This is a genomic window from Pseudomonas sp. UBA4617, from assembly GCF_002386445.1.
Taxonomy (GTDB): domain Bacteria; phylum Pseudomonadota; class Gammaproteobacteria; order Pseudomonadales; family Pseudomonadaceae; genus Aquipseudomonas.
Map to the genome: position 1 here is coordinate 32,577 of NZ_DGIR01000018.1, position 57,671 is coordinate 90,247.

The window sequence follows — 57,671 nt, forward strand, 5'->3', positions numbered from 1 at the left end:
CCTACAGGAATAACGCCCGCTTTGAACATGTGAGCAAGACAGTTGCTCCAAGGGCGCAGGGTTATTTCGCGATGCTGGACAGTACCCGCTGCCAGTCGGGTTCGTTCAAGCGCCCGAGGATGCGCGCCTGGCCATTGCCATCGACCGAGACGAACAGCGCGCTGGCGTACCCACTTTCACGCTCGCCACCCACCACCTTTTGCTGGCGGGCAAAATAGTCGATGCAACCATTGTGGGTCACCAGCACCAGGTTATGCCCGGGCCGCTTGCGTGCCATCGCTTCCCGAGCGAACTGGCTGTCACACCCCTCCAGCCAATCCTCACTGGCCACCGCCTGGCCAAGAATGAAATGCGCGGTCTGCCGCGTGCGCAGTTTCGGGCTGCTGAGCATATCGGCGTTGGCCAGGCCCAACTGCTGCAGCCCCTGGCCAACCCGGCTGGCGGCCTGGCTGCCGGCCACGGTGATACCGGTGGGGTCGTCCAGGCATGGCCCGGGGGCGCTGTCGCAGCGCTCGGCGTGACGAATCATCACGATCACCGCACCGTCGGCCCAGTCCTGCAGCAGGCCGCTATCGCTCAGTTGTTGCCCGTTGCCAAGGTCCACGATATGCGTCCTCGTCGCCAGCCAGGTGGTCAATGCCGCCACGACCATGCACAGGCCAAGTGCGGCGCCGAGGGTTTTGCGGGTCAGGCGTCGCTTGCGCCGGGCGTGGATGGCAGGGTGCCCCAGGGTGTTGCTCGATAGCATGCGTGGCTCCGTTGGCATGGCCGCGCCTGGCGCGGCGGTGAATGGCGGCATACTGTCAGGCCGCCTGTCGGGTGGCGGTGAAGGCCATGTGAAAATTGCATTCCGGTGTGCACTGGCTAGGTGAAAGCCACGCCCGCGCCTACGCTGTAAACTGCAAGACAGAAAAACCGGAGCACGCCTCATGACCCCCATCCTGCAACTGGAAAGCGCACGCCTGGTGCTGCGCCAATGGCGCGACGAAGACCTGCGCGAGTTCGCCGCGATGTGCGCCGACCCGCAGGTGATGCGCTACTTCCCGGCGCCGCTGACCCGCCTGGAGGCAGCTGCGCTGATCGGCCGCGTGCGCGGTCATTTCAACGAATACGGCTTCGGCTTGTGGGCGCTGGAGCGCAAGGACAGCGGTGCATTCATTGGTATGACCGGGCTGTTGCATGTCGGCTTCGATGCTGATTTCACACCGGCAGTGGAAATCAGCTGGCGCCTGGCACGCCGCCACTGGGGCCTGGGCTTTGCCAGTGAGGCAGCGTGGACCTGCCTGCGTTGTGCTTTCGCCCAGTTGCGCCTGGAGGAGGTGGTGTCGTTCACTAGCGAGAGCAACCTGCCGTCACAGAAGGTCATGCAGGCCATCGGCATGCAACAGGACCTGGACGGCAGTTTCCGGCACCCCCGCCTGCCTGTGGGCCACCCGCTGCGTCCGCATGTGCTGTACCGCATCGACCGCGCTCACTGGGAGCAGACCCTGCGCGCCTGAATGCATGGCCATGCCCGGCACCAATGACAAACCCTGTATCATTTGCCCTCATAACAGTGCTGTTGAGACGTGTTGCCTTGCTAGGAGAACCCCCGATGAGTCATGTGTTGGACGACCTGGTCGACCTGTTGAGCCTCGAGTCCATCGAGGAGAACCTGTTCCGTGGACGCAGCCAGGACCTGGGCTTCCGCCAGTTGTATGGCGGCCAAGTGCTCGGCCAGTCGTTGTCGGCAGCCAGCCAGACGGTTGAAGACGCACGCCACGTACATTCGTTGCATGGTTATTTCCTGCGTCCTGGCGATGCCAGCCTGCCGGTGGTGTATTCGGTGGATCGCGTGCGTGATGGTGGCAGCTTCAGCACGCGACGGGTGACGGCGATCCAGAAAGGCCAGACCATCTTCACCTGCAGTGCCTCGTTCCAGTACGACGAGGAGGGTTTCCAGCACCAGGCACCAATGCCTGAGGTGGTCGGCCCGGAAAACCTGCCCAGTGAGGTCGAGCTGGCCCGGGCCATGGCCGACCAGTTACCCGAGCGCATTCGTGACAAGGTGCTGTGCGCCAAGCCGATCGAGATTCGCCCGGTCACCGAGCGCGACCCGTTCAACCCCAAGCCTGGCGACCCGGTGAAGTACGCCTGGTTCCGCGCCGACGGCAACCTGCCCGACATTCCGGCCCTGCACAAATACCTGCTGGCCTACGCCTCGGACTTCGGCCTGCTGACCACCGCACTGCTGCCGCATGGCAAATCGGTGTGGCAGCGCGACATGCAGATCGCCAGCCTCGACCATTCGCTGTGGTTCCACGGCAACCTGCGCGCCGATGAGTGGCTGCTGTATGCCACCGATAGCCCCTGGGCGGGCAATGCCCGAGGCTTCTGCCGCGGCAACATCTTCAACCAGGCCGGGCAACTGGTGGCATCGTCGTGCCAGGAAGGCCTGATTCGCCATCGCAAGGATTGGGCATGAGCCTGGGTGAGGTCCGCAACTGGGTGTTCGACATGGACGGCACCCTGACCGTGGCCGTGCATGATTTCGCTGCCATCCGCGTGGCGCTGGACATCCCGGCCGAGCACGACATCCTCACTCACCTGGCGGCCCTGCCGGCGGACGAAGCGGCGGCCAAGCATGCCTGGCTGCTGGAGCACGAGCGCGACCTGGCGGTCGCTTCCACGGCTGCCACCGGGGCGGTGGAGCTGGTGCGCGAACTGGCCGAGCGGGGTTGTCGACTGGGCATTCTGACCCGCAATGCCCGCGAGCTTGCGCATGTGACGCTGGAGGCCATCGGCCTGGCTGACTGCTTCCCGGTCGAGCACATTCTCGGGCGCGACGAAGCAGCGCCCAAGCCGAGCCCGGACGGGTTGTTGAAAATCGCCAGTGCCTGGGGTGTGGCAGCCCATGAGCTGGTGATGGTGGGGGATTATCGGTTCGACCTGGATTGTGGGCGTGCAGCAGGAGCGCGCACGGTGCTGGTGAACTTGCCGGACAACCCATGGCCGGAACTGGTGGACTGGCATGCGGCCGACTGCCGGGCATTGAAGGTGATGCTGGGCTGAGTTTTCGTGTCGCCTGTGCGGGCTTCTTCGCGGGTAAACCCGCTCCCACAGGGCCCGCGCCGAGCTCAAGCCCAGCACTCAACCTGTGGGAGCGGGTTAACCCGCGTAGAGGCCGGACCTGTCTATGCTGAACCCCAATCTATTCCCTGAACGGAGACCCTACCCATGACCAGCAAGGCCATTTACGTACAACCTGGCGGCGGCTACGACAAGGTCGAAGTCGGCAGCTACGAGGCCCCTGCACCCCAGGCAGGCGAGATCACCGTTCGCCTGCACGCCAGCTCCCTCAACTACCACGACTTTGCCGTGGTCAGCGGCATGTGGGGGCCGAGCGAGCGGCGCATTCCGATGGCCGATGGCGCGGGTGAGGTAGTCGCAGTGGGTAGCGGTGTCAGCGAGTTCCAGGTCGGCGACAATGTGGTCAGCACCTTCTTCCCCGACTGGCTCGATGGCCAGGCCAATGTCGAAGGCTTCGCCAGGGTGCCGGGCGATGGTATCGATGGTTATGCCCGTGAACAGGTCACTGCCCGCGCCAGCGCCTTCACCCAGGCGCCGAAGGGCTTCAGCCACGCCGAAGCCGCCACCCTGACCACCGCCGGCCTCACCGCCTGGCGTGCGCTGATGAGCGACGACCACCTCAAGCCCGGCGATACGGTGCTGGTGCAAGGAACCGGTGGCGTGTCGATCTTCGCCCTGCAGTTCGCCAAGCTCGCCGGCGCCACGGTGATTGCCACCTCGTCCAGCGACGTCAAGCTCGAGCGCCTGAAGGCACTGGGAGCGGACCATCTGATCAATTACAAAAGCACTCCGGCCTGGGGTGAGAAAGCGCGCGAGCTGACCGGCAACCGCGGCGTCGATCATGTGATCGAAGTGGGTGGCCCGGCGACACTGGAACAGTCGATGATTGCCGCGCGTATTGGTGGGCATGTGTCGTTGATCGGTATCCTCACGGGTGTTGCCGGGCAGTTGCCGCTGGTACAGGCGCTGGTGCGGCAGATTCGCCTGCAGGGCGTGCTGGTGGGCAGCCGCGCCCAGCAGCAGGCCATGGTGCGGGCGATCGATGCCAATGGCTTGCGGCCGGTGGTGGACAAACATTTCGAGCTGGAACAGATCGTCGAGGCGTTTCGCTACCAGGAAAGCAACCGGCATTTCGGCAAGATCTGCCTGACCTGGTAGCTATGCCTGCAAGGCTTTTGTGCAGGAGCGGCCTTGCGTCGCGATGGGCTGCCTGGCAGCCCCTCGGTTTCCGCACGGAAGCTGAAAACCGGAGGCCGCTTTGCGACCCTCTCGCGACGCGAGGCCGCTCCACCGGGGAAGGTGTCATGCCTGTTCGGCCAGCAGGCGATCGCGGCTATTGGACAGATGCAGACAGATGGCTGCCCGCGCCGCGTCCGGGTCTCGCCGGCGAATGGCATTGAGGATCGCCTCATGTTCGAGGTTGGCCAGGTACGCCTGGCGCGCCAGCTTCGCCCCGCTGCGCTCAGCTAAAGCCATACGGTTGCGTGGAATCAGGCCACTGCCCAGCTGCAGCAGCATCTCGGTGAAATACAGGTTGCCGGTGGCCTCGGCAATCAACAGGTGAAAGCGCCGGTCGGCCTCGATGCAGCTGTCGCCGGCGGCGGCCAGGTCCTGGTAGTCATCCAGCGCCTGGCGCATGCGTGCCAGGTGCCCATCATCACGGCGCAGCGCGGCCAGGGCGGCAGCCTGGCTTTCCAGGCCAATGCGCAGTTCCAGCAGGTCGCGCACATTTGCCGCGCTTTCCGCAGCGATGCGCAGGCCAGCCTGGGCCTGGCGCTCCATCACGAAGGTACCGATACCGTGGCGTGGTTCCACCAGCCCCGACGCCTGCAGTTTCGACAAGGCTTCGCGGACCACGGTGCGGCTGACCCCGTGCTCGCGTACCAGGGTGTTCTCCGAGGGCAGTTTGTCGCCTGGCCTGAAGGTACCCAGCAAAATCTGCTGGGTCAGGCTGGAGACCAGGTCGTGGGCACGGCTGTGGCCATGCTTGCGCAGGCGTTCGGGTTCCATGATTTCATCCGTTGCGGTCTGTACTTGTATGACAAGTTAATGGATAGAAAAATTTTTTGCTGGTTTTTGCACTGCTCAAGGCGCTCCATAGCGTGACAATTACCGCACGTTTTCGACAATATTGTATTTTGCCAGCTTGTATGTTGCCATTTTGACGACGTTTCTGATCTTGTCGTACAACTGCGCTGCGCATATGCTCCAGCCCACTGTCATGTCAGACAACTCCGCCCCGCACAAAAACAATTAGTGGGAGATCCGCAAGTGAACGATACCCTCGCTCCGTCGACCCGGAATGAAGGCGACGCCCTGGCCAGCGCCGTGGCCAAGGTCAAGCGCCACGTCCTGCCGCTGTTCGTCATCATGTTCATCGTCAACTACCTTGACCGCGTCAACATTGGCTTCGTCCGCCCCCATCTGGAGAGCGACCTGGGCATCAGTGCCGCAGCCTATGGCCTGGGTGCCGGGTTGTTCTTCATCGGTTACGCGTTGTTCGAGGTGCCATCGAACATGCTGCTGCAGAAGGTCGGCGCGCGCCTATGGCTGACCCGCATCATGTTCACCTGGGGGCTGGTGGCTACGGCCATGGCCTTCGTGCAGAACGAAACCCAGTTCTACGTGCTGCGCTTTCTGCTCGGCGTAGCCGAAGCGGGCTTCTTCCCCGGGGTGATCTACTACTTCACCCGCTGGCTGCCTGCCGCCGAGCGCGGCAAGGCCATTGCCATCTTCCTCAGTGGTTCGGCGCTGGCCTCGTTGATTTCCGGGCCGCTGGCCGGGGCGCTGATGCAGCTTCAGGGCCTGGGCATGCATGGCTGGCAATGGATGCTGTTCATCGAAGGCATGGCCTCGGTGGCGCTGTGTTTCTTCGTGTTCTTCTGGCTCGACTCCAGGCCACAGGATGCCAAGTGGCTGAGCCAGGCCGAGCAGGACGCGTTGGTGGCCGCCATTGACCAGGAGCAGCGTGAGCGCGAAGCCGTCGCGGTGGTCAGGCCATCGGCCTGGAGCCTGCTCAAGGACCGCCAGATCCTGCTGTTCTGCCTGATCTACTTCTGCATCCAGCTGACCATCTACGCCGCCACCTTCTGGCTGCCAAGTATCATCAAGCGCATGGGCGACCTCAGCGACCTGCAGGTCGGCTTCTTCAACTCGATCCCCTGGCTGATCTCGATCCTGGCCATGTATGCCTTCGCCGCCGGCTCCGCGCGCTGGAAATCCCAGCAGGCCTGGGTGGCGGGGGCGCTGGTGGTCGCCGCCATCGGCATGTTCATGTCCACCACCGGTGGGCCGGTGTTCGCCTTTGTTGCGGTGTGCTTTGCGGCGATCGGGTTCAAGTCGGCTTCTTCGCTGTTCTGGCCGATCCCGCAGGGTTACCTGGATGCACGCATCGCCGCAGCGGTGATCGCCCTGGTCAACTCGGTCGGCAACCTCGGCGGCTTCGTCGCCCCCACCACCTTCGGCCTGCTGGAACAGCAGACCGGGTCGATCCAGGGCGGCTTGTACGGCCTGGCGGTGACCTCGGTGCTGGCCGCCATTGCCGTGTTCTTCGTACGCACGCGCCCGAAGGGCGCCCCTTCCGACGACCTCAAGGCACCTTCGGCCTTGGGCCAGAGCCACTGATGACTGCGAGACAACAACCATGAATCTGCAGACAACCCCCGCCACCCACATCGACACCCCGGTGGTCACCGACCTGCGCGTCGTCCCTGTCGCCGGCCATGACAGCATGCTGCTTAACCTCAGTGGTGCGCATGGCCCGTTCTTCACCCGCAACGTGGTGGTATTGCGCGACAGTGCTGGCAATACCGGCCTGGGCGAAGTGCCCGGTGGCGAGAAGATTCGCCAGACCCTGGAAGACGCCCGCAGCCTGGTGCTCGGCCAGCCGATCGGCCATTACCAGCGCGTGCTCAATGCCATGCGCCAGACCTTCGCTGGCCGCGACTCGGCCGGGCGTGGCCTGCAAACCTTCGACCTGCGCGTTACCGTGCATGCGGTAACCGCCATGGAGTCGGCGCTGCTCGACCTGCTCGGCCAGCACCTGAACGTGCCGATGGCGGCACTACTGGGCGAAGGGCAGCAACGCGACGCGGTGAAGATGCTCGGCTATCTGTTCTACATTGGTGACCGTCGGCAGACCAACCTGGCCTACCGCAACGAAGCCGACAGCGAGGATGATTGGTTTCGCCTGCGCCACGAAACAGCGCTGACCGCCGACGCGGTGGTACGCCTGGCCGAGGCCGCCGAGGCGCGTTACGGCTTCAGCGATTTCAAGCTCAAGGGCGGGGTGCTGCGTGGCGAGGAAGAAATGGAAGCGGTGACGGCCCTGGCCGAACGCTTCCCGCAAGCGCGCATCACCCTCGACCCGAACGGCGCCTGGTCGTTGCAGCAGGCCATTGCCCTGTGCCGCGACAAGCACGCTGTGCTGGCTTACGCCGAGGACCCGTGTGGTGCCGAGGACGGTTATTCGGGCCGCGAAGTGATGGCTGAATTCCGCCGCGCTACCGGCTTGCCGACAGCCACCAACATGATCGCCACCGATTGGCGGCAGATGGGCCACGCGATCCAGTCGCAGGCGGTTGACATTCCATTGGCCGACCCGCATTTCTGGACCTTGCAGGGCTCGGTGCGGGTGGCGCAGATGTGCAACGACTGGGGCCTGACCTGGGGTTCGCACTCCAACAACCACTTCGATATTTCGCTGGCGATGTTCACCCAGGTGGCGGCGGCAGCGCCGGGCGAGATCACCGCAATCGACACCCACTGGATCTGGCAGGACGGCCAGCGACTGACTCGCGAGCCGCTGCGCATCGTCGATGGCCATGTACGTGTGCCGGCGCGGCCAGGGCTGGGGGTGGAGCTGGACGAAGCGCAATTGGCCAAGGCTCATGAGTGCTACCGCAACATGGGCCTGGGCGCGCGCGATGACAGCGTAGCGATGCAGTTCCTGATTCCCGGCTGGCGCTTTGATAACAAGCGGCCCTGCCTGGTGCGTTAAAAGCAGGTGCAGGCCTGGTGTTGAGAAATCAGCCCTGCAACCAGGGCTGTTTTCGAAAGCCGCAGCAGGCCGTACCCGTGGGGAACGGCCGTTGCCGATAAATTTACCCAACGTGTTCGGGCTTCAGCAGTTTCAAACCCTGTGCGCTGGTGTAGCCATGGATCTCCTGTACATCCAGGTTTCGCATGAAATCAATGATCGGGGCGGTGACCACTTGGCCTGGCACCATGATCGGGAAGCCAGGCGGGTACGGAATCACGAAATTTGCCGAAACCAGGGGCGGGCCGTTTTCCAGGCGCTGGTCGATCTTGCTGTCGGCCAGTTGCAGATACTCGCAGGCCTCATGGTCGTAAGCCTTGTAGAAGGCCTTGCGGATGTCGCCTTCGATCGTGCCCTCCAGTGCATCGCTGCGGAACTCCGGATGGAAGCAGCTGAAGTCTGGCAATGCAGGTAGGTCTTCGACAAGGCTGGTGACCCTGCTTCGTAGTTGCTGGGCCTGGTTTTCATCGTCTGCGATGCTTGCATTGATGTCCCGGCATATTTGCACCAGCACTTGTAACAGGTGTGCCACATCGCTGCGAGTGTTGTTGATGTTGGTCTGCAACAGCACACTGTTGCGGGACGTCTTGTTCAGTTGGATGTTGTATCGCCCGGCTAGCAATTGCTTGAATTGGGTGCCGTCGAACCCGGCGTGTCCGCACGATAATGTCAGGCGTGTGGGGTCAAGGAAGAATTCATCATTGATGATCGCCTGGCTCAGCGTACTCCAGTGGGCTCGGTCATCCACGTAACTGGCGATCTTCGATTGGCGCAGCGGTTCGGGAATAAGCTCCGCAACATCCAGGATCTTGAAATAGCGAGAGATCAAAGGGTGATTATTGACCTGCTTGCGTATGACGAAGGCCAACTGCGTGGCGCGCATCACCAAGTCGTAACCTTCGAGATTCATCTGCCGACGCGCAAGGTCCAGCGAGGCGATGATCTGCTGGTTGGGTGAGGTAGAAGTATGGGTGAATACCGCTTCGCGGAAGGCGCCTTCGGTCTGGGGGAAGGCATCGTCGCTAACCAGTATCATCGAGCCTTGCCGCAGGGCTGACATCGACTTGTGTACGGAAGAGGTCTGGTATACGCGCACCTGGGTGCCTTCAGGGTTCATCAGAAGACGATTGTGCTGCATTTGTTCATCCGTGAATGCAGCTTGGGCGGCGCATTGCTCGGCGTATTGCTGACGATAACCGGGACTTCTCAGGCGTTTGCGTAACTCGGCCGCTGCATGCATGGCGGTGCGCTGGCGCAGCAGCGGTGAAAAGCGGGCGAAACCGAACCATGCCTCATCCCAAAGAAAGATGAGGTCGGGTTTGATGGCCAGGCATTCTTCCATCACCCGCAGCGGGTTGTAGACATGCCCATCGAACGTGCAGTTGGTCAGCACCATCATTTTTGCACGTTCAAGTTTTCCGTCCCGTTTCAGGTTCAATAGCGCCTGCTTCAATGAGGCGAGCGTTACGCCTCCGTACATTGAATACTCACTCAAAGGATAGGCATCGATATACAGCGGGTAGGCACCGGTCAGTACGGCGGCGTAGTGATGCGATTTATGACAGTTGCGGTCGATCAGGACGATGTCACCCGGTGCCAGGAGTGCCTGTTCCACAATTTTGTTCGCTGTCGAGGTCCCGTTGGTTACGAAGAACGCCTGTTGCGCGCCAAACGTACTGGCGGCCATCAGCTGGGCCTGCCTTATATTGCCTGTAGGTTCGAGCAGGCTATCGAGACCGCCGGTGGTCGCGGAGCTTTCCGCCAGGAAAAGGTTGGCACCGTAGAACGCCCCCATGTCGCGAATCCAGTTGGACTTGAAAATGGACTTTCCGCGGGCGATCGGCAGGGCGTGGAAGGTGCCAATCGGGCGTTGCGCATAACGCTTGAGGTTGTCGAAAAATGGCGTGCGGTAGCGGTTGGCAACACCTTCGATCACACACAGGTGCACTTCCATGGGCTCTTCGAACTCATAGAAAACGCGGTTGATGAACGTCATCTGCGGGTTGCCGGCAGTCCGTTCGATGTTGCGGTCTCTGAGCAGGATTATGTCCAGCTCCGGGCGTAACTGTTTAAGCGCTACCGACAGTTCCAGCGTGGGGTCTTCCTGCGTTTCCGAGCCGACCAGCGACTGATATTGTTCGAGCATTCCGCGCAGCCGGGTCGACAGGTTGGCATCACGCTGAAAACCGTCGTGGATCGCCACTACCTGCACATCGGGGTTGAGCATCACCGCCATCAAGGCGTCTTCATACGTGCCGACGATGATCGGTTGGTAGATGAACGCATCGTCATGTCGCCGCAGGTTGCGGATATCTTGCTGCTTCTGCGCCCAGGTGCCCGAGGCGTCGGAGCTGACGATCAGCAGCTCGAAGTACGGACGAAACTGGGCAGCCGGTTGATTGATGCTGTAGCGCGCGGCGGAAGCGTCGGGCAGGTCGTCAGCCGGTTCCCAGTCGTTGGCATCATGGCGATAGCTCGAATCGAGCAAAGAGCTGCAGATGCGCCGTGCCAGACGCAGTGTACCGACATCGTCATGCTCACCGATTCGTTGCTCGAAAATGGCCATCAGCCGGTGGCCAGGGTAGGCATGGTAACGTTCGAGAGTTTGCAGGTGCTGGCCGATGCGCACTACCTCCCTACGTTTCTGCTCTTTTGCCTCGCAGCAGTTTGCCGCTACCCAATCCCGGCATCCTTGCAGCAGGTCGCACCACAGGTCCAAGCGTTCATGTCGGGTTGAAAACAGATACTCGGCAGATTGGTCGGGGATGTTCGTCAACATGGTTTCGGCTCCTGGCCTGATAGCGTGGCCGGAGAAACTGGCCACTTCGGGAAGGCCGGAGTCTGCCCGGCGAGGCGGAGCCGAACACAGCACGACACTTTTCCACCTGACGTGAAAGGGCTGCTGGCAGCGGTGCTTTTGGCAGTCATTACGTCAATCGCCGTTCGGCGCGCTCAGAGCGGAGCGAACGAGCTGTCGTGATCGAACAGTTCTGAGGCGTTCTCGTGTAATTTCCTACAGCCCTGCGCGGCTTAAATGAACCCCGACCTATGCGGGACACTTGCTCTGTGACGCGTGCCAAATATCAACAACAGTGCGCGAGTAATGTGTCGACTTATTGATTTCAAAGGAGATATTTTCGCCTACGCCTGCCCGTCCTTCCTTGTGTCAGCAAAAAGAGAACAACATCAATGAACACCGTGGGATCTGATGGCAACCTTGCCCAAGGTTTCAAGCCTCGTCATGTAACGATGCTGTCTATTGCCGGCATCATCGGCGCCGGACTTTTCGTCGGCTCTGGCCACGCCATCGCGGCAGCCGGGCCAGCTACCATACTTTCCTATTTCGTGGCCGGGGCCCTGGTGGTGCTGGTCATGCGCATGCTCGGCGAAATGGCCGTCGCACACCCGGACACGGGTTCGTTTTCGACCTATGCCGACCAGGCCATCGGCCGCTGGGCCGGCTATACCATCGGTTGGCTGTACTGGTGGTTCTGGGTGCTGGTGATCCCCATCGAAGCGCTGGCCGCCGGCCATGTACTGAACGCCTGGTTCCCACAGGTGGACAGCTGGATCTTCGCCCTGGCCTCGGTGCTGCTGCTGGCCGGCACCAACCTGTTCAGCGTGGCCAAGTACGGCGAGTTCGAGTTCTGGTTCGCGATCCTCAAGGTCACTGCCATTCTCGGTTTCATCGGCCTGGGCTTCGCTGCGCTGATGGGCTGGTTGCCCAACCGCGAAGTCAGCGGCCTGAGCAGCCTGATGGCCGAGCATGGTGGCTTCGCACCGAAAGGCTGGTCGGCGGTGGTCGGCGCGTTCATCACCGTGATGTTCAGCTTCATCGGTACCGAGGCGGTGACCATCGCCGCCTCTGAGTCCAGCGACCCGTCGCGCAACATCGCCAAGGCCACCCGCTCGGTGATCTGGCGCATCAGCACTTTCTACATCCTGTCGATCTTCGTAATCATTTCGGTGGTGCCGTGGAACGACCCGCAACTGGCCGTGGTGGGCTCGTACCAGCGTGCGCTGGAGATCATGAACATCCCCAACGCGGCCTTCATGGTTGACCTGGTGGTGCTGGTGGCCGTGACCAGCTGCATGAACTCGTCGATCTACATTGCCTCGCGGATGATGTATTCGCTGGCCAGGCGTGGTGACGCGCCGGCCATGCTCAACAAGACCTCCAAGGTCGGCGTCCCGCGTGCCGCAGTGTTCGGCAGCACCCTGATCGGCGCGGCCATCGCCGTCCTCAACTACTTCGCGCCGAAGGGGGTGTTCGAGTTCCTGTTGGCTAGCTCCGGTGCCATCGCCTTGCTGGTGTACCTGGTCATCGCCATTTCCCAGCTGCGCATGCGCCGCCGCCTGGAGCGCGAGAACACTGAACTGAAGTTCCGCATGTGGTTGTTCCCGTACCTGACTTGGGGGGTGATCCTGTTCATTGGCGGGGCACTGGCGGTGATGATGTTTACGCCTGAACACCGGGCGGAAGTCAGCTCGACGCTGGGCCTGGCGATCATTATTTCCTTCCTGGGAATCGTGACTTCGCGGGGCCACGCGCAACCCGTAGGGGTGCGTTCGATGGGGTGATTGGGTTCACCTGGCGGTAAGGCAAAGGGCACCGATGGAGGGTGCCCTTTGTTTTTTCAGGTTACCGCAATCAAAAAGTCTCACCGCGAGCGAGACAATCTTGAAAATAAATGAGGTGATTTCTCATTCTCGTTCGGCAGGTAGTGAAGGCCGGAATACAGGCCAGTCTGCCGATCCCTCTACGGAGCGAGAAAATGAGTTCGACCCCGGTTCCACAGCGCCATCCCTTGAGCCGTGCTTTGCACGGTGTTTTCCTGGGCCTGGTTGTCAGCAGTTGTGCGCTACCTGCGCTAGCGCAACCTGCAACCTCTGAGCCCGACAGCCAGCTACAGCAGTGGAATATTCCTGCTGGCCCGCTGGCACCAGCGCTTGACCGCTTTGCCCGCCAGGCAGGTGTCAGCCTGTCCTTCGATGCACAGACCGTGGCCAACCGCAGCACTGCCGGGGTGCAGGGAACGCTGGGCACCTCGGCTGCACTTTCGTCATTGCTGCAGGGCACCCAGCTTCAGGCGGTGCAACAAGGGCCAGGCTCCTACTTCGTGGCGCCACAACCCGCGCCTGCCGGCCCGCTGGAACTTGGCGCCAGCGAGGACTACCGCCTGGCACCGGTCATCATCAACGCCAAGGTAAAGGCCAGCGCCGACGATGACAGCAACTCGGTGGTCGCCAAGGAGCTGTGGGTGGGCGGCAAGGTGGCCACCAGCATTCTCAATACGCCGGCTTCCGTGTCTGTGGTCACCAGCAAGGAAATGCAGCAACGCAGTGTCAGCACCACGGAAGAAGCGCTGCAATATACGCCGGGGGTCGTCAGCGATTACTACGGTTCGGACGACCGCAACGACTACTTTCTGATCCGTGGCTTCCAGGCCACCACCTACCGTGACGGCCTGACCTTGAGCTCGATGCGGGGTGTGCGTGAAGACCCTTACGCTTACGAGCGCATCGAGGTATTGCGCGGCGCCAACTCAACGCTGTTTGGCCCGGCAGATCCGGGAGGCTCGGTCAACTTCGTGAGCAAGCAGCCGCGTTTCGAGCAGTTTGGCCAAGGCTACGTGACGTACGGCTCTTTCGACCATGCCGAAACCGGCATCGATGTCGGCGATGCGCTGAACGAGGAAAAGACCTTGGCCGGCCGCTTCACCGCCAAGATGCAGAACAGCGACCGTGAGTATGACCACTCCCAGGATGACAACCGCTTCGTGATGGGCGGGCTGACCTGGGCGCCCACGGACTATACGTCGGCCACGATGATCGTGGACTACCTGAAAACCAACAGTTCGCCGAACAGCGGTGGCTATCCGCTGGACAAGGAATACGACCGCAGCGATTTCTATGGTGAGCCAGGCTACAACTTCCATGACGTGGAGCGCACCAGCCTCAGCGGCAACATTACCCACGACTTCGACAATGGCTTTGTGCTGCGCAGCAACCTGCGTTACAGCGAGTTGACCGATGACTTCGGCTACGCCTACCTGAGCGACAGCCCTTCGCGGGTCGGCACCGTCATCCCGCGCTACGTGTTCGGCACCGACAGCGATGCCGACCAGCTCAACGGCAACCTGATGCTGCAATACGATGCGCAGTTCGAGCATGTCGACAGCAGCACGTTGGTCGGTGTCGAGTATCTCGATTCGACTACCAAACAAAGCTCGATCTATGGCCTGGCGCCCTCCATCGACATTGCCAACCCGGTATTCACCGGCGTACCGGGCGGCCTTACGCCTTATACCCGGCAGAAGAACGATGCCACTACCAAGGCGGTTTTCCTCCAGCAGAACCTGTCGTTCTACGACCGTGTGATCGCCACTGCCGGCGTGCGCAATGACTCGATGGACCTGTCGAGCAAGGAATACGTCGGCGGTGTCCAGGAAGAGAAGGACAACTTCTCGGAAACCTCCTACCGCGCTGCGCTGACCTATATCGTCAACGACGAGGTTTCCACCTATGTGAGCATGGTGGAGTCCGTATCGCCGCCACAGGTTGGCGTCACACCGCAAACGGGCAAGCAGTACGAAGTGGGCGTGAAGTATTCGCCGATGGGCATGGACGCGTTGTTCTCGGCTGCGGTGTATGACCTGACCCAGGAGAACGTCACCATCGCCGTGGTGCTGCCCAGCGGCATCATCGAGCAACAAACGGTGGGCGAATCACGCGTGCGCGGCCTGGACCTGGAAGCCAAGGCACAGGTCACCCAGGACTTCAGCGTGATTGGCGCCTACTCGTACATGCAGTCCGAGGTGCTGCGCGGGGCGTTGTATGACGGCTCGTCACTCAAGGGCAACGAATTCGCCACGGCGCCGAAGCACTCGGGTTCCTTGTGGGGCTACTACAGCATTCCAGGCACCGACGTGAGCGTTGGCCTCGGGGCGCGCTATGTGGGGGCCTACTACATGGATGCGGCCAACACCAAGAAGAGCGATGGCACTACGTTGTTCGACGCTGCGCTCAATTACCAGATCGCCAAGGGTACCGACCTGGCGCTGAACGTCAGCAACCTGTTTGACGAGCAGCATGTGGTGGGCTCAGGGACAGCGAACTACTACAACCCGGGGCGGGAGGTGACGGCCAAGCTGAGTTATAGCTGGTAAGGCTGAGGGCGCCGCATGCTGGCCCGACACCGAATTGCCGGGCGTGTGCAAGTGAAATTCTGGATGTGACTTTGCCAATGGCCCTGCACGAAGCAGGGCCGTGACATGTTCAGCGCATCATGCCCAATTCGGCATCATCCAGCAGCGCCTTGCCCAAGGCACACAGGTAATGCGCAGCCCAGATCAGTTTCGGTTTGTCTTCCATCAGGCCGTCGATGGTCAGGTCACGCGCATAGCCCATCAGTTCCGAAGCTTGTTCACGGGCGTTCTGGCAGGGGATGCCGGGTTCGATGCGGAACAGTGGGTGGGTCTGGTTTTCACCTTGGTAGAAGATGGTTTTACCGACGGTGCATTTGTCGTCTTCGGTGGCCATGTTCAATCTCCCTGGTTTGCGTCAGTGCACTGCTTGCGAATCCGCTGGTTTTTGTATTTGTGCCAGTGCTGAGTCGAGCAATTTGCGCAGGGCTTCAAGCTCGTGCATCGATGCCATGATCAATAGCGATACTGGTGATCGCGGCTGCATCATTACTGCCTGTTGGGCTACCGCTTCTGCACAGAGCGCGTAGTCCGAGGCCAGCATGAGGGTGTCTTCCAGAGAGTGGAGGTGATGGGGTGGGTCGGGGACGATCTTCAGCATTATTTGGTCCTCAGTGGAGCGACCAGCGCTTGCTGTCAAACAAGTGGTGGCAGCTGTGTATGGGTTGACAGACCGGTGAAGACCAAACCGGCGCACACGAGGTGCCCCACACACAGCCGCCATAGGCAAAACCGTGTGTTTGGTCGTTATCAGCCTGTCAAAGCTGGTCGTTGATGTGCAACGACCCACCGAGCCTAAAACCCTGAAATAACGACCGCAACGGAAAACAGGCGCTGGGAGTATCTTTGGGAAACGGCCTACAAGGAAGGGGATAAATCTGATTTTTTGGGGGCTCGCCCACAAAATCCAGACACAAAAAAAGACGCCCTGGGGCGTCTTTTTCTTTGCAATTTGGTGGAGCCGGGGGGATTTGAACCCCCGTCCGCCAGTACTCCGCTGTCGGTACTACATGCTTAGCCGTGTCTACTGAGTTAATCCGCAGCCGCCCGACGGGCAGGGTGCTTTGGACGAGTTGGGTAAGTTTTAGTCGCTTTGCCCCCAACGTGCTACACGACGATCCTGTTCTGTATGACAATCATTTCGGGTTTACAGGCATCCCCTGATGATTGCTGGAGCCGAAGCTACCAGGAGAGCGGGCTCAGCTGCTTACGCAGCGAGAGCGTAACCCTCGTAGTTTTCGTCATTGGCAACTATAGAAAGTTGCAACAGTGGATTTACGAGTTCTGTTACCAACTCGGCATGCACCTAGAGTTTCGCTACCGGCGTCGAATCCTAATCGGCCCCACACTAGCTCTAAGCTAACGTACCTTACGGCACGTGAGGTGGAGTATACGCCATTGCGCGGGCGACGTCGACAGTAGGGCCCGTCGCCCGCGCTCGGCGTCACGAGCCGCTGCCGCTGCTGCTGCCGCTGCCTTTCTCGGTTTTTTCCAGGCGCTCCAGCACCTTGCTGGTGATGGCGATGCATTCCTTGGTGTCACCTGAGGCCTTGGCCGCCCTGGCCTTGTCGACCTGCTCGGTGATGGCCTTGTCCAGGCCCTCGGAAGTAGCGCCGGCGGTGGTCATGCTGTCGTCGATCTTCTGCAGGTTGGTGGCGCAGAGGTCTTCGGCGGCAAACACCGGTGAAGCCAGCAGGGTGGCGGCCGCGAACAGGGCCGAAAGCGCGGTACCTTTCATGGGAGTCTCCTCTGGGGCCTCTGGAAGGTGGGCCTGTAAGGTGGACTGCGGGGGAATGGCGGGGGTTCAATCGGATGATGGCTGGGTGAAATGACGGTGGGGCTCTGGCGCCAGGCGCGGGTCTTGTGGGAGCGGCCTTGCGCCGCAAAGGGCCGCACAGCGGCCCCAGGGTTCATGCGGTGGAGCTGAAATCACGGGGCCGCTTTGCGGCCCCTTCGCGGCGCAAGGCCGCTCCCACAAGGGACTGTGTTGACCTCAGATGCTGCGTGGGCGGGTGACGCGGTCGACCAGGTAGACCAGGCCGTGGTAGTCGATGCCGCTGTGGCTGGACAGCCCGATCTCGCAGGTACGGCTGGTGGAGATGCCTTCGTTGCAATACTGCACCGCGTCCTTGAGGCTGCGCAGCGAGTGGGCGTTGAGCTCGGGGGTGGTGAAGCCTTTGTCACCGGCAAAGCCGCAGCAATGAATGCCTTCCGGGATCACCACCTGCTTGCTGCAACGCCGTGCCAGATCGATCAGCGCCTGGCTTTCACCCAGGTGCTGGGTGCTGCAGGTCACGTGCACGGCCACGGGCTCGTCCTGAGGGGTGAACTCCAGGCGGTCGAGCAGATGGGTGCGGATGAAGCGCACCGGGTCGTACAGGTCCAGCCGGCTTTCGCCCAGGTCCTGAACCAGGCGCAGGGTGCACGGGCTGGTGTCGCAGTAGATCGGGTCGAGGCCACCGCGGCTGGCGTGCAGCAGGGCATTGATCAGCTCTTGGCGTTTGTGTTCGGCCTGCTCGGGGTAGCCCTTGGAGGCGAACGGCTGGCCGCAGCACAGGCTGTCGGCATTGTCGGGAAACACCACCTGGTAGCCGGCCTTTTCCAGCAGGCCGCGGGTCTTGTCGAGCAGCGAGCTTTGCTCGCGGTCGGCATAGGCCGGGCCCATCACCCGTGAAACGCAGGCGGCCAGGTACACCACGCGCGGGCGGGCGTCGTGGCTGGCCGGCCCGACGGGCAGCGGGCGCAGGGGTTGCGGCATGGTCGGGGTCCACTGTGGCAGGCGGCCTTTGCTGGCCTTGCTCAACGTGGCGCTCAAGCGGCCCAGGCGCGGGGCACCGAGCAGTTTGCGCGCGGTATTGGCGGCGGTCAGGGTCAGGCGCGCGCCGCTTAGGGCGGTGTGGAAATTGTCGGCCAGCCAGTCGGCGGCCCTGGCGTGGCCAGCGGCCTGGCTGCGCAGTTTCTTCACCAGTTCGCCGGTGTTGATGCCAACCGGGCAGCGCTGGGCGCACAGGCCGGTGGCGGCGCAGGTATCGATGCCCTGGTACTGATAGGTCCGGCGCAGTTCCCGGGTGTCGATGCCGGCGCGTTGCTTGGCCTGGATATCACGCCACATGACGATGCGCTGGCGCGGACTGAGGGTCAGGCCCTTGGAGGGGCACACCGGCTCGCAGAAACCGCACTCGATGCACTTGTCGACGATCTCGTCGGCGGCGGGCAGCGGCTTGAGGTTTTTCAGGTGGATGTCCGGGTCTTCACTCAGCACCACATCCGGGTTGAGGATGCCGTTGGGGTCGAGCAGGCGCTTGAGTTTCCACATCAGCTGGTAGGCGTCGCTGCCCCATTCCAGCTCGACGAACGGCGCCATGTTGCGCCCGGTGCCGTGCTCAGCCTTGAGCGAACCGCCGAACTCCACCGCCACCAGCTGTGCCACATCGTCCATGAACGCCTGGTATCGGGCGACTTCCGCGGCGCTGTTGAAGCCCTGGGTGAAGACGAAGTGCAGGTTGCCTTCCAACGCATGGCCGAAAATGATCGCTTCGTCATAGCGATGCTTTTCGAACAGCTGGATCAGCCGATTGACACCTTCGGCGAGCTGCTCGACCGGGAAAGTGACGTCTTCGATGATCACCGTGGTGCCGGTCTGGCGCACGGCGCCGACGGCGGGGAAGGTGTCCTTGCGGATTTTCCACAACTGGTTGTACACGGCCGGGTCTTCGCTGAAGTCGACCTGCTGTTCCAGCGGGAAGACGGCGATCGAGGCCATTACCTGTTGCAGCTGCTCGTGCAGCAGGGTCTGGCTGGCGGCGCGTGATTCGATCAGCAGGGCGCAGGCATTGTCCGACAGGCCTTTTACCCACAGCGGCATGCCGGGCATGTCCTGCACCGAGCGCAGGCTGCGGCGGTCAAGCAATTCCACAGCTGAGACCGGTTGCTGCTTGAGCACGGTCACCGCGCGGCAGCAGCTTTCGACGCTGGGGAACACCAGCAAGGCGCTGGCCTTGTGCGGGTGGTCGGGTACGGTGTTGTAAGTGACTGCGCTGATGAAACCGAGAGTGCCTTCGGAGCCGACCAGCAGGTGCTGCAGGATGTCCAGCGGCTGGTCGTAGTCGACCAGTGCATTCAGCGACAGGCCGGTGGTGTTTTTCAGCCGATACTTGTGGCGGATGCGCTCGGCCAGCGCGGTGTTGGCACGGGTTTCGCGGCCCAGGCCGGCCAGCGCTTGCAGCAGCTCGGCGTGGCTGGCTTCGAAGGCGGCGACACTGGCCGGGTCTTCGCTGTCCAGGCGCGTGCCATCGGCCAGCACCAGGCGCAGGCCGGCCAGGGTGTGATAGGTGTTCTGCGCGGTGCCGCAGCACATGCCACTGGCATTGTTGGCGACGATACCGCCGATCTTGCAGGCGTTGATCGAGGCGGGGTCGGGGCCGATCTTGCGCCCGAACGGGGCCAGCCAGGCGTTGGCCTGGGCGCCGATTACCCCTGGCTGCAGGCGAATCTGTTCACCCTGGCCACGGATTTCGCGGCCGTTCCAGTTGTCACCAAGTACGATCAGCACCGAGTCGCTGATGGCTTGGCCGGACAGGCTGGTGCCGGCGGCGCGGAAGGTCACCGGCACCCGCTCGCGCTGGGCCAGTTTGATCAGACCGACCACTTCGTCTTCTGACTCGACGCGTACCACCAGTTTGGGGATCAGCCGGTAGAAGCTGGCGTCGGTGCCGAAGGCCAGGGTGGCGGTGGGGTCATCGAAACGGCGTTCGGCGGGGATCAGGCGCTCGGCATCACGCAGGAACGCGGCAGGCAGGCTCATGCAGTCTCCTCGCGGGGCTGTGGCATCTGTGCACCACATGCCCCGGGTCAATCAGGCGGTCGTTCTTGCAGGCGTCAGGCGCCCAGTTCGCGTACCAGCGAGTCGCGAGTGATTTCGCTGATCGACTTGGCACCGGTCAGTACCATGGCCACGCGCATTTCCTTCTCGAACAGCTCCAGCAGGTTCTTCACCCCGGCCTGGCCGTGTACGGCCAAGGCGTAGAGGAAGGCACGGCCGATCAGCACGGTGTCGGCACCCAGGGCGATCATGCGCACCACGTCGAGGCCGCTGCGGATGCCCGAGTCAGCCAGGATCTTCAGCTCACCTTTGACCGCGTCGGCGATCGCCGGCAGGGCGCGGGCGCTGGACAGCACGCCGTCGAGCTGACGGCCGCCGTGGTTGGACACGACAATGCCGTCGGCACCGAACCTGACCGCATCGCGGGCATCATCGGCATCGAGGATGCCTTTGATGATCATCGGGCCGTCCCAGAAGTCGCGGATCCACTCCAGGTCTTTCCACGAAATCGACGGATCGAAGTTGTTGGCCAGCCAGCCGATGTAATCGGCCAGGCCGGTAGGGTTGCCACGGTAGGCGGAAATATTGCCCAGGTCGTGTGGGCGGCCCATCACGCCGACATCCCACGCCCACTCGGGGTGGGTCATGGCCTGCAGCACGCGGCGCAGCGGGCCGTGCTTGCCGCTCATGCCGGAGTGGGCGTCGCGGTAGCGGGCGCCGGGGGTGGGCATGTCGACGGTGAACACCAGGGTCTTGACCCCGGCGGCCTTGGCCCGCTCCAGGGCATTGCGCATGAAACCGCGGTCTTTGAGCACGTACAGCTGGAACCACATCGGCCGGTCGATGGCTGGCGCCACTTCCTCGATCGGGCACACCGACACGGTGGACATGGTGAACGGAATGCCATGCGCCGCCGCCGCGCGTGCCGCCTGCACTTCGCCACGGCGGGCGTACATGCCGGTGAGGCCGACCGGGGCCAGGACCACCGGCATGCTCAGGGTTTCGTCGAACAGGCGGGTCTCGAGGCTAAGTTCTGACATGTTCTTCAGCACGCGCTGGCGCAGGGCGATGCCGGCCAGGTCGGAGACGTTGTGGCGCAGGGTATGCTCGGCGTAGGCGCCGCCGTCGGCATAGTGGAACAGGAAAGGAGGCAGCTTGCGTTGGGCCGCGGCGCGATAGTCGGTAGAGGCGGAAATGATCATGGATTCTCGCAGCGTTGCTTGTGGGGATTGCCGGGCGCGCCAGGGCGCCCGGCCCCTTTCACTTTAGTGATGGACCAGCATGCCGGTCAGCCAGTAGGCCTGGATCAGGGTGATCAGGCCGACGATGGTAGCGAAGAACAGGCTGTGCTTGACGGTGAAGCGGAACAGGTCGGATTCCTTGCCGACCAGGCCGGTGGCGGCACAAGCCACGGCGATCGATTGCGGCGAAATCATTTTGCCGGTTACCCCGCCGCTGGTGTTGGCAGCAACCAGCAAGGTGTCGTTGACCCCGATCTGGTGCGCGGTGGTGGCTTGCAGCGAGCCGAACAGGGCGTTGGACGACGTGTCCGAGCCGGTCAGGAACACGCCCAGCCAGCCGAGGAACGGCGAGAAGAACGGGAACGCCGCGCCGGTACCGGCCAGCACCAGGGCCATGGTCGAAGACATGCCCGAGTAGTTGGTGACAAAGGCGAAGGCCAGCACCATGCCGATCGACAGGATCGGCCAGCGCAGTTCCCAGAAGGTTTCCTTGAAAGTGGTCAGACCAGTTTTGAAGTTGATCTTCAGCACCGCCATGGAAATCAGCGCCGAGAGGAAGATCGCGGTGCCGGTGGCGGAGATCGGGTCAAGCTTGAACACGGCCGGCATGGCGGTTGGCGCAGCCACGATCGGCGCAGCCTTGACCACCAGCTGGTCGAGGTGCGGGATGGCGAAGTTGAACACGAAGTCGTACATCGAGCCGCCCGCCGCGAAGGCCGCCTTGAACGGTTTCAGCGTCCAGATGGTGACCAGTACGGTGAGGATCAGGAACGGCGACCAGGCCTTGAAGATCTCGCCAAGGCTGTAGGGGCTTGGCTGGCTGCCACTTGGCTGCACCACGGCGGCGCCCACGCTGCCTTTGGCTTCGGCGAACGCGCGCTTGGGCTGCCAGACTTTCAGGAACAGGGTCAGGGCGACCAGGCTGGCCAGGGCCGAGGTGATGTCCGGCAGCTCCGGGCCAATGAAGTTCGAGGTGAAGTACTGGGTGACGGCGAAGCTCAGGCCGGCAACCAGGGCGGCAGGCCAGGTTTCCTTGACGCCACGCACGCCATCCATCATGAACACCAGCCAGAACGGTACGAACAGCGACAGCAGGGGCAGCTGGCGACCGGTCATGGCGCCGATGTGGAAAGCGTCGATACCGGTGACCTGGCCGGCCACGATAATCGGGATGCCCAGGGCGCCGAAGGCCACTGGCGCGGTGTTGGCGATCAGGCACAGGCCGGCGGCGTACAGCGGGTTGAAGCCCAGGCCTACCAGCAGCGCGGCAGTGATTGCCACCGGTGCGCCAAAGCCCGCTGCGCCTTCCAGGAAGGCGCCGAAGCAGAAACCGATCAGCAGCACTTGCAGACGCTGGTCGTCGGTAATCGACAGCACCGAGCTGCGGATCACTTCGAACTGGCCGCTCTTGACCGTGAGTTTGTACAGGAACACCGCGGCAACGATGATCCAGGCGATTGGCCAGAGGCCATAGAGGAAGCCATACCCCGCGGCGGCGAATGCCATGTCGACAGGCATCTGGAAGGCGAAGATTGCCACCAGGATCGACAATGCGAGGGTGATGCTGCCTGCCACGTGGCCTTTGAGGCGGAACACGGCCAGGGCAAGGAAGAAGAAGACGATGGGAATGACCGCCGCCAGCGCGGACAGGCCGAGACTACCAAGCGGGCTATAGAATTGTTGCCAGGTTTGCATATGGGGTGGCCCCTAATTGTTGTTGGTCAGGCACTGGCATTGGATAATTGGTAAGACCAATTTACAATGACTGGTCGCTAGGTTAAAAGCGCTGTCGGGGGTGTGTCAATTTGTCCTGTGCAAAACTTTGGTCGAGTGCCGATGAGCGGGCATCTGATGAGCCGGGAAAATCGCTAGCTGATGGTGTTTGCGCAGCCCTGGATCGGCGAGAATAGAGGCCCCGGAAATCTGCCGGGGGTTTGTGGAGAGCATGTGATGGTTTTTGATCAGGTCCGCCAGCGGCGCCTGTCCGACGACATCGTCGATCGGTTGGAGGGGATGATTCTGGAAGGCACGCTGACCTCCGGGCAGCGGCTGCCGGCCGAGCGCGTCCTTGCCGAACAGTTCGGTGTGTCCCGCCCGTCACTGCGTGAGGCGATCCAGAAGCTGGTGGCCAAGGGGCTGCTGGTCAGTCGTCAGGGCGGGGGCAATTATGTTGCCGAGTCGCTGGGGTCGACCTTCAGCGATCCGTTGCTGCAATTGCTCGAGCACAGTGCCGAGGCGCAGCGCGACCTGCTCGAGTTTCGCCATACCCTGGAGGCGTCCTGCGCCTATTACGCCGCCCAGCGCGCCACCGAGCCGGACCGGGCGCGGCTGAAGGCGGCCTTCGATGCGTTGCAGGACTGTTATGCCCGGGTCGATGAAGTGACCCGGGCAGAAGAAGGCGCAGCCGATGCGCGCTTCCACCTGGCGATTGCCGAGGCCAGCCATAACGCCGTGCTGCTGCACACCATTCGTGGTTTGTTCGACCTGCTCAAGCGCAACGTGGTGACCAACATCGGCGGCATGTACCAGCAACGGGCCGAGACCCGTGACATGCTGATCAGCCAGCACCGGGAGCTGTACCTGGCGATTGTCGAGGGCAGGGCGGACGACGCGCGAGAGGTGTCCAGCCGGCACATTCTGTATGTGCAGGAGGTGCTGGAAGAGGCGCAGGAGGAAGCGCAACGGGTGGCGCGTGCGGAGCGGCGTAGCGGGCGCTGAGATTGGCTGTGGCACTGCGGGCCTCTTCGGGGCAAGCCCGCTCCCACAATTTTCGAGCTCGACGCTGTCATTGTGGGAGCGGGCTTGCCCTGCAAAGAGGCCCGCATGAGCAACCTAAGACTTAGTCTACCTTGCCCTTGTTGCGCACGGCCCGCTGCAGCTCGCGGTTGGAATCGCGTTCGCGCATGGTGTCGCGCTTGTCGAATTCCTTCTTGCCCTTGCCCAGTGCGATTTCACACTTGATCAGGTGCTTGCTCCAGTACAGCGCCAGGGCCACACAGGTGTAGCCTTTTTGCGCCACGGCCGCTTCCAGTCGCTCGAGCTCGCGCTTGTTCAGCAGCAGCTTGCGCGTGCGGATAGGGTCGGCGATGACGTGGGTGCTGGCCGTGGTCAGCGGGGTGATGTGGCTGCCGAACAGCCAGGCTTCACCGTCCTTCAGCAGCACGTAGCTGTCAGTCAGGTGCGCCTTGCCGGCTCGCAGGCTTTTTACTTCCCAGCCGGACAGGACCAGCCCGGCCTCGAACTTGTGTTCGATGAAGTAATCGTGTCGCGCCTTCTTGTTTTGCGCGATGGTCCCGGTCGGATGTTTTTTTTGCTTAGCCATAGGGGCGGCATTATAGGCAAGTCGACGCGTCGTCCGCTATGGGATTTCGGTGTGCTTGAGCCACCGGAATGAATACCGGACAATACGAACGCTGTCATAGCTACACAAACTGTTTTCGGCACGCTGCGAAGCACCGCCACCCAGCCTTGGAAGTGACGCCTGGATGACTACCCATATTCAACGCTCCGCCCTGCTGCCATACCCCGCCAAGGCGCTGTACGACTTGGTCAACGATGTCGCCAGCTACCCGGATTTCCTGCCCTGGTGCTCTGACTCCACGGTACTTGAAGCCAGCGACACGCAGATGCGCGCCAAGCTGGAAGTGGCCAAGGGCGGCATGAGCCAGCAGTTCGTCACGCGTAATGTACTGGTGCCGGGGCAGTCCATCGAGATGAACCTTGAAGAAGGGCCATTCACCCAGTTGCATGGCCTATGGGTATTCAAGCCGTTGGGTGAAAAGGCCTGCAAGATCAGCCTGGACCTGTCCTTTGATTACGCCGGGCCGATCGTGCGCGCCACGCTGGGCCCGCTGTTCAACCAGGCGGCCAACACCTTGGTCGATGCGTTCTGCCAGCGTGCCAAGCAGCTGAATAGCTGATTGAAACAACGGCAATAAAAAGCCCGGATCTGGTCCGGGCTTTTTTGTACCTGCTCGCCGCTTACTGGGGCGAGGTTTCCAGCGGCGCGGGGGTTGGCACCGGGGTGGTCTCGATGGTGTCGATCTCGCGCTGGATGGATTCTTCCACCGAACCCGGCTTGGCCGGTTTTTCTTCAGGCTGCACGGCTGGTTGCGCTGGCTGGTTGGCCGGGCTGACGGTGGTGTCACCGCTGCCACCGAGGATTTCCTGGTCACGGCTGACGCCTGGCATGAAGTCACCGGACAGGCTGACCAGTTGGTCGCTGTCATTGAAGAACACACTCATGCGTTCCTGCTGACGTTTACCGCCACCTGGTTGAATGCTGTACAGGTAATCCCAGCGATTGGTGTTGAAGGTATCCTGGATCAGCGGGTTACCCATGATAAACCTTACTTGCCGACGGGTCATTCCGGGGCGCAATTGGTCTATCATGTCTTGCGTAACGACATTGCCCTGCTGGATGTCGATTTTGTAAACCCCGGGAAACGAGCAACCGGCGAGTGCGAGCAGTCCCACTAGGGTGAGGCTGGTTAGCAAGAGCTTGGTGTTTTGCATCGGTGGGCGACTTCCACTATCTTGGCTGGACAACGTAAACCCCGATCATACCCGTATTAAGAGAAGCTGCGAAGCAGCATCGGCGAGAAAGCTGACCATGGTTGAAAATAGCGAATTGCGCAAAGCCGGTCTCAAGGTGACCCTGCCTCGAGTCAAGATCCTTCAGATGCTCGACTCGACCGAGCAGCGTCACATGAGCGCCGAGGATGTCTACAAGGCGCTGATGGAGGCTGGCGAAGACGTGGGCCTGGCCACCGTCTATCGCGTACTGACCCAGTTCGAAGCGGCGGGTCTGGTGGTTCGCCACAACTTCGACGGCGGTCACGCAGTATTTGAACTGGCTGACGGTGGCCACCACGATCATATGGTCAACGTGGATACCAGTGAGGTCATCGAGTTCATGGATGCCGAGATCGAGAAGCGTCAGCGCGAAATCGTGGCCGAGCATGGCTATGAGCTGGTGGACCACAATCTGGTTCTGTACGTGCGTAAGAAGAAGTAACGATTTTCTATCGTTATGAATGGCAAAAGCGACCTTCGGGTCGCCTTTGTGCTTTTGGGGGCTGAGAAGTATGTCGTTTGTTCCGGCCTCTTCGCGGGTAAACCCGCTCCCACAGGTATTGCACAGGCCTCAGGCTCGGTGAATATCCTGTGGGGGCGGGTTTACCCGCGAAGAGGCCTGGAAATCAGGGCTCAGGCTTTGCCGCTCACAACCATCTTGCGCGCATGCGCCAGGGATTCCTTGGTCAGGTCGATGCCACCGAGCATCCGCGCTACTTCCTCGACCCGCTCGCGCTTGCCCAGGCTGGTCACGGCAGTGTGGGTGGTATCGCTGTTACGCACCTTGTGCACGAACAAGTGATGGTGCCCTTGTGCGGCAACCTGCGGCAGGTGAGTCACGGTCAGCACCTGGCCGCGTTCGCCCAGGCGACGCAACAGCTGACCGACGATTTCCGCAGTTGGCCCGCCAATACCAACGTCGACTTCGTCGAATACCAGGGTGGGGATGCGCGACGTCTGCGCGGTAATGACCTGGATCGCCAGGCTGATGCGCGACAGCTCACCGCCCGAAGCAACCTTGGCCAGGCCCTTGAGCGGCTGGCCGGGGTTGGCGCTGACCAGCAGTTCGATCTGTTCCAGGCCATGCGGTGACAGGTCGTCGCCCTCGTTTGGCGTCAGGGCGATGCAGAAGCGCCCACCGGGCATGCCCAGGCGCTGGATCTCCTGCTCTACCGCCACTGCCAGCTGTTGCGCCGCCTGCTGGCGCAGGGCGCTGAGCTCGCGAGCCTTCTCTTGATAGTGGTGGGCGAAGGCAGTCAGCTCTTCGCCCAGGCGCTCGATCGATTCGTCACTGGCATTCAGGCCCTCCAGCTCCTCCATCAGTTGCTGCTGCAGGTGAGGCAGCTCGGTGGGGTGCACGCGGTGTTTGCGCGCCAGCGTATAGATGGTGTCGAGGCGTTCTTCCAGGGCCTGTAGCCGCATGGGGTCGGCGTCGAAGTTGTCGAGGAAGCGGTTGAGCTCGCCGATGGCTTCCTCGACCTGGATCTGCGCACTGGCAAGCAGGTTGGCCGCTTCGTTCAGTGCCTTGGGCGAATGAGTGGCGGCTCCCAGGCGATTGAGGCTGGCGGTGAGGGCGCTGAGTACGTTGCCCGAGTCGCTTTCGCTGCATTGGTCGATAACCTGGCGGCATATGCCGAACAGCGCTTCGGCGCTGGTCAGTTGCTTGTGTTCCTGCTCCAGGTGTTCCAGTTCGTGCTCGCCCAGCCCGAGGTTGTCCAGCTCTTCCAGCTGGTAGCTGAGCAACTGGTGGCGGGCGCGTTGCTCGTCGCCGGAATTGGACAGGCGCTCGAGTTCCAGGCGGGTCTGGTTCCAGCGTTTGGCAGCCAGTTGCACCTGGCGGGCCAGGTCGACGGCGCCGGCGTACTCGTCGAGCAGGCGGCGATGGGTGTCGGGCTTCAGCAGCGACTGGTGCTCATGCTGGCTGTGAATGTCGATCAGCAGTTCGCCCAGCGCCTTGAGGTCGCCGAGCGGGCAGGGCGTGCCGTTGATGTAGCCGCGGCTGCGGCCTTCGGCGGTGATCACCCGGCGCAGGATGCACAGGCCGTCGTTGTCCAGGTCGCGCTCGGCCAGCCAGGCATGGGCCTCGGGAATGTCCACCAGGTCGAAGGTGGCAAGGATGTCTGCCTTGTCCGTGCCGGGGCGTACCACGCCGCTGTCGGCCCGGTCGCCCAGGGCCAGGCCGAGGGCATCGAGCATGATCGATTTGCCGGCGCCGGTTTCGCCGGTGATGACGGACATGCCGCGGGCGATCTCGAGGTCGAGGTGTTCGACGATGGCGTAGTTGTGAATGGACAGGTGCACCAGCATGAGGGCAGCTCCCGAAAGTCAGGTCTGGTTATTTATACAGTACTTTTTTCAGGCCTGCCAATGCCCTTTGCCGGATTGTGTTGCCGGGCGGAAAACCACCTTGCCCCCTTGAAGCTGGTTTTTCCGGCCCCATATAGCCGACATCCAAGGCGAGCGTGGCTCGCAGTCCACAAATTTGCGCAGGAGAGACCCCATGGCTGATGAACAGCTGAACGAGAAAGACCTTAACGTGGAAGAAGCCGGTGCAGGCAATGCTGCTGACGCCCGTGTTCTGGAACTCGAGGAACAGCTGGCCGCAGCCAAGGACCAGGCGCTGCGCGCCGTTGCCGACGTACAGAATGCGCGTCGCCGTGCCGAGCAGGATGTCGAGAAGGCCCACAAGTTCGCCCTGGAGAAGTTCGCCGGCGACTTGCTGCCGGTGATCGACAGCCTGGAACTGGCCCTGGCCCACTCCAGTGCCGAAGACGAGAACGTCAAGCAGATCCGCGAAGGTGTGGAGCTGACCCTGAAGATGTTCCAGGACACCCTCAAGCGCTACAACCTCGAAGCCATCGACCCGCACGGCCAGCCGTTCAACCCTGAGCATCACCAGGCCATGGCCATGCAGGAAAACGCCGAGGTGGAGCCGAACAGCGTGCTCAACGTGTTCCAGAAGGGCTACCTGCTCAATGGCCGTCTGCTGCGCCCCGCCATGGTGGTGGTCAGCAAGGCGCCAAGCGCGCCGCAACCCTCTATCGATGAAAAGGCTTGAAATCCTTCCGGGCATCCCCATCTAGGTGTCAAGCCTTCAAGTATTACCGCAGTTGGCCACAGTAGCCGCTGCTACCAAATTCAAGTCTCGGGAGAGTTAACATGGGCAAAATCATCGGTATCGACCTGGGGACCACCAACTCGTGCGTCTCCGTTCTGGAAAACGGTAACGTCAAGGTCATTGAAAACGCCGAAGGCGCGCGTACCACCCCTTCGATCGTCGCCTACGCCAATGACGGCGAAATCCTGGTTGGTCAGTCGGCCAAGCGCCAGGCTGTGACCAACCCGCACAACACCCTGTTCGCAGTGAAGCGCCTGATCGGCCGCCGCTTCGAAGAAGACGTCGTGCAGAAAGACATCAAGCTGGTGCCATACAAGATCGTCAAGGCCAGCAATGGCGACGCCTGGGTACAGGCCAGCGGCAAGGACATGGCGCCACCGCAGATCAGCGCCGAAGTCCTGAAGAAGATGAAGAAGACCGCCGAAGACTACCTCGGCGAGCCCGTCACCGAAGCGGTCATCACCGTTCCGGCCTACTTCAACGACAGCCAGCGCCAGGCCACCAAGGACGCCGGTCGCATCGCCGGCCTGGACGTGAAGCGCATCATCAACGAACCGACCGCCGCTGCGCTGGCCTACGGCATGGACAAGGCCAAGGGCGACCACACCGTCATCGTCTACGACCTGGGTGGTGGTACCTTCGACGTATCGGTCATCGAAATCGCCGAAGTCGACGGTGAGCATCAGTTTGAAGTGCTGGCCACCAACGGTGACACCTTCCTCGGTGGTGAAGACTTCGACATGCGCCTGATCGACTACCTTGTCGACGAGTTCAAGAAAGAGTCCGGCATGGACCTGAAGAACGATCCGCTGGCTCTGCAGCGCCTGAAGGAAGCTGCCGAGAAGGCCAAGATCGAACTGTCGTCCTCGCAGTCGACCGATGTCAACCTGCCGTACATCACTGCAGACGCGACCGGTCCGAAGCACCTGAACGTGAAGATCTCCCGCGCCAAGCTGGAGTCGCTGGTCGAAGACCTGGTTCAGCGCACCATCGAGCCGTGCCGTATCGCCCTGAAGGACGCTGGCATCGACGTCGCCAAGATCGACGACGTGATCCTAGTCGGCGGCCAGACCCGTATGCCGATGGTACAGAAAGCCGTTGCCGACTTCTTCGGCAAGGAAGCCCGTAAGGATGTCAACCCTGACGAAGCCGTGGCCATGGGTGCTGCCATCCAGGGCGCCGTACTGGCCGGTGACGTGAAGGACGTACTGCTGCTGGACGTCAGCCCGCTGACCCTGGGTATCGAAACCATGGGTGGCGTGATGACTTCGCTGATCGAGAAGAACACCACCATTCCGACCAAGAAGTCGCAGGTGTTCTCGACTGCCGACGACAACCAGGCTGCCGTGACCATTCACGTGCTGCAGGGTGAGCGCAAGCAGGCTGCCCAGAACAAGTCGTTGGGCAAGTTCGACCTGGCTGACATCCCGCCGGCTCCGCGTGGCGTGCCGCAGATCGAAGTGACCTTTGACATCGACGCCAACGGCATCCTGCACGTCAGCGCGAAAGACAAGGCCACCGGCAAGTCGCAGTCGATCGTGATCAAGGCCAACTCCGGCCTGTCGGACGAAGAAATCGAGCGCATGGTGCGCGACGCCGAGGCCAACGCCGAGGAAGACCGCAAGTTCGAAGAGCTGGCCGCTGCCCGTAACCAGGGTGACGCGCTGGTTCACTCGACCCGCAAGATGGTCGCTGACGCCGGTGACAAGGTTACCGCCGAAGAGAAAACTGCCATTGAGGCTGCCGTGGTTGCCCTGGAAGCCGCTGTCAAAGGCGACGACAAGGCTGCCATCGACGCCAGGGTCGAAGAGCTGTCCAAGGTTTCAGCACCGGTTGCCCAGAAGATGTACGCCGAGCAGTCGGCAGAACAGCCTCAGGGTGGCGCGCAGCACGCCGAGCCGGAAGCCAAGCACGACGACGTGGTTGACGCCGAGTTCGAAGAAGTGAAAGACAACAACAAGCAGTAATCCCTGCATGTTGTCGGCCAGTTCACCGTCGTTTGCCGGGGAGCTGGTAGGATGTCGCCGCGCGGGGGCTTGCTCCCGCGTTGGCGTATCTGGAATTCGAGAATCTTTACAGCATCTGTCAGCGGCCCAGGTGGGCCAACGGCAGGTGCTGATGGCGTGGCGCAGATGCCAGACGCCCAACAAGGTGCAAATGACCTATGTCCAAGCGTGATTATTATGAGGTCCTGGGTGTCGAGCGCGGCGCCAGCGAAGCTGACCTCAAGAAGGCCTATCGCCGTCTGGCGATGAAGTACCACCCTGACCGCAACCCCGGCGACAAAGAGTCCGAAGACAAGTTCAAGGAGGCCAACGAGGCCTACGAAGTGCTGTCTGACGCGAGCAAGCGCGCGGCGTTCGACCAGTATGGTCATGCTGGCGTGGACCCGAGCATGGGTGGCGGTGGTGCCGGTTTCGGCGGTGCCAACTTCTCCGACATCTTTGGCGATGTGTTCAGCGACTTCTTCGGTGGTGGCCGCGGCGGTGGACGTGGCGGCGCCCAGCGTGGCAGCGACCTGCGCTACACCCTGGAGCTGAACCTGGAAGAAGCGGTGCGTGGCACCACGGTCAGTATCCGCGTGCCTACCCTGGTCAACTGCCAGCCTTGCGACGGCTCGGGGGCCAGGAAAGGTTCCACGCCGTCGACCTGCCCGACCTGTGGCGGTATCGGCCAGGTGCGCATGCAGCAGGGCTTCTTCTCGGTGCAGCAAACCTGCCCGCGCTGCCATGGCCAGGGCAAGATCATCACCGACCCATGCACCTCGTGCCACGGCGAAGGTCGTGTCGAAGAATACAAGACGCTGTCGGTCAAGGTGCCGGCGGGTGTCGATACCGGCGACCGTATCCGCCTGTCGGGCGAGGGCGAGGCCGGTACCCATGGCGGCCCGACCGGCGATCTGTACGTGGTGATCAATGTGCGTGAGCACGAGATCTTTCAGCGTGATGGCAAGCACCTGTACTGCGAAGTGCCGATCAGCTTCACTGATGCCGCCCTGGGCGGCGAGCTGGAAGTGCCCACGCTCGATGGTCGCGTGAAGCTGAAGATCCCCGAAGGCACCCAGACCGGCAAGCAGTTCCGCCTGCGCGGCAAGGGCGTTGCCCCGGTGCGCGGTGGTGGTGCTGGTGACCTGTTGTGCCGCGTGGCGGTGGAAACCCCGGTCAATCTCAGCCGCCGCCAGCGCGAGCTGCTCGAAGAGCTGCGTGACTCGCTGGAAGGCGACAGCTCCCACTCGCCAAAGGCCAGTGGCTGGTTCGATGGCGTGAAGCGCTTCTTCGGCGACCTCTGACAAGGATAAGGCTATGCGACGTATTGCAGTGATGGGTGCGGCAGGGCGAATGGGCAAGACCCTTATCGAAGCCGTGCAACAAACGCCGGGTGCGGGATTGACGGCGGCGATCGATCGCCCTGACAGCTCGCTGGTTGGGGCTGATGCCGGTGAGCTGGCAGCTCTTGGTCGGATTGGCGTGTTGTTGTCCGACGATCTGGCCAAGGTCGCCGACGAATTCGACGTGCTGATCGACTTCACTCACCCTTCGGTAACCCTGAAAAACCTCGCATTCTGCCGCAAGCACGGTAAGGCGATGATCATCGGCACCACCGGTTTTACGGTTGAAGAGAAGCAGCTGCTGGCTGAGGCTGGCAAGGACATCCCCATTGTGTTCGCTGCCAACTTCAGCGTGGGTGTGAACCTCAGCCTCAAGCTGCTTGACCTGGCTGCCCGGGTGTTGGGCGATGATGTCGATATCGAGATCATCGAGGCACATCACCGGCACAAGGTCGATGCCCCATCGGGTACTGCGTTGCGCATGGGTGAAGTGGTTGCCAATGCGCTGGGCCGGGATCTGCAGGAAGTGGCCGTGTATGGCCGCGAAGGGCAGACTGGCGCGCGTGACCGCAAGACGATCGGCTTCGCCACTGTACGCGCCGGCGATGTGGTAGGTGATCACACCGTTCTGTTCGCAGCAGAAGGCGAGCGCCTGGAAATCACCCACAAGGCTTCCAGCCGCATGACCTTCGCCAAGGGCGCCGTGCGTGCGGCGCTGTGGCTGGATGGGCGTGAGCCTGGGCTGTATGACATGCAGGACGTGCTCGAGCTGCACTGACCTGCAGATTGGTGTCGGCTTCTTCGCGGGTAAACCCGCTCCCACAGGGTTCATGCAGGTTTCAGGCTTTGCGCAGTCCTTGTAGGAGCGGGTTTACCCGCGAAGAGCCGACAAATGCCAGCTTGTCGCATTGATATGTTTTAGAGGCACATCTGCGGTAGACCGAAAACGCACTTTTCTGTAAGCTACAGCTTTAGTGTGTCCACTAAAAGCGCGCAGCGAATTGAATTCAGCACATGAAAGCGGGGTGACGTGTCCATACGTCACTCCGCTTTTTTGCAACCTGCGATCGCCCTTTCATGCTTGATTAACGGGAGGTCTTCTTGACAAAGCCAGCCATACTCGCCCTTGCCGACGGCAGTATTTTTCGCGGTGAAGCCATCGGTGCCGACGGTCAGACCGTTGGTGAGGTGGTGTTCAACACCGCTATGACCGGCTACCAGGAAATCCTTACAGACCCTTCCTATGCGCAGCAAATCGTTACCCTGACCTACCCGCACATCGGCAATACCGGCACTACCCCGGAAGACGCCGAGTCGAACCGTGTCTGGTCCGCTGGCCTGGTCATTCGTGACCTGCCGCTGCTGGCCAGCAACTGGCGTAACACCCAGTCGCTGCCGGAGTACCTCAAGGCCAACAACGTCGTCGCCATCGCCGGCATCGACACCCGTCGCCTGACCCGGATCCTGCGTGAAAAGGGCGCCCAGAACGGTTGCATCCTTGCCGGTGACAACATCAGCGAAGAAGCCGCCATCGCCGCTGCCCGTGCCTTTCCTGGCCTGAAGGGCATGGACCTGGCCAAGGTCGTTTCCACCAAGGAGCGCTATGAGTGGCGCTCCAGCGTGTGGGAGCTGAAGACCGACAGCCACCCGACCATCGAAGCTGCCGACTTGCCTTACCACGTGGTCGCCTTCGACTACGGCGTCAAGCTGAACATCCTGCGCATGCTGGTCGCCCGTGGCTGCCGCGTGACCGTGGTGCCGGCCCAGACCCCAGCCAGCGAAGTGCTGGCACTCAACCCGGACGGCGTGTTCCTGTCCAACGGTCCTGGCGACCCCGAGCCGTGCGACTACGCCATCCAGGCGATCAAGGAAATCCTCGAGACCGAGATCCCGGTGTTCGGCATCTGCCTCGGCCACCAGCTGCTGGCCCTGGCCTCCGGCGCCAAGACCGTGAAAATGGGCCACGGCCACCACGGCGCCAACCACCCGGTCCAGGACCTGGATACCGGCGTGGTCATGATCACCAGCCAGAACCACGGCTTTGCCGTTGACGAGGCTACCCTGCCGGGCAACGTCCGCGCCATCCACAAGTCGTTGTTCGACGGCACCCTGCAGGGTATCGAGCGCACCGACAAGAGCGCGTTCAGCTTCCAGGGTCACCCTGAAGCGAGCCCCGGCCCGACCGATGTCGCGCCTCTGTTCGATCGTTTCATCGATGCCATGGCCAAGCGCCGCTGAGCATCCTGCTTCAAGGCCCCGGGCCGGCTAGCGCCGCGCCCGGAAGCGCCTGACCCAGATTGTTCAAGGCGGCTTGCCGACTGACCCCGGATTTGAGTGACAACCATGCCAAAACGTACAGATATCAAAAGCATCCTGATTCTCGGCGCCGGCCCGATCGTGATCGGCCAGGCCTGCGAGTTCGACTACTCCGGCGCCCAGGCCTGCAAGGCCCTGCGCGAGGAAGGTTTCCGCGTCATCCTGGTGAACTCCAACCCGGCCACCATCATGACCGACCCGGCCATGGCCGACGCCACCTACATCGAGCCGATCAAGTGGCAGTCGGTGGCCAAGATCATCGAGAAAGAGCGCCCTGACGCGCTGCTGCCGACCATGGGTGGCCAGACCGCACTGAACTGCGCCCTGGACCTGGAGCGCCACGGCGTTCTGGAAAAGTTCGGCGTGGAAATGATCGGTGCCAACGCCGACACCATCGACAAGGCCGAAGACCGCTCGCGTTTCGACAAGGCGATGAAGGATATCGGCCTGGAGTGCCCGCGTTCCGGTATCGCCCACAGCATGGAGGAAGCCAACGCGGTGCTCGAGCGCCTGGGCTTCCCGTGCATCATCCGTCCGTCGTTCACCATGGGCGGCACCGGTGGTGGCATCGCCTACAACCGTGAAGAGTTCGAAGAAATCTGCGCCCGTGGTCTGGACCTGTCGCCGACCAAGGAGCTGCTGATCGACGAATCGCTGATCGGCTGGAAGGAATACGAGATGGAGGTGGTCCGCGACAAGAAGGACAACTGCATCATCGTCTGCTCCATCGAGAACTTCGACCCGATGGGCGTGCACACCGGCGACTCGATTACCGTTGCCCCGGCGCAGACCCTGACCGACAAGGAATACCAGATCATGCGCAACGCCTCGCTGGCGGTGCTGCGTGAGATTGGTGTGGAAACCGGCGGCTCCAACGTGCAGTTCGGTATCTGCCCGAACACCGGCCGCATGGTCGTGATCGAGATGAACCCGCGTGTGTCGCGTTCCTCGGCGCTGGCCTCCAAGGCCACCGGCTTCCCGATCGCCAAGATCGCTGCCAAGCTGGCGGTCGGCTACACCCTCGACGAGTTGCAGAACGACATCACCGGCGGCCGCACCCCGGCGTCCTTCGAACCGTCGATCGACTATGTCGTCACCAAGCTGCCGCGTTTCGCCTTCGAGAAGTTCCCGAAAGCCGACGCCCGCCTGACCACCCAGATGAAATCCGTCGGTGAAGTCATGGCCATCGGTCGTACCTTCCAGGAATCCCTGCAGAAAGCCCTGCGCGGCCTGGAAGTGGGCGCCTGCGGCCTCGACCCGAAAGTCGACCTGGCCAACCCGGAAGCTTCCAGCATCCTCAAGCGCGAGCTGACCGTACCGGGCGCGGAGCGCATCTGGTACGTGGCCGATGCCATGCGCGCCGGCATGACCTGCGAGCAGATCTTCGACCTGACCGGCATCGACATGTGGTTCCTGGTGCAGATGGAAGACCTGATCAAGGAAGAAGAGAAGGTCAAGACTCTGGCCCTGTCGTCGATCGACAGAGACTACATGCTGCGCCTCAAGCGCAAGGGCTTCTCCGACCAGCGCCTGGCCAAGCTGCTGGGTATCACCGACAAGAACCTGCGCCGTCACCGCCACAAGCTGGAAGTGTTCCCGGTGTACAAGCGCGTCGACACCTGCGCTGCCGAGTTCGCCACCGACACCGCCTACCTGTACTCCACCTACGAGGAAGAGTGCGAGGCCAACCCGTCGACCCGCGACAAGATCATGATCCTGGGTGGCGGACCCAACCGTATCGGCCAGGGTATCGAGTTCGACTATTGCTGCGTACACGCCGCGCTGGCGCTGCGTGAAGACGGTTACGAGACCATCATGGTCAACTGCAACCCGGAAACCGTCTCTACCGACTACGACACCTCCGACCGCCTGTACTTCGAGCCGTTGACCCTGGAAGACGTGCTGGAGGTGTGCCGCGTCGAGAAGCCGAAAGGCGTTATCGTCCACTACGGCGGCCAGACCCCGCTGAAACTGGCCCGCGCCCTGGAAGAAGCCGGCGTACCGATCATCGGCACCAGCCCGGATGCCATCGACCGTGCCGAAGACCGTGAGCGCTTCCAGCAGATGGTGCAGCGCCTGAACCTGCTGCAGCCGCCAAACGCTACCGTGCGCAGCGAAGAAGAAGCTATCAGCGCTGCTGGCGGCATTGGCTACCCGCTGGTGGTGCGCCCGTCCTACGTGCTGGGTGGCCGGGCCATGGAAATCGTCTACGAACTGGACGAGCTCAAGCGCTACCTGCGTGAAGCCGTACAGGTGTCGAACGACAGCCCGGTACTGCTCGACCACTTCCTCAACTGCGCCATCGAGATGGACGTGGATGCGGTCTGCGACGGTACCGACGTGGTGATCGGCGCCATCATGCAGCACATCGAGCAGGCCGGCGTTCACTCCGGCGACTCGGCATGCTCGCTGCCACCTTACTCGCTGAGCAAGGAAGTGCAGGACGAAGTCCGCGTACAGGTCAGGAAAATGGCCCTGGAGCTGGGCGTGGTCGGCCTGATGAACGTGCAGCTGGCCCTGCAGGGCGACAAGATCTACGTGATCGAAGTCAACCCGCGCGCCTCGCGTACCGTGCCGTTCGTCTCCAAGTGCATCGGCACCTCCCTGGCGATGATCGCAGCCCGCGTCATGGCCGGCAAAACCCTGAAAGAGCTGGGCTTCACCCAGGAAATCATCCCGAACTTCTACAGCGTCAAGGAAGCCGTCTTCCCGTTCGCCAAGTTCCCGGGGGTTGACCCGATCCTCGGCCCTGAGATGAAATCGACCGGTGAAGTCATGGGTGTCGGTGACAGCTTCGGCGAAGCCTTTGCCAAGGCCCAGATGGGTGCCAGTGAAGTGCTGCCGACCGGCGGTACCGCATTCATCAGCGTACGTGACGACGACAAGCCGCAAGTGGCTGGCGTTGCCCGCGACCTGATTGCCCTTGGCTTCGAAGTGGTCGCTACTGCCGGCACCGCCAAGGTCATCGAGGCGGCTGGCCTGAAAGTGCGCCGTGTGAACAAGGTGACCGAAGGTCGTCCGCACGTGGTCGACATGATCAAGAACGACGAGGTGTCGCTGATCATCAACACCACCGAAGGCCGCCAGTCGATCGCCGATTCCTACTCGATTCGTCGCAATGCGCTGCAGCACAAGATTTACTGCACCACCACCATTGCGGCCGGGGAAGCCATCTGCGAGGCGCTGAAATTCGGTCCGGAAAAGACCGTTCGCCGCCTGCAGGATCTGCACGCAGGATTGAAAGCATGAGCATTACCAAGTACCCGATGACCGTCCAGGGCGCTCGCGCCCTGGAAGAGGAACTGCTGTTCCTGAGCAAGACCGAGCGCCCGCGCCTGAGCCAGGCCATTGGTGAGGCGCGCGAGCTGGGTGACCTGAAGGAAAACGCCGAATACCACGCAGCTCGTGAAGAGCAGGGCATGGTCGAAGCGCGTATCCGCGATATCGAAGGGCGCCTGCAGAACTCGGTGGTGATCGACGTGACCACCATTGCTCACACCGGTAAGGTGATTTTCGGCACTACCGTAGTGCTGGCCAACACCGAAACCGATGATGAGGTGACCTACCAGATCGTTGGCGAAGATGAAGCTGACGTGAAGAAAGGCAAGCTGTCGAACAGTGCCCCGATCGCCCGTGCCATCATTGGCAAGGAAGAAGGGGATACCGTTGTCGTGAAGACGCCAAACGGTACGGTCGAGTACGAGATTGTCGAAGTCAAGCACATCTGACCGGCGCCAGCGGGCGCCATCCCTCGAGGGGATCCTCTGGCAACTGGCCCAGGTTTTCTGGGTCGGTGGCCTGTGGGTGTTTCACGTCGGGTTGGTGCCTGCGCTCAAGGTCAGTGGCCTGGCGCCGCTATTGGTGCAGGACATCGCCGGGCAGATCGACCGCTGGTTGATCGGTGTGGCGATGCTTGGCCTGCTGGTCCAGTTGGCCGTACTGGCCAGAGTGGACGGCCTGGCAGCCTGGTGGCGGCAGTTCCGGGGCCAGATGTTATTGCTCGGCCTTGGCGCTTGCGTGGGGTATTACACCTTGCGCTACGGTATTTCTGTAGGCGAGCGCTGGCAGATGTTCTGCTTCCTGGTGCTGGGTTTTTCCGGCATCGTGCTGGTGGCCCAGCCGGTTCCGGTCAGGACGCGCGGCTAACACGAGCAAACTGCCGAGAGTCGCTGGGGCCGCATGGCGGCCCCTGTGCCGTTACTTGTAGCGGTGGATGTTGGACAGCTGCTTGTTCGGCTGCGGGTTCTTGCGGTAGATCAGGGCTTTCTTGCCGATGGTCTGCACCAGTTCGGCACGGCCGGCCTTGCACAGTTCGGCAATGGTTTCTGCACGCTCTTCGCGGTCTTCCGAACGAATCTCGACCTTGATCAGCTCGTGGTCGACCAGGGCGCGCTCCAGCTCGGCAATGACGCCTTCATTCAAACCGTTACCAGCAACGATCAGGACCGGCTTCAGGTCATGACCAATGGACTTGTATTGCTTCTTCTGCTCGTTATTGAGCGGCATAATCTGACCCTTTCCGTCTGATTCTGTAAAATTGACCGGCATTTTACCCGAGGGCCACCGGCTCCGCCCAGTCAATCACGACGCATATCATCGAGGTGCCCCGTGGTACAACGTTCCAAAAGCAGCGCCAACTGGCTGCGTGAACATTTCAACGATCCTTTTGTGAAGCAGGCGCAAAAGGACGGCTACCGCTCGCGTGCGAGCTACAAACTGCTGGAGATCCAGGAAAAGGACCGGCTGATCCGCCCAGGCATGAGCGTGATCGACCTCGGCGCGGCCCCCGGCGGCTGGTCGCAGGTGACCAGTCGTCTGATTGGTGGGCAGGGGCGGCTGATCGCATCGGACATCCTGGAGATGGACTCGATCCCCGACGTGACCTTCATCCAGGGCGATTTCACCCATGACGAAGTGCTGCAGCGCATCCTCGAGGCGGTTGGCGATTCGCACGTGGACCTTGTGATTTCCGACATGGCCCCCAATATGAGTGGTACCCCCGCGGTGGACATGCCGCGGGCGATGTTCCTCTGCGAGCTGGCCCTCGATCTGGCAACCCGCGTGCTAAAGCCCGGCGGCGACTTCCTGATCAAGATCTTCCAGGGCGAGGGCTTTGACGTATACCTCAAGGACGTGCGCAGCAAATTCGACAAGGTACAGATGCGCAAGCCATCGTCGTCGCGGGACCGTTCCCGTGAACAATACCTGCTGGGCAGGGGTTTCAAAGGGGCATGAAAGTCTCAAGCGGGGTGGCCGATAGTTATTTCCAATCGGCCGCCGCGTCAGGATCGCCCGAACTTCGTGTAGTCTAGCTTTCACAAAGGGTTACAGACGGTGCCTGCGTCTGCGTAGGTAATGTAGTAAGTTAGGGCGATGAATATCATGCGAGGAACGGCTGCGTCGTGCGCCGACCTCAGAGGGTAGCGAATTGAACGACATGGCAAAGAATCTGATCCTGTGGTTGATCATCGCAGCTGTCCTGGTGACAGTGATGAACAACTTCTCCAGCCCTAACGAACCGCAGACCCTCAACTATTCCGACTTCATCCAGCAGGTCAAGGATGGCAAGGTCGAGCGCGTGACCGTCGACGGCTACATCATTACCGGCAAGCGCGCTGACGGTGACAACTTCAAGACCGTGCGTCCGGCCATTACCGACAATGGCCTGATCGGCGACCTGGTCGACAACCACGTCATCATCGAAGGCAAGCAGCCCGAGCAGCAGAGCATCTGGACCCAGTTGCTGGTAGCCAGCTTCCCGATCCTGGTGATCATCGCCGTGTTCATGTTCTTCATGCGCCAGATGCAAGGCGGTGCGGGCGGCAAGGGCGGGCCGATGAGCTTCGGCAAGAGCAAGGCGCGCCTGCTGTCCGAAGACCAGGTCAAGACCACGCTGGCTGACGTTGCAGGGTGTGACGAAGCCAAGGAAGAGGTTGGTGAGCTGGTCGAGTTCCTGCGCGATCCGGGCAAGTTCCAGCGCCTGGGTGGCCGTATCCCTCGTGGCGTGCTGATGGTCGGCCCACCCGGTACCGGCAAGACGCTGCTGGCCAAGGCCATCGCTGGCGAGGCAAAGGTGCCATTCTTCACCATTTCCGGTTCTGACTTCGTGGAAATGTTCGTGGGTGTCGGTGCCAGCCGTGTGCGCGACATGTTCGAGCAGGCCAAGAAGCACGCCCCGTGCATCATCTTCATCGACGAGATCGACGCCGTTGGTCGCCACCGTGGCGCCGGCATGGGCGGCGGTCACGACGAACGTGAGCAAACCCTCAACCAGTTGCTGGTGGAGATGGACGGCTTCGAAATGAACGATGGCATCATCGTCATCGCCGCCACCAACCGTCCGGACGTGCTCGACCCGGCGCTGCTGCGCCCGGGGCGCTTCGACCGCCAGGTGGTGGTCGGCCTGCCGGACATCCGTGGACGCGAGCAGATCCTCAAGGTGCACATGCGCAAGGTGCCGGTGGGCGAGAACGTCAACCCGGCAGTCATTGCCCGTGGGACCCCTGGTTTCTCCGGCGCCGACCTGGCCAACCTGGTCAACGAGGCCTCGCTGTTTGCCGCGCGTGCCAACAAGCGCCTGGTCGAAATGAAAGAGTTCGAGCTGGCCAAGGACAAGATCATGATGGGCGCCGAGCGCAAGACCATGGTCATGTCCGAGAAAGAAAAGCAGAACACCGCCTATCACGAGGCTGGCCACGCCATCGTCGGACGCCTGGTGCCTGAACACGATCCGGTCTACAAGGTTTCGATCATTCCGCGTGGCCGTGCTTTGGGCGTGACCATGTTCCTGCCGGAAGAGGACCGCTACAGCCTGTCCAAGCGCGCGCTGATCAGCCAGATCTGCTCGTTGTACGGCGGCCGTATCGCCGAGGAAATGACCCTGGGCTTCGACGGCGTCACCACCGGCGCCTCCAACGACATCATGCGTGCCAGCCAGATCGCCCGCAACATGGTGACCAAGTGGGGCCTGTCGGAAAAACTCGGCCCGCTGATGTACGCCGAGGAAGAAGGCGAGGTGTTCCTGGGCCGCAGTGCCGCCAGCCAACACGCCAGCGTTTCCGGCGAAACCGCCAAGCTGATCGACTCGGAAGTGCGCAGTATCATCGACCAGTGCTATGCCACGGCCAAGCAGCTGCTCACCGACAACCGTGACAAGCTCGATGCCATGGCCGAAGCCTTGATGAAATACGAGACCATCGACGCCGAGCAGATTGACGATATCATGGCCGGCCGTACCCCTCGCGAACCGCGCGATTGGGATGATGACTCGGCTTCGGGCAAGCCTGCCGCCCAGGGTGATCGCCCAGAATCGCCGATCGGCGGTCCAGCGGCCCAACACTAAGGGCACCTATGAGCTCAGTGCAGTACCCCACCCGGTTGCCTTGCGGTAACCGGGTTCTTGATTTGTCGCGTACCCATGTCATGGGTATCCTCAACGTCACCCCCGATTCCTTCTCTGACGGCGGGCGTTTCAATCAGCGCGACGAAGCGTTGCGTCATGCCGAAGCAATGGTGGCAGCCGGCGCCACGCTGGTCGACATCGGCGGTGAGTCCACGCGGCCAGGTGCGCGCGCAGTGTCGGTAACCGAGGAGCTGGAGCGGGTGGCCCCCATGGTCGAGGCCATCAACAGCCGTCTTGACGTGGTCATCTCGGTCGATACGTCCACGCCAGCGGTCATGCGTGAAGCCGCGCGTCTCGGTGCCGGGCTGATCAATGACGTACGGGCCCTGGAGCGTGACGGCGCGCTGGATGCTGCGGCGGACACCGGGCTGCCGGTGTGTCTCATGCACATGCGCGGCGAGCCGGGGAACATGCAGGACGACCCGCAGTACGAAGATGTAACCGCCGACGTCACGCGGTACCTTGAGCAGCGGATGGTCGCCTGCGCTGCGGCGGGCATCGACGCAAACAGAATCATCCTTGACCCGGGCTTTGGTTTTGCCAAGACGCTGGCGCACAACCTCAGCTTGTTCAAGCATATGGAAGCGCTCTATCGCCTGGGGCGCCCGCTTCTTGTGGGTGTGTCACGCAAGAGCATGATCGGCCAGACGCTGGAACGTCCGGTCGGCGAGCGGTTGTACGGCAGCCTGGCGCTGGCGGCGTTGGCCATGACCAAGGGGGCGAGCATCCTGCGTGTCCATGACGTGGCCGAAACCGTTGATGTGGTGCGCATGATCGCTGCGGTGCAAAACGCCGAATAAGAACATTGGAGTCCCTATGAGCAGAAAATATTTTGGTACCGATGGCATTCGTGGCCGTGTCGGCGAATACCCGATCACCCCTGACTTCATGCTGAAGCTTGGCTGGGCTGCCGGCATGGCGTTCCGCAAGCAGGGCCATTGCCGGGTGCTGGTGGGCAAGGACACGCGTATCTCCGGCTACATGTTCGAATCCGCACTCGAAGCCGGCCTGTCTGCGGCGGGTGCCGACGTGATGCTGCTCGGGCCGATGCCGACGCCGGCCATTGCCTACCTGACACGTACCTTCCACGCCGAAGCCGGTATCGTCATCAGTGCCTCGCACAACCCGCACGATGACAACGGCATCAAGTTCTTCTCGGGCCAGGGGACCAAGTTGCCTGATGAAGTCGAGTTGATGATCGAAGAGCTGCTTGACCAGCCGATGACCGTGGTCGAGTCGAGCAAGCTGGGCAAGGTGTCGCGCATCAATGATGCGGCAGGCCGCTACATCGAGTTCTGCAAGAGCAGCGTGCCCAGCAGCACCAGCTTCGATGGACTCAAGCTGGTGGTCGATTGCGCCCATGGCGCCACCTACAAGGTTGCGCCAAGCGTGTTCCGCGAGTTGGGTGCCGAGGTGACCATGCTGCATGCGCAGCCGGACGGGCTGAACATCAATGAAAACTGCGGTTCGACCCATATCGAGTCGCTGCAGGCCGCTGTGCTGGTAGGGCATGCCGACCTGGGTATCGCTTTCGACGGTGACGGCGACCGGGTACTGATGGTCGATCACACCGGTGCCATCGTCGACGGTGACGAATTGCTGTTCATCATTGCCCGCGACTTGCAGGACCGTGGCAAGTTGCAAGGCGGCGTGGTGGGTACGCTGATGAGCAACTTGGGCCTGGAGCTTGCGCTGAAGGACCTGGAAATTCCGTTCGTGCGGGCCAAGGTCGGCGACCGTTACGTCATGGCCGAACTGCTGGAGCGTGAGTGGCTGGTCGGGGGTGAAAACTCTGGTCACGTCGTTTGCTGCAACCACACCACCACGGGTGATGCAATCATTGCCGCACTGCAGGTGCTGATGGCGCTCAAGCGCCGTGGCGAAACGTTGGCCCAGGCCCGTCAGGCCCTGCGCAAGTGCCCACAGGTACTGATCAACGTGCGTTATGGCGCCAGCAAGGTCGACCCGCTGCAACACCCGTCGGTCAAGGAAGCCAGTGCCAAGGTGACCGAGGCGTTGGCTGGCCGTGGTCGCGTGCTGCTGCGCAAGTCCGGTACCGAGCCTCTGGTGCGGGTCATGGTCGAGGGTGAGGACGAAAGTCAGGTGCGTACCCATGCCGAAGCACTGGCCAAGCTGGTCGGCGAAGTTTGTGTCTGAAGGCGCTTGCCAGCGCAGGTAGGGTTGGGTACTATCTGCGCCCACTTTGACCGACGAGGTAAAGCATGCGTCGCCCCATGGTAGCTGGTAACTGGAAGATGCACGGTACCCGCGCTAGCGTCGCTGAGCTGACCGAAGGCTTGAGAAATCTGGCCTTGCCGAGCGGAGTGGAAGTCGCGGTGTTCCCACCGGCCTTGTTCATCAATCAAGTGATCGATGGGCTGGCAGATAAGGGAATCATCGTCGGCGCACAGAATTCTGCAGTACAACCCGAACAGGGTGCGCTGACCGGAGAAGTTGCTCCGGAACAGCTGGTTGAAGCAGGTTGCAAGTTGGTTCTGATTGGCCATTCGGAGCGTCGCCAGATTATTGGTGAAACTGACCAAGTGCTCAATCGCAAGTTTGCAGCCGCTCAGGCCAAAGGTTTGAAGCCAGTGCTTTGCATCGGGGAAACCCTTGAAGAGCGCGAGGCCGGCAAAACGCTCGAAGTTGTCGGGCGTCAACTAAGCAGTATCATCGAGGCCTTCGGTGTTAAAGCTTTTGCCAATGCAGTAATTGCCTATGAGCCTGTATGGGCCATCGGTACAGGCCTTACGGCCACGCCCCAGCAGGCCCAGGATGTGCACGCCGCCATCCGCGGTCAGCTGGCGGCAGAAGATGCTGAAGTAGCTGCGAAGGTGCAGCTGCTCTACGGCGGCAGCGTGAAGGCGGCCAATGCGGCCGAACTGTTCGGCATGCCGGATATCGATGGGGGGCTCATTGGTGGAGCTTCCCTGAACGCAGACGAATTCGGTGCAATTTGTCGCGCCGCAGGAAACTGAACAAATGCTGGAAACAGTCATCGTTGTTTTTCATCTGTTGGCAGCGCTGTCGCTTGTAGTGCTGGTTCTGTTGCAACAGGGTAAGGGTGCGGAAGCAGGTGCATCTTTCGGCGCGGGTGCTTCAAATACCGTGTTCGGGAGCCAGGGTTCTGCAACCTTCCTGAGTAAATTAACTGCTGTACTCGCTGCCACTTTCTTTTTGACAGCACTTGGGTTAGGATACTTCGCGAAGCAACAAGCTCACCAGCTTAGCCAAGCAGGTCTTCCAGATCCAGCAGTGCTAGAAGTGAAAGAGCCGCAGAAACCGGCAGTTAATGATGATGTACCGGTGCTCCAGCAGCAGAAGAGCGACACCACCACTAACACTGGTGATGTACCTCCTCCGGCACAAGAGCAGAAGTAACGGGTTTCAAGTAGTAGTATTGCCGAGGTGGTGGAATTGGTAGACACGCAACCTTGAGGTGGTTGTGCCCATAGGGTGTAGGGGTTCGAGTCCCCTTCTCGGTACCAATTAAAGCTTGAGAGCCCGCTTTAGCGGGCTTTCTTGCAGGTGAAGGTTTGGATTTGACCCTTGAGAGGGTTCGGTCTTATACTTTTGCCCCAGCTTTGTCGCGGGGTGGAGCAGCTTGGTAGCTCGTCGGGCTCATAACCCGAAGGTCGTTGGTTCAAATCCAGCCCCCGCAACCAGCTTCAGCGGAGCCCCTTTTCAGGGGCTTTTTGCTAACCGAACAGTTTTCGGCGTCGTTGTCCAACGGCGCTTTCAGGGATGGGCGCTTTGCCCATTTTTTATTTGCACAGCATGCACGAGGGGGTTCAGGTGTCGAGCAAGCTAGAACAGTTGCAGGCCTTGTTGGCCCCGGTTGTCGAGGGTCTGGGCTATCAATGCTGGGGGATCGAATACGTTTCCCAGGGTAAGCATTCGGTACTGCGCATCTACATCGACAAGGAAGGCGGCATCCTGGTGGACGACTGCGAAGCGGTCAGCCGTCAGGCCAGCGCAATCCTCGACGTAGAAGATCCGATCAGCAGTGAGTACACCCTCGAGGTGTCTTCTCCAGGCATGGATCGCCCACTGTTCACTCTGGAACAGTTTGCCTCGCATGCCGGCGAACAAGTGAAGATCAAGCTGCGCTCACCCTTCGAGGGTCGTCGTAACTTCCAGGGCCTTCTCCGCGGTGTGGAGGAGCAGGACGTGGTGGTCCAGGTGGACAATCAAGAATTCCTGTTGCCGATCGACTCGATCGACAAGGCCAATATTATTCCCAGTTTTGACTGAGACGTGCCGGGCCCGGCGGACTATCCGGGCCCAATGGCTTGCGCAAGGCGAGGCGTACGATGAGCAAAGAAGTACTGCTGGTTGTTGAATCGGTATCCAACGAAAAAGGTGTACCGCCCGGCGTCATTTTCGAAGCGCTGGAAGTGGCCCTGGCCACTGCAACCAAAAAACGTTTTGAAGACGAAGTCGATCTGCGTGTGGAAATCAACCGCCACACCGGTAGCTACGAGACCTTCCGTCGCTGGACCGTGGTCGACGAAGCCGATCTTGATGATCCGGCGATCGAGACCTGGCTGGACAAGATCAAGGACACCCACCCTGAAGCCAAGGTCGGTGACGTGATCGAAGAGAAGATCGAGTCGATCGAGTTCGGCCGTATCGCCGCCCAGACCGCCAAGCAGGTCATCGTGCAGAAGGTCCGTGAGGCCGAGCGTGCCCAGGTGGTCGATGCCTACCGCGAGCGCGTTGGCGAGATCATTTCCGGCACCGTCAAGAAGGTTACCCGCGACAACGTCATCGTTGACCTGGGCAACAACGCCGAGGCCCTGCTGGCCCGCGAAGACATCATCCCGCGCGAAACCTTCCGTGTTGGCGTGCGCCTGCGTGCGCTGCTGAAGGAAATTCGCACTGAAAACCGTGGCCCACAGCTGATCCTGTCGCGCACCGCGCCACAGATGCTGATCGAGCTTTTCCGCATTGAAGTGCCGGAAATTGCCGAGGGCCTCATCGAAGTCATGGCTGCCTCCCGTGATCCGGGTTCGCGAGCCAAGATCGCCGTCCGCTCCAAGGACAAGCGCATCGACCCGCAAGGTGCCTGTATCGGCATGCGTGGTTCGCGCGTCCAGGCCGTATCCGGGGAGCTGGGTGGCGAGCGTGTGGATATCGTCCTGTGGGACGATAACCCGGCGCAGTTCGTCATCAACGCCATGTCGCCGGCTGAAGTCGCGGCGATCATCGTTGATGAAGATGCCCATGCCATGGACATCGCCGTCGCCGAGGACAACCTGGCCCAGGCCATTGGCCGTGGCGGTCAGAACGTTCGCCTGGCCAGCCAGCTGACCGGCTGGACCCTGAACGTGATGACCGAGAAGGACATCCAGGCCAAGCAGCAGGCCGAAACCGGTGACATCCTGCGCAATTTCATCGATGAACTGGAAGTCGACGAGGAGCTGGCCCAAGTGCTGGTCGACGAAGGCTTCACCAGCCTCGAAGAAATTGCCTACGTACCGTTGGAAGAAATGCTCAACATCGATGGCTTTGACGAAGATATCGTCAATGAGCTCCGCGCTCGAGCCAAGGACCGTTTGTTGACCAAGGCCATCGCTACCGAAGAAAAACTGGCAGACGCCCATCCGGCCGAAGACCTGCTCTCCCTCGAGGGCATGGACAAGGACCTGGCGGCGGAACTGGCGGTGCGCGGCGTGGTTAACCGCGAAGACCTGGCCGAGCAGTCGATCGACGATCTGCTCGACATCGACGGCATCGACGAAGAGCGTGCCGGCAAGTTGATCATGGCCGCCCGAGCCCACTGGTTCGAGTAATTAGGCGCGGCCTGAGGAGAGAAGTGCATGACGCAAGTCACGGTGAAAGAACTGGCCCAAGAGGTCGAGGCACCGGTAGAGCGCCTGCTGCAGCAGATGCGTGAGGCAGGTCTGCCGCACACCGACGCCGGTCAGGTAGTGACCGACAATGAGAAGCAGACCCTGCTCACTCATTTGAAGAGCAGCCACAAGAGCAAGGCGGAAGAACCGCGCAAGATTACCTTGCAGCGCAAAACCACCAGCACCCTGCGTGTCGCCGGTAGCAAGAGCATCAGCGTAGAAGTACGCAAGAAGAAAGTATTCGTGCAGCGCAGCCCGGAAGAGATCCAGGCTGAGCAGAAGCGTGAGCTGGAAGAGCGCCGCGCGGCCGAAAACGCCGCTCGCGAGAAGGTCGAGGCCGAAGTTCGCCAGCGCAACGAAGAGCAGGCCCGCCGTCAGGCCGCCGAAACCGCTGCCCCGGCGCCTGCCGCCAGGCCAGAGCCGGCACCTGCCGCTGCCCCGGCCCCGGTAGTTGCCGACGCCCTGGCCTCCGAAGACGCTGCAGCCCGTGCTGCCGAGCGCAAGAAGGACGAAGCCCGTCGCAACGAAGGCCGCACCCGTGACGAAGATCGTCGCGGTGGCGAGCGTCGTGGCGAAGCCCCGCGCGTGTCGATCAAGGTCAAGGTCAAGGAGAAGGAAAAAGCTCCGACGCCGCGTGCCGCGCCGCGCACCACCGATGAAGAAAGCGATGGCGTACGCCGTGGCCGCGGTGGCAAGAGCAAGCTGAAGAAACGCAACCAGCACGGCTTCCAGAACCCGACCGGTCCGGTCATTCGTGATGTGACCATCGGTGAGACCATCACCGTCTCGGAACTGGCCCAGCAGATGTCGGTCAAGGCCGCTGAAGTGGTCAAGTTCATGTTCAAGCTGGGCACCCCGGTCACCATCAACCAGGTGCTCGACCAGGAAACCGCGCAGCTGGTCGCTGAAGAACTGGGCCACAAGGTGACCCTGGTCAGTGATACCGCCCTGGAAGACTCCCTGGCCGAATCGCTGAAGTTCGAAGGCGAAGTCGAATCGCGTGCGCCGGTCGTTACCGTCATGGGTCACGTTGACCACGGCAAGACCTCGCTGCTCGACTACATCCGTCGTGCCAAGGTTGCCGCAGGCGAAGCCGGTGGTATTACCCAGCACATCGGTGCCTACCACGTGGAAACCGACCGCGGCATGGTCACCTTCCTCGACACCCCGGGCCACGCAGCGTTCACCGCAATGCGCGCCCGTGGTGCCAAGGCCACTGACATCGTCATCCTGGTGGTGGCGGCGGACGACGGCGTGATGCCGCAGACTCGCGAAGCCGTTCAGCATGCCAAGGCAGCTGGCGTTCCGCTGGTGGTCGCGGTAAACAAGATCGACAAGCCGGGTGCCGACCTCGACCGCATCCGCAACGAGCTGGCCGTCGAAGGCGTGACCTCCGAGGACTGGGGTGGTGACACTCCGTTCGTCAAGGTTTCGGCGAAGATGGGTACCGGCGTCGACGAGCTGCTCGAGGCCGTCCTGCTGCAGGCCGAAATCCTCGAACTGACTGCCACCCCGACTGCTCCAGGTCGTGGCGTGGTCGTCGAATCGCGTCTGGACAAGGGGCGTGGCCCGGTGGCCACCATCCTGGTTCAGGACGGTACCCTGCGCCAGGGCGACATGGTCCTGTGCGGCTCCAACTATGGTCGTGTGCGCGCCATGCTCGACGAGAACGGCAAGCCTGTGAAGGAAGCCGGCCCGTCGATCCCGGTCGAGATTCTCGGCCTGGATGGTACCCCGGAAGCCGGTGACGAGCTGTCCGTGGTGGCCGACGAGAAGAAGGCCCGTGAAGTGGCCCTGTTCCGTCAAGGCAAGTACCGCGAGGTCAAGCTGGCCCGTGCTCACGCCGGCAAGCTGGAAAACATCTTCGAGACCATGGGTCAGGAAGAGAAGAAGACCCTCAACATCGTCCTCAAGACTGACGTGCGTGGTTCCCTGGAGGCACTGCAGGGCTCGCTGTCGGGCCTGGGCAACGACGAAGTTCAGGTGCGCGTGATCGGTGGCGGTGTCGGTGGTATCACCGAAAGCGACGCCAACCTGGCGCTGGCTTCGAATGCAGTACTGTTCGGCTTCAACGTGCGTGCCGATGCCGGCGCGCGCAAGATCGTCGAGCAGGAAGGTCTGGATATGCGTTACTACAACGTGATCTACGACATCATCGAAGACGTCAAGAAGGCCCTGACCGGCATGCTCGGCAGCGATGTTCGCGAGAACATCCTGGGTGTTGCCGAAGTGCGTGACGTGTTCCGTTCGCCGAAGTTCGGCGCCATCGCTGGCTGCATGGTCATCGAAGGTACCGTGTACCGCAACCGTCCGATCCGCGTTCTGCGCGAAGACGTTGTGATCTTCGAAGGCGAGCTGGAATCGCTGCGTCGCTTCAAGGACGACGCCTCCGAAGTCCGTTCGGGCATGGAGTGCGGTATTGGCGTGAAGAGCTACAACGACGTCAAGGTCGGCGACAAGATCGAAGTCTTCGAGAAAGTCCAGGTGGCTCGTACCCTGTAAGGGGGCGAGCGTGGTGCAGGCCCCGCCCCAGGGCGGCTCGCAGCACCTCTGAAGGTAGCGCCCGGTCAGGCTTCAGCCTGACCGGGCGTTTGCCGCTTTAAGTTACAGGTAGCAAGAATGGCAAAAGAATATAGCCGTACCCAACGCATCGGCGACCAGATGCAGCGCGAGCTGTCGGAGCTGATCCGCCGTGAAGTCAAAGACCCGCGCGTCGGCCTGGTGACCATCACGGCCGTCGACGTCAGCCGCGACCTTGGCCACGCCAAGGTGTTCATCACCGTGATGGGTGCAGATGGCACCGACGCCGTACCGCAGACCCTCAAGGCCCTGACCAGCGCCGCAAGCTTCCTGCGCCTGCACCTGGGCCGGGTAATGCAACTGCGCAGCGTGCCGCAACTGCATTTCCACTTCGACGAAAGCGTCAGCCGTGGTGCCCACCTGTCGGCACTGATCGAGCGCGCGGTCGCCGAAGACCGTCAGCACAAGGATGCCGACAAGCCGGACACCGAGGAGTAAGCGGTGGCCCAGGTCAAACGTATCCGCCGCAACGTCAGCGGCATCATCCTGCTCGACAAGCCGCTGGGCTTCACTTCCAACGCTGCGCTGCAAAAGGTGCGTTGGCTGCTCAACGCGGAAAAGGCCGGCCACACCGGCAGCCTCGACCCTTTGGCCACCGGCGTGCTGCCGCTGTGCTTTGGCGAAGCGACCAAGTTTTCGCAGTACCTGCTCGATTCGGACAAGGGCTACGAAACGGTCATGCAGATGGGGCAGACGACCAACACCGGCGATGCCGAAGGTGAGGTGCTGCAGACCCGCGAGGTGACCGTTGGTCGTGCCGACATCGAAGCACTGTTGCCCCGTTTTCGTGGCCAGATCAGCCAGATACCGCCAATGTACTCGGCGCTCAAGCGTGACGGCCAGCCACTGTACAAGCTGGCACGTGCAGGAGAGGTAGTGGAGCGCGAGGCGCGTTCTGTTACTATTGGCCGCTTGGAGTTGCTCGAGTGCGAAGGCACCCGTGCACGGTTGAGCGTAGGATGCAGCAAAGGCACCTATATCCGCACCCTGGTGGAGGATATCGGCGAAGCACTTGGCTGCGGCGCCTATGTCGCCGAGCTGCGCAGGACCCAGGCCGGGCCCTTCGTGCTGGCACAGACGGTCACCCTCGAGGAACTCGAACAGGCCCACGCCGAAGGTGGTAACGAAGCGCTCGACCGCTTCCTGATGCCTTCGGACAGCGGCCTGCAGGACTGGCCACTGGTGTGCCTGTCCGAGCATAGTGCGTTCTACTGGCTGCATGGCCAGGCGGTACGCGCGCCGGACGCCCCCCAATTTGGCATGGTCCGGGTACAGGATCACAATGCGCGCTTCATCGGTATCGGTGAAGTGAGCGAAGACGGGCGCATAGCGCCGCGTCGGCTGATTCGGTCGGAATGACCGAAACCGTAGGGCCAGGCAATCGCCAAACCCCACGGCAACAAGGGTGGCTGTCAGTAGGCACGGTCACACCTTTTTTATTAATACAGGGATTTGTCCCTGGCCTATTGGGACCCCGCGTGCGGGATCCGTTATCAGGAGAAGCCACATGGCCCTCAGCGTTGAAGAAAAAGCTCAGATCGTTGCCGAATACCAGCAAGCCGCCGGCGATACCGGTAGCCCGGAAGTGCAGGTTGCTCTGCTGACCGCCAACATCAACAAGCTGCAAGGCCACTTCAAGGCCAACGACAAAGACCACCACTCCCGTCGTGGTCTGATCCGTATGGTCAACCAGCGTCGTAAGCTGCTGGATTACCTGAAGGGCAAAGACACCACTCGTTACAGCGCCCTGATCGGTCGCCTGGGCCTGCGTCGCTAATAGCGGCTTGGCCAGTGGTGTGCATGGCGTGTCGCAGGCTTCGGCAGGGCTGTTTTGCAGTGTTGCCGTTGGACACGCTACGCGTATCTCCGAGGTTGGCAGCCTGGCAATGCTGAGCGGATCTTCCGCTTGGTGCCAGGCTCCCAGCCTCGTGTTGTATCTGGACGGTCAATGGGGCCGATTCCCCGTTCTGCCCAAGAATTCGCAAGAAACCAGTTCCCCCAGAGCCACTGAAAAAAGGTAGGAAACCGTGAACCCGGTAATCAAGAAATTCCAGTTCGGTCAATCGACCGTTACTCTCGAAACGGGCCGTATTGCCCGTCAGGCAACCGGCGCCGTGCTGGTTACCGTCGACAACGATGTCACCGTGCTGGTGACCGTGGTCGGTGCCAAGCAGGCCGATCCAGGCAAGGGCTTCTTCCCGCTGTCGGTCCACTACCAGGAAAAGACCTACGCCGCCGGCAAGATCCCGGGTGGCTTCTTCAAGCGTGAAGGCCGTCCTTCCGAGAAAGAGACGCTGACCTCGCGCCTGATCGACCGTCCGATCCGCCCGCTGTTCCCGGAAGGCTTCATGAACGAAGTGCAGGTCGTCTGCACCGTGGTCTCCACCAGCAAGAAGACCGACCCGGACATCGCCGCGATGATCGGTACCTCGGCTGCCCTGGCCATCTCCGGCATTCCGTTCGAAGGCCCGATCGGCGCCGCCCGCGTTGCCTTCCACGAAAGCACCGGCTACCTGCTGAACCCGACCTACGAGCAACTGGCTGCCTCGAGCCTGGACATGGTCGTTGCCGGTACCGAATCGGCTGTACTGATGGTTGAATCGGAAGCCAAGGAGCTGACCGAAGACCAGATGCTGGGCGCCGTGCTGTTCGCCCACGACGAATTCCAGGCTGTGATCCAGGCTGTCAAGGAACTGGCGGCCGAAGCCGGCAAGCCAACCTGGGACTGGCAGCCAGCCCCGGCCAACACCGAGCTGATGAACCTGGTGCGTGCCGAGTTCGGCGAAGCCGTTTCGCAGGCCTACACCATCACCCAGAAGGCCGACCGCTACAACCGCCTGGGCCAGCTGCGCGACGAGGCTGTTGCCCGTCTGAGCAACGAAGAGACCGGCCCGTCTGCCGCTGCCATCAAAGAGATTTTCGGCGAGCTGGAATACCGCACCGTCCGCGAGAACATCGTCAACGGCAAGCCGCGTATCGACGGCCGTGACACCCGCACTGTGCGCCCACTGAACATCGAAGTCGGCGTCTTGCCGAAAACCCACGGTTCGGCACTGTTCACTCGTGGCGAGACCCAGGCCCTGGTCGTCGCGACCCTGGGTACTGCCCGTGACGCCCAACTGCTGGACACCCTGGAAGGCGAGAAGAAAGACGCCTTCATGCTGCACTACAACTTCCCACCGTTCTCGGTGGGTGAGTGCGGCCGCATGGGCGGCGCTGGCCGTCGTGAAATCGGCCACGGCCGCCTGGCCCGTCGTGGCGTGCAAGCCATGCTGCCGAGCGACAGCGAGTTCCCGTACACCATCCGCGTGGTTTCGGAAATCACCGAATCCAACGGTTCCAGCTCCATGGCTTCGGTGTGTGGTGCTTCCCTGGCGCTGATGGACGCTGGCGTGCCGATGAAGGCGCCGGTTGCCGGTATCGCCATGGGCCTGGTCAAGGAAGGTGACAAGTTCGCCGTCCTGACCGACATCCTGGGTGACGAAGACCACCTGGGCGACATGGACTTCAAGGTAGCCGGTACCGCCAAAGGCGTCACCGCGCTGCAGATGGACATCAAGATCAACGGCATCACCGAAGAGATCATGGAAATCGCCCTGGGCCAGGCCCTGGAAGCGCGCCTGAACATCCTTGGCCAGATGAACCAGATCATCGCCCAGTCGCGCAGCGAGCTGTCGGCCAACGCCCCGACCATGATCGCGATGAAGATCGACACCGACAAGATCCGTGACGTCATCGGCAAGGGCGGCGCCACCATTCGCGCCATCTGTGAAGAAACCAAGGCTTCGATCGATATCGAAGACGACGGCTCGATCAAGATCTTCGGCGAAACCAAGGAAGCCGCAGATGCTGCCAAGCAGCGCATTCTGGGCATCACCGCCGAGGCCGAGATTGGCAAGATCTACGTCGGCAAGGTCGAGCGCATCGTCGATTTCGGCGCCTTCGTCAACATCCTGCCTGGCAAGGACGGCCTGGTGCACATCTCCATGCTGAGCGATGCTCGCGTCGAGAAAGTCACCGACATCCTGAAAGAAGGCCAGGAAGTTGAAGTACTGGTACTGGACGTGGACAACCGCGGCCGTATCAAGCTGTCGATCAAGGACGTTGCCGCAGCCAAGGCTTCGGGCGTCTGATGATTGCTTGCAGTAGAAAGAAGGCCCCGTGAGGGGCCTTTTTTTATGGTTGCACGGAACCTTTTGCGGACTTGCATCTTGCATGCAGGTTTATCGTGCGGATTGCAGAATGCACGACGGTGGTTGTAGCGATAGGTTACTAACTTATTGATTTAAAAGGAAACAAGCGAAACGGAAAAGCTGGCACAGCGCATGCAACTACCTTCATACCTGACGCCAGGACGTACGGCGCAGACCTTTCGATAAACAGGAGTGACTCACATGAAGAAGTTCGCCATTGCTGCCGCTACTGCTACCGCCCTGACCCTGACCATGGCTAACGGCGCATTCGCTGCAGAGCCAACCCAGGCTCCAGTCATGTTGGCCGCCAATACCGTGGACAACGCCAAGCAGGAAGGTTCTGACACTTGGATCACCACCAAGGTGAAAGCGGACTTGCTGACTGAAAAAGGTATTCCAGGCAGCGACATCAAAGTCGAGACCAGCCATGGCGTTGTCTCGCTGTCGTCTGACGTGGCAGTGACTCAGTCCCAGAAAGAAGAAGCCATTCGCATTACCAAGAACATCAAAGGCGTCAAGAGCGTCATGGCTGACGGTCTGAAAGCCGAGTAAGGGATGTCCCGTCGGCCAAACGGATTTGGCCACCTATGCTCCAGGCCCCGGCGTCTTGCCGGGGCTTTTCATTGTGCGCCTAGTACACCGGATTACGCGCAACCACATCACTTTCGAAGCATTCCTGTTCGACTATCAGCGGCTCGACCAATGGCCGGCTATCGCGATAGTGCGCGGTTTGAGTATGCGCTTCATACGCCGCATCATCGCGGTAGAGCTCGTACAGGTATATCAGGTCCGGGTCGACGCGATCTTGCGACACATCGAACACTAGGCATCCAGGTTCGCTGGCGACGGAAGCGGCAGCGTTGACCTTTATCGCATTCAGAAAATCCTCGGCGCAGCCGGGCTTCACTCGGGTCTTGATAAACAGGCTATACACAAGGTTGTCCTTTTGTTTTAAATTCAGATATGAATTGTATACAAAAATGGAGCCTCGCCAATGTCCGAATTGCCTGCCCGCCCTGGTCGCCTGAACGGCCTGCGTCATATTGCCTTGCTGGTGCCCAACCTTGAGGAGTGCGAACGCTTCTACGTCGATGTGCTGGGGATGGAGGTGCTGAACCGCGCCAACGAAGACCTGGTGTATCTCACCTGTGGTAACGACAATCTGTCGCTGGGGCGCGGGGCAGGGGCGGCCAATGGCTTGCAGACCCTCGACCATTATGGGTTCATCGTCGACAGCGTGGAGGAACTTGAGGCTTGGTATCAGTACTTCAAGGCGCATGGCGTGACCTTGCTCGACAAGCCGTTCAACCACGGCGACGGCGCGCGCAGCTTCCACCTGTTGGACCCGGCCGGGAACAAGGTTCAACCGCTGTATCACCCGGCAGTGTCGGGGCAGCAGCTGGTGTAAGCCTGTGCCGACCCTTCGGCAAACGCCGCTACAGGCCTGTGCGATTGCCTGTAGCGGCGTTAGCCGCGAAGGGCTAGCCCTGTTGGCACCGTTTATTCAGCATCCAGGTGCATCGGGGTAACCACCCGCCCGTCGCTCTCAGGCTGCCCCAGGTTGGTGTCGATGAAATACACCCGGTCATCTTCCAGCTGGCCCTTGTCCACCAGGTAATCCTTGATGCTGCTGGCCCGCTCCTGGCCCAGTGTACGCAGCAGCGCAGTACTCTCGGCCCAGGATTTGATCACCGCCTCGCGCAACTTGGCCGTGCGCTCTTCGCGGCCCAGCTGCTCCCAGTCCGCAGGTGGTTGCTGCTTCAGGCGGTTGCGGTAGATGCCTTCCAGCATCGCCGGTTTGTCAGCGTCGTCGACCACCAGCATGGATGCATTGGCCGGTACCTTGTCGCCCCGGCGCTGCAGGATCTTGTACCAGGTAGCCTGGTATTCGCGCTCCAGCCGCTGCTGGGCGATCAGCGGGCCGTCACTGGCCTGCGCGCTGGTGCCTTCGATTTCTAGGCGCAGTTCCGGACGTTCTTTCAGGGCCGAGGCCAGCTTGTCCAGCGAGGCCTGGGCGTCCGGGCCAAGCTCGCTGGAGCCCGGGGCGAAGGCCACGCTGCCCAGGTCTTGCGAGCCGCCGCCACTAACCAGCCCGCCAATGAACTTGAACGGCGCCTGTGCTGCGCGCAGTACCAGGTTGCGCAGGGTCTGCCAAACGATCGGCATTACGCTGAACTGCGGGTTGTTGAGGTCGCCAGACACCGGCAGCTCGATCGAGATCCTGCCCTCGGTATCCTTCAGCAACGCCACTGCCAGGCGGATCGGCAGGTCCACTGCGTCCGGGCTGTCGACCTTCTCGCCCAGTTGCAGTTGCTCCACCACCACCTTGTTCTCGGCCTTTAGCTGGCCATTGGTGATGAGGTAATGCAGGTCGAGGTTGAGCCGGCCCTTGCGAATGCGGAAACCGGCGAACTTGCCGGAATAAGGGGTCAGCGTGGTCAGCTCGACGCGCTTGAAGCTGGTGGCAATGTCCAGGCTGGCCAACGGATTGAACGGGTTGAGTGCGCCCTTGATGGTAACCGGCGCGTAGCGGTCGACCTTGCCCTTGACGTCGACCTTGGCCGGTACCGGCTTACGATTGTCGATGGTGCCGACCTGGCCGTTGAGCTGCTGGATGGCGGTGGCGAAGTTAGGCGTCAGGGACAAGTCGGCGAAGTTGGCCGAGCCGTCGTTGATGTCGATCTGGCCGATGTGGATGCCCAGCGGCTTGCCGCTGCTGGCCGGCGCCGGCTTGGCCTGGGCTGGTGCCGGGGCGCCGGCCGGCTGCGGGATCAGCAGGTCGTTGATGTTGGTGGTGCGGTCTTCGTTGATGATGAAGCGTGCATAGGGCTGCTGCAGGGTTACCTTGTCGATCGACAGCGTATCGCCATGCACGTAGGACAGGCCATCGACATTTACCTGCTGCCATTTGACGAAATCGCGGCTCTTG

General features: G+C 61.6%; 49 protein-coding genes, 2 tRNA genes and 1 other RNA gene (1 of these 52 only partly in view). 36 read left to right on the forward strand and 16 right to left on the reverse strand.

Annotated elements, in window-relative coordinates; translation table 11 throughout:
* Positions 1-61 precede the first annotated feature (61 nt).
* Complete coding sequence (locus B4L76_RS06515) at positions 62-748, reverse strand: histidine phosphatase family protein (protein WP_296231403.1); 687 nt, start codon at positions 746-748, stop codon at positions 62-64.
* A gap of 181 nt (positions 749-929) precedes the next feature.
* Here B4L76_RS06515 and B4L76_RS06520 point away from each other — a divergent pair, with 181 nt between their 5' ends.
* The 4 genes from B4L76_RS06520 (at position 930) to B4L76_RS06535 (ending at position 4,227) form a co-directional block, all read left to right on the forward strand.
* The gene (locus tag B4L76_RS06520) at positions 930-1,499 is read left to right on the forward strand and encodes a GNAT family N-acetyltransferase (protein WP_296231317.1); all 570 of its coding nucleotides are present in this window, start codon (positions 930-932) and stop codon (positions 1,497-1,499) included.
* Positions 1,500-1,594: 95 nt separating this feature from the next.
* Entirely contained in the window at positions 1,595-2,464 is an 870-nt protein-coding gene (tesB, locus tag B4L76_RS06525; RefSeq protein WP_225779336.1) for an acyl-CoA thioesterase II, read from the forward strand.
* Complete coding sequence (locus B4L76_RS06530) at positions 2,461-3,051, forward strand: HAD family hydrolase (protein WP_296231319.1); 591 nt, start codon at positions 2,461-2,463, stop codon at positions 3,049-3,051. The genes tesB and B4L76_RS06530 overlap by 4 nt, the downstream gene beginning before the upstream one ends.
* Before the next feature lie 165 nt (positions 3,052-3,216).
* Positions 3,217-4,227, forward strand: coding sequence for a zinc-dependent alcohol dehydrogenase family protein (locus B4L76_RS06535; protein WP_296231320.1), 1,011 nt, complete (start codon positions 3,217-3,219; stop codon positions 4,225-4,227).
* A gap of 144 nt (positions 4,228-4,371) precedes the next feature.
* On the opposite strand, the gene B4L76_RS06540 is transcribed toward B4L76_RS06535, so the two are convergent.
* Positions 4,372-5,079: a FadR/GntR family transcriptional regulator gene (locus B4L76_RS06540; protein WP_296231321.1), complete on the reverse strand. Its 708-nt coding sequence runs from the start codon at positions 5,077-5,079 to the stop codon at positions 4,372-4,374.
* 261 nt (positions 5,080-5,340) lie between these two features.
* On the opposite strand from B4L76_RS06540, the gene B4L76_RS06545 reads away from it, so the two are divergent.
* Both B4L76_RS06545 and gudD read left to right on the forward strand, forming a co-directional pair.
* Positions 5,341-6,693 carry an MFS transporter gene (locus tag B4L76_RS06545; RefSeq protein ID WP_296231322.1) on the forward strand — a complete coding sequence of 451 codons (1,353 nt, stop codon included), beginning with the start codon at positions 5,341-5,343 and terminating at the stop codon, positions 6,691-6,693.
* A gap of 19 nt (positions 6,694-6,712) precedes the next feature.
* Positions 6,713-8,068: a glucarate dehydratase gene (gudD, locus tag B4L76_RS06550; protein ID WP_296231323.1), complete on the forward strand. Its 1,356-nt coding sequence runs from the start codon at positions 6,713-6,715 to the stop codon at positions 8,066-8,068.
* A gap of 103 nt (positions 8,069-8,171) precedes the next feature.
* Here gudD and B4L76_RS06555 read toward each other — a convergent pair whose 3' ends face one another.
* Positions 8,172-10,886, reverse strand: a complete 2,715-nt coding sequence (locus tag B4L76_RS06555; RefSeq protein WP_296231325.1) for a hypothetical protein — start codon at positions 10,884-10,886, stop codon at positions 8,172-8,174.
* 410 nt (positions 10,887-11,296) lie between these two features.
* On the opposite strand from B4L76_RS06555, the gene gabP reads away from it, so the two are divergent.
* Together gabP and B4L76_RS06565 are read left to right on the forward strand one after the other, a co-directional pair.
* Positions 11,297-12,688 carry a GABA permease gene (gene gabP, locus B4L76_RS06560; protein WP_296231326.1) on the forward strand — a complete coding sequence of 464 codons (1,392 nt, stop codon included), beginning with the start codon at positions 11,297-11,299 and terminating at the stop codon, positions 12,686-12,688.
* 194 nt (positions 12,689-12,882) lie between these two features.
* Complete coding sequence (locus B4L76_RS06565; RefSeq protein ID WP_296231327.1) at positions 12,883-15,276, forward strand: TonB-dependent siderophore receptor; 2,394 nt, start codon at positions 12,883-12,885, stop codon at positions 15,274-15,276.
* A gap of 109 nt (positions 15,277-15,385) precedes the next feature.
* Here the strand turns inward: B4L76_RS06565 and B4L76_RS06570 are convergent, their stop codons facing one another.
* From B4L76_RS06570 to B4L76_RS06600, 7 genes are all read right to left on the reverse strand, one after another.
* Positions 15,386-15,649, reverse strand: coding sequence for a DUF3077 domain-containing protein (locus B4L76_RS06570; protein WP_296231329.1), 264 nt, complete (start codon positions 15,647-15,649; stop codon positions 15,386-15,388).
* Positions 15,650-15,670: 21 nt separating this feature from the next.
* On the reverse strand, positions 15,671-15,913 hold the full coding sequence (locus B4L76_RS06575) for a hypothetical protein (protein WP_296231330.1): 243 nt from the start codon (positions 15,911-15,913) through the stop codon (positions 15,671-15,673).
* Positions 15,914-16,265: 352 nt separating this feature from the next.
* Positions 16,266-16,657: a transfer-messenger RNA gene (gene ssrA, locus B4L76_RS06580) on the reverse strand.
* A 99-nt stretch (positions 16,658-16,756) separates the two neighbouring features.
* Positions 16,757-17,050 carry a hypothetical protein gene (locus B4L76_RS06585; RefSeq protein WP_296231331.1) on the reverse strand — a complete coding sequence of 98 codons (294 nt, stop codon included), beginning with the start codon at positions 17,048-17,050 and terminating at the stop codon, positions 16,757-16,759.
* A gap of 255 nt (positions 17,051-17,305) precedes the next feature.
* A complete protein-coding gene (locus B4L76_RS06590) occupies positions 17,306-20,116 on the reverse strand; it encodes an FAD-binding and (Fe-S)-binding domain-containing protein (protein WP_296231333.1) in 2,811 nt (936 codons plus the stop codon).
* Between the two features lie 74 nt (positions 20,117-20,190).
* Entirely contained in the window at positions 20,191-21,336 is a 1,146-nt protein-coding gene (lldD, locus tag B4L76_RS06595) for an FMN-dependent L-lactate dehydrogenase LldD (protein WP_296231335.1), read from the reverse strand.
* A 63-nt stretch (positions 21,337-21,399) separates the two neighbouring features.
* Entirely contained in the window at positions 21,400-23,070 is a 1,671-nt protein-coding gene (locus tag B4L76_RS06600) for a lactate permease LctP family transporter (RefSeq protein WP_296231338.1), read from the reverse strand.
* Positions 23,071-23,325: 255 nt separating this feature from the next.
* On the opposite strand from B4L76_RS06600, the gene B4L76_RS06605 reads away from it, so the two are divergent.
* Positions 23,326-24,093 (forward strand): FCD domain-containing protein, encoded by a 768-nt coding sequence (locus B4L76_RS06605; RefSeq protein ID WP_296231340.1) that lies wholly within the window; start codon positions 23,326-23,328, stop codon positions 24,091-24,093.
* Between the two features lie 121 nt (positions 24,094-24,214).
* Here the strand turns inward: B4L76_RS06605 and smpB are convergent, their stop codons facing one another.
* A complete protein-coding gene (smpB, locus tag B4L76_RS06610) occupies positions 24,215-24,697 on the reverse strand; it encodes an SsrA-binding protein SmpB (RefSeq protein ID WP_289131206.1) in 483 nt (160 codons plus the stop codon).
* 163 nt (positions 24,698-24,860) lie between these two features.
* Between smpB and B4L76_RS06615 the strand changes: the two genes are divergently transcribed.
* Positions 24,861-25,295 carry a type II toxin-antitoxin system RatA family toxin gene (locus B4L76_RS06615; RefSeq protein WP_186672852.1) on the forward strand — a complete coding sequence of 145 codons (435 nt, stop codon included), beginning with the start codon at positions 24,861-24,863 and terminating at the stop codon, positions 25,293-25,295.
* A gap of 61 nt (positions 25,296-25,356) precedes the next feature.
* Here the strand turns inward: B4L76_RS06615 and B4L76_RS06620 are convergent, their stop codons facing one another.
* Positions 25,357-25,890 (reverse strand): outer membrane protein assembly factor BamE, encoded by a 534-nt coding sequence (locus B4L76_RS06620; RefSeq protein WP_296231344.1) that lies wholly within the window; start codon positions 25,888-25,890, stop codon positions 25,357-25,359.
* Positions 25,891-25,987: 97 nt separating this feature from the next.
* Between B4L76_RS06620 and fur the strand changes: the two genes are divergently transcribed.
* The gene (gene fur, locus B4L76_RS06625; RefSeq protein WP_012274258.1) at positions 25,988-26,392 is read left to right on the forward strand and encodes a ferric iron uptake transcriptional regulator; all 405 of its coding nucleotides are present in this window, start codon (positions 25,988-25,990) and stop codon (positions 26,390-26,392) included.
* A gap of 191 nt (positions 26,393-26,583) precedes the next feature.
* Here the strand turns inward: fur and recN are convergent, their stop codons facing one another.
* A complete protein-coding gene (recN, locus tag B4L76_RS06630; protein WP_296231348.1) occupies positions 26,584-28,257 on the reverse strand; it encodes a DNA repair protein RecN in 1,674 nt (557 codons plus the stop codon).
* 193 nt (positions 28,258-28,450) lie between these two features.
* On the opposite strand from recN, the gene grpE reads away from it, so the two are divergent.
* The 8 genes from grpE (at position 28,451) to B4L76_RS06670 (ending at position 38,858) form a co-directional block, all read left to right on the forward strand.
* Positions 28,451-29,008 (forward strand): nucleotide exchange factor GrpE, encoded by a 558-nt coding sequence (gene grpE / locus B4L76_RS06635; protein WP_296231349.1) that lies wholly within the window; start codon positions 28,451-28,453, stop codon positions 29,006-29,008.
* Between the two features lie 101 nt (positions 29,009-29,109).
* Complete coding sequence (dnaK, locus tag B4L76_RS06640; RefSeq protein WP_296231350.1) at positions 29,110-31,035, forward strand: molecular chaperone DnaK; 1,926 nt, start codon at positions 29,110-29,112, stop codon at positions 31,033-31,035.
* Between the two features lie 197 nt (positions 31,036-31,232).
* Positions 31,233-32,357 carry a molecular chaperone DnaJ gene (dnaJ, locus tag B4L76_RS06645; protein ID WP_296231351.1) on the forward strand — a complete coding sequence of 375 codons (1,125 nt, stop codon included), beginning with the start codon at positions 31,233-31,235 and terminating at the stop codon, positions 32,355-32,357.
* A 13-nt stretch (positions 32,358-32,370) separates the two neighbouring features.
* On the forward strand, positions 32,371-33,174 hold the full coding sequence (gene dapB, locus B4L76_RS06650) for a 4-hydroxy-tetrahydrodipicolinate reductase (RefSeq protein WP_016712092.1): 804 nt from the start codon (positions 32,371-32,373) through the stop codon (positions 33,172-33,174).
* A 323-nt stretch (positions 33,175-33,497) separates the two neighbouring features.
* Positions 33,498-34,634, forward strand: coding sequence for a glutamine-hydrolyzing carbamoyl-phosphate synthase small subunit (gene carA, locus B4L76_RS06655; RefSeq protein WP_013974294.1), 1,137 nt, complete (start codon positions 33,498-33,500; stop codon positions 34,632-34,634).
* Between the two features lie 105 nt (positions 34,635-34,739).
* Positions 34,740-37,961: a carbamoyl-phosphate synthase large subunit gene (carB, locus tag B4L76_RS06660; RefSeq protein ID WP_296231353.1), complete on the forward strand. Its 3,222-nt coding sequence runs from the start codon at positions 34,740-34,742 to the stop codon at positions 37,959-37,961.
* Positions 37,958-38,440: a transcription elongation factor GreA gene (gene greA, locus B4L76_RS06665; protein WP_046613135.1), complete on the forward strand. Its 483-nt coding sequence runs from the start codon at positions 37,958-37,960 to the stop codon at positions 38,438-38,440. Before carB ends, greA begins: the two co-directional genes overlap by 4 nt.
* Positions 38,418-38,858, forward strand: coding sequence for an MFS transporter (locus tag B4L76_RS06670; protein WP_296231354.1), 441 nt, complete (start codon positions 38,418-38,420; stop codon positions 38,856-38,858). Before greA ends, B4L76_RS06670 begins: the two co-directional genes overlap by 23 nt.
* Positions 38,859-38,909: 51 nt before the next feature.
* On the opposite strand, the gene yhbY is transcribed toward B4L76_RS06670, so the two are convergent.
* Complete coding sequence (gene yhbY / locus B4L76_RS06675) at positions 38,910-39,218, reverse strand: ribosome assembly RNA-binding protein YhbY (RefSeq protein WP_003249945.1); 309 nt, start codon at positions 39,216-39,218, stop codon at positions 38,910-38,912.
* Between the two features lie 102 nt (positions 39,219-39,320).
* Between yhbY and rlmE the strand changes: the two genes are divergently transcribed.
* The 16 genes from rlmE (at position 39,321) to B4L76_RS06755 (ending at position 55,294) form a co-directional block, all read left to right on the forward strand.
* Positions 39,321-39,947 (forward strand): 23S rRNA (uridine(2552)-2'-O)-methyltransferase RlmE, encoded by a 627-nt coding sequence (rlmE, locus tag B4L76_RS06680; RefSeq protein ID WP_025340705.1) that lies wholly within the window; start codon positions 39,321-39,323, stop codon positions 39,945-39,947.
* A gap of 202 nt (positions 39,948-40,149) precedes the next feature.
* A complete protein-coding gene (gene ftsH / locus B4L76_RS06685) occupies positions 40,150-42,054 on the forward strand; it encodes an ATP-dependent zinc metalloprotease FtsH (protein WP_015271861.1) in 1,905 nt (634 codons plus the stop codon).
* A gap of 8 nt (positions 42,055-42,062) precedes the next feature.
* Entirely contained in the window at positions 42,063-42,914 is an 852-nt protein-coding gene (gene folP, locus B4L76_RS06690) for a dihydropteroate synthase (protein WP_296231362.1), read from the forward strand.
* Between the two features lie 16 nt (positions 42,915-42,930).
* Entirely contained in the window at positions 42,931-44,271 is a 1,341-nt protein-coding gene (gene glmM, locus B4L76_RS06695) for a phosphoglucosamine mutase (RefSeq protein WP_296231364.1), read from the forward strand.
* Positions 44,272-44,336: 65 nt separating this feature from the next.
* Positions 44,337-45,092 carry a triose-phosphate isomerase gene (tpiA, locus tag B4L76_RS06700; RefSeq protein ID WP_296231365.1) on the forward strand — a complete coding sequence of 252 codons (756 nt, stop codon included), beginning with the start codon at positions 44,337-44,339 and terminating at the stop codon, positions 45,090-45,092.
* A 4-nt stretch (positions 45,093-45,096) separates the two neighbouring features.
* Positions 45,097-45,495, forward strand: coding sequence for a preprotein translocase subunit SecG (secG, locus tag B4L76_RS06705; protein ID WP_296231366.1), 399 nt, complete (start codon positions 45,097-45,099; stop codon positions 45,493-45,495).
* Positions 45,496-45,516: 21 nt separating this feature from the next.
* Positions 45,517-45,602: transfer RNA gene (locus tag B4L76_RS06710), tRNA-Leu, on the forward strand.
* A 100-nt stretch (positions 45,603-45,702) separates the two neighbouring features.
* Positions 45,703-45,779: transfer RNA gene (locus B4L76_RS06715), tRNA-Met, on the forward strand.
* Positions 45,780-45,909: 130 nt separating this feature from the next.
* The gene (gene rimP / locus B4L76_RS06720) at positions 45,910-46,368 is read left to right on the forward strand and encodes a ribosome maturation factor RimP (RefSeq protein WP_003249960.1); all 459 of its coding nucleotides are present in this window, start codon (positions 45,910-45,912) and stop codon (positions 46,366-46,368) included.
* A 59-nt stretch (positions 46,369-46,427) separates the two neighbouring features.
* Positions 46,428-47,909 (forward strand): transcription termination factor NusA, encoded by a 1,482-nt coding sequence (gene nusA / locus B4L76_RS06725; RefSeq protein WP_009685349.1) that lies wholly within the window; start codon positions 46,428-46,430, stop codon positions 47,907-47,909.
* 27 nt (positions 47,910-47,936) lie between these two features.
* Positions 47,937-50,471, forward strand: a complete 2,535-nt coding sequence (gene infB, locus B4L76_RS06730; protein WP_296231368.1) for a translation initiation factor IF-2 — start codon at positions 47,937-47,939, stop codon at positions 50,469-50,471.
* 117 nt (positions 50,472-50,588) lie between these two features.
* Positions 50,589-50,987 (forward strand): 30S ribosome-binding factor RbfA, encoded by a 399-nt coding sequence (gene rbfA, locus B4L76_RS06735; protein ID WP_225779313.1) that lies wholly within the window; start codon positions 50,589-50,591, stop codon positions 50,985-50,987.
* Between the two features lie 3 nt (positions 50,988-50,990).
* The gene (gene truB / locus B4L76_RS06740; RefSeq protein ID WP_170032740.1) at positions 50,991-51,908 is read left to right on the forward strand and encodes a tRNA pseudouridine(55) synthase TruB; all 918 of its coding nucleotides are present in this window, start codon (positions 50,991-50,993) and stop codon (positions 51,906-51,908) included.
* Between the two features lie 148 nt (positions 51,909-52,056).
* Positions 52,057-52,326: a 30S ribosomal protein S15 gene (gene rpsO, locus B4L76_RS06745; protein ID WP_003249971.1), complete on the forward strand. Its 270-nt coding sequence runs from the start codon at positions 52,057-52,059 to the stop codon at positions 52,324-52,326.
* Positions 52,327-52,576: 250 nt separating this feature from the next.
* Positions 52,577-54,682 carry a polyribonucleotide nucleotidyltransferase gene (pnp, locus tag B4L76_RS06750; protein ID WP_296231370.1) on the forward strand — a complete coding sequence of 702 codons (2,106 nt, stop codon included), beginning with the start codon at positions 52,577-52,579 and terminating at the stop codon, positions 54,680-54,682.
* A gap of 261 nt (positions 54,683-54,943) precedes the next feature.
* On the forward strand, positions 54,944-55,294 hold the full coding sequence (locus tag B4L76_RS06755) for a BON domain-containing protein (RefSeq protein ID WP_289131214.1): 351 nt from the start codon (positions 54,944-54,946) through the stop codon (positions 55,292-55,294).
* A 79-nt stretch (positions 55,295-55,373) separates the two neighbouring features.
* Here B4L76_RS06755 and B4L76_RS06760 read toward each other — a convergent pair whose 3' ends face one another.
* Entirely contained in the window at positions 55,374-55,676 is a 303-nt protein-coding gene (locus B4L76_RS06760) for a putative quinol monooxygenase (protein ID WP_296231371.1), read from the reverse strand.
* Between the two features lie 60 nt (positions 55,677-55,736).
* Between B4L76_RS06760 and B4L76_RS06765 the strand changes: the two genes are divergently transcribed.
* On the forward strand, positions 55,737-56,150 hold the full coding sequence (locus B4L76_RS06765; protein WP_296231372.1) for a VOC family protein: 414 nt from the start codon (positions 55,737-55,739) through the stop codon (positions 56,148-56,150).
* A gap of 92 nt (positions 56,151-56,242) precedes the next feature.
* Here B4L76_RS06765 and B4L76_RS06770 read toward each other — a convergent pair whose 3' ends face one another.
* On the reverse strand, positions 56,243-57,671 hold the final stretch of the coding sequence (locus tag B4L76_RS06770; RefSeq protein WP_296231373.1) for a DUF748 domain-containing protein. Its footprint extends 1,508 nt past the window's final position; 1,429 of the gene's 2,937 nt are visible here — the last part of the coding sequence; its start codon lies off the right edge, out of view; the stop codon is at positions 56,243-56,245.

Bases quoted from the DNA above. Each gene is read 5' to 3' on its own strand.
- B4L76_RS06515 (WP_296231403.1), bottom strand. From the start codon at position 748: ATGCTATCGAGCAACACCCTGGGGCACCCTGCCATCCACGCCCGGCGC.
- B4L76_RS06520 (WP_296231317.1), top strand. From the start codon at position 930: ATGACCCCCATCCTGCAACTGGAAAGCGCACGCCTGGTGCTGCGCCAA.
- tesB (WP_225779336.1), top strand. From the start codon at position 1,595: ATGAGTCATGTGTTGGACGACCTGGTCGACCTGTTGAGCCTCGAGTCC.
- B4L76_RS06530 (WP_296231319.1), top strand. From the start codon at position 2,461: ATGAGCCTGGGTGAGGTCCGCAACTGGGTGTTCGACATGGACGGCACC.
- B4L76_RS06535 (WP_296231320.1), top strand. From the start codon at position 3,217: ATGACCAGCAAGGCCATTTACGTACAACCTGGCGGCGGCTACGACAAG.
- B4L76_RS06540 (WP_296231321.1), bottom strand. From the start codon at position 5,079: ATGGAACCCGAACGCCTGCGCAAGCATGGCCACAGCCGTGCCCACGAC.
- gudD (WP_296231323.1), top strand. From the start codon at position 6,713: ATGAATCTGCAGACAACCCCCGCCACCCACATCGACACCCCGGTGGTC.
- B4L76_RS06555 (WP_296231325.1), bottom strand. From the start codon at position 10,886: ATGTTGACGAACATCCCCGACCAATCTGCCGAGTATCTGTTTTCAACC.
- gabP (WP_296231326.1), top strand. From the start codon at position 11,297: ATGAACACCGTGGGATCTGATGGCAACCTTGCCCAAGGTTTCAAGCCT.
- B4L76_RS06565 (WP_296231327.1), top strand. From the start codon at position 12,883: ATGAGTTCGACCCCGGTTCCACAGCGCCATCCCTTGAGCCGTGCTTTG.
- B4L76_RS06570 (WP_296231329.1), bottom strand. From the start codon at position 15,649: ATGGCCACCGAAGACGACAAATGCACCGTCGGTAAAACCATCTTCTAC.
- B4L76_RS06575 (WP_296231330.1), bottom strand. From the start codon at position 15,913: ATGCTGAAGATCGTCCCCGACCCACCCCATCACCTCCACTCTCTGGAA.
- B4L76_RS06585 (WP_296231331.1), bottom strand. From the start codon at position 17,050: ATGAAAGGTACCGCGCTTTCGGCCCTGTTCGCGGCCGCCACCCTGCTG.
- B4L76_RS06590 (WP_296231333.1), bottom strand. From the start codon at position 20,116: ATGAGCCTGCCTGCCGCGTTCCTGCGTGATGCCGAGCGCCTGATCCCC.
- lldD (WP_296231335.1), bottom strand. From the start codon at position 21,336: ATGATCATTTCCGCCTCTACCGACTATCGCGCCGCGGCCCAACGCAAG.
- B4L76_RS06600 (WP_296231338.1), bottom strand. From the start codon at position 23,070: ATGCAAACCTGGCAACAATTCTATAGCCCGCTTGGTAGTCTCGGCCTG.
- B4L76_RS06605 (WP_296231340.1), top strand. From the start codon at position 23,326: ATGGTTTTTGATCAGGTCCGCCAGCGGCGCCTGTCCGACGACATCGTC.
- smpB (WP_289131206.1), bottom strand. From the start codon at position 24,697: ATGGCTAAGCAAAAAAAACATCCGACCGGGACCATCGCGCAAAACAAG.
- B4L76_RS06615 (WP_186672852.1), top strand. From the start codon at position 24,861: ATGACTACCCATATTCAACGCTCCGCCCTGCTGCCATACCCCGCCAAG.
- B4L76_RS06620 (WP_296231344.1), bottom strand. From the start codon at position 25,890: ATGCAAAACACCAAGCTCTTGCTAACCAGCCTCACCCTAGTGGGACTG.
- fur (WP_012274258.1), top strand. From the start codon at position 25,988: ATGGTTGAAAATAGCGAATTGCGCAAAGCCGGTCTCAAGGTGACCCTG.
- recN (WP_296231348.1), bottom strand. From the start codon at position 28,257: ATGCTGGTGCACCTGTCCATTCACAACTACGCCATCGTCGAACACCTC.
- grpE (WP_296231349.1), top strand. From the start codon at position 28,451: ATGGCTGATGAACAGCTGAACGAGAAAGACCTTAACGTGGAAGAAGCC.
- dnaK (WP_296231350.1), top strand. From the start codon at position 29,110: ATGGGCAAAATCATCGGTATCGACCTGGGGACCACCAACTCGTGCGTC.
- dnaJ (WP_296231351.1), top strand. From the start codon at position 31,233: ATGTCCAAGCGTGATTATTATGAGGTCCTGGGTGTCGAGCGCGGCGCC.
- dapB (WP_016712092.1), top strand. From the start codon at position 32,371: ATGCGACGTATTGCAGTGATGGGTGCGGCAGGGCGAATGGGCAAGACC.
- carB (WP_296231353.1), top strand. From the start codon at position 34,740: ATGCCAAAACGTACAGATATCAAAAGCATCCTGATTCTCGGCGCCGGC.
- greA (WP_046613135.1), top strand. From the start codon at position 37,958: ATGAGCATTACCAAGTACCCGATGACCGTCCAGGGCGCTCGCGCCCTG.
- yhbY (WP_003249945.1), bottom strand. From the start codon at position 39,218: ATGCCGCTCAATAACGAGCAGAAGAAGCAATACAAGTCCATTGGTCAT.
- ftsH (WP_015271861.1), top strand. From the start codon at position 40,150: ATGGCAAAGAATCTGATCCTGTGGTTGATCATCGCAGCTGTCCTGGTG.
- folP (WP_296231362.1), top strand. From the start codon at position 42,063: ATGAGCTCAGTGCAGTACCCCACCCGGTTGCCTTGCGGTAACCGGGTT.
- glmM (WP_296231364.1), top strand. From the start codon at position 42,931: ATGAGCAGAAAATATTTTGGTACCGATGGCATTCGTGGCCGTGTCGGC.
- tpiA (WP_296231365.1), top strand. From the start codon at position 44,337: ATGCGTCGCCCCATGGTAGCTGGTAACTGGAAGATGCACGGTACCCGC.
- secG (WP_296231366.1), top strand. From the start codon at position 45,097: ATGCTGGAAACAGTCATCGTTGTTTTTCATCTGTTGGCAGCGCTGTCG.
- nusA (WP_009685349.1), top strand. From the start codon at position 46,428: ATGAGCAAAGAAGTACTGCTGGTTGTTGAATCGGTATCCAACGAAAAA.
- infB (WP_296231368.1), top strand. From the start codon at position 47,937: ATGACGCAAGTCACGGTGAAAGAACTGGCCCAAGAGGTCGAGGCACCG.
- rbfA (WP_225779313.1), top strand. From the start codon at position 50,589: ATGGCAAAAGAATATAGCCGTACCCAACGCATCGGCGACCAGATGCAG.
- rpsO (WP_003249971.1), top strand. From the start codon at position 52,057: ATGGCCCTCAGCGTTGAAGAAAAAGCTCAGATCGTTGCCGAATACCAG.
- B4L76_RS06755 (WP_289131214.1), top strand. From the start codon at position 54,944: ATGAAGAAGTTCGCCATTGCTGCCGCTACTGCTACCGCCCTGACCCTG.
- B4L76_RS06765 (WP_296231372.1), top strand. From the start codon at position 55,737: ATGTCCGAATTGCCTGCCCGCCCTGGTCGCCTGAACGGCCTGCGTCAT.